Genomic DNA, 57,671 nt, shown 5'->3' with positions numbered 1-57,671 from the left:
ATCCGGCGATGGAAGAAGCACTGCACGAGATCCCGACCTTGCGGCGGTTTGCCCAGCTCGGTGGCTTGGACAACGTTCCGGACGAGACCACGATTCTCAACTTTCGGCGCCTGCTGGAGACCCATGGCCTTGCCGCGCGGATGCTGGAAGCGGTCAACGCGCATCTGGCGCGCAAGGGCCAGAGCCTGCGGTCGGGCACGATCGTCGATGCGACGCTGATCGCGGCGCCCAGTTCGACCAAGAATGCCGACAACGCGCGCGACCCTGAGATGCATCAGACCAAGAAGGGCAATCAGTGGTATTTCGGGATGAAGGCGCACATCGGCGTGGATGAATTTTCCGGGTTGGTGCACCACGTCCATTGCACAGCCGCCAACGTCGCCGATGTCACGGTGATGCACACGTTGCTGCATGGCAAAGAAGACAGCGTGTTCGGCGATAGCGGCTACACCGGTGCGGACAAACGCGAAGAACTGCAGGCCTGCAAGGCTGCATTCTTCATCGCCGCCAGGCCCTCGACGATGCAAGCCCTCGGCAACAAACGCGAGCGTGCTCGGGAAAGACGTTGGGAACACTTCAAGGCCAGCGTGCGCGCGAAGGTGGAGCATCCATTCCGGGTGATCAAGCGCCAGTTCGGCTACACCAAGGTCCGCTATCGCGGCCTGGCCAAGAACACCGCGCAGGTGCTGACCTTGTTTGCGCTATCGAACCTGTGGATGAAGCGAAAGCAGTTACTGCCGACGATGGGGAACGTGCGCCTGTAACCCGGGCAACACCCTGCAAACGCGCCGGAAACGGCAAAAAAATCGAGGATCTGAGCGCCGTCAGCCTGGTCGATGTGGTTAGGCTCATCCTCCGATGCCGTTGATCAGACCATCCCTAAAGATCTGCGGGGTGCTGCCGAATAAACCAAACCCCTTGCTACACAACGTTTCCGTATTTTGTCCCGATGCAGAAAACAGTAAAAAAATACTGGATTTCGCTAAAGGTTCCCGACGCAACGCCGTTATTCATCTCAGCAGCGGCAACGGCCAACTTGATGGCCCCCCTGCGGAGGCTCCGGGCAAGTCCCCCTTGCCGGAAAAATCGCTTAGGAGAAATCAAAATGGCACAGGTAATCAACACCAACGTAATGTCGCTGAACGCTCAGCGTAACCTCAACACCAACAGCTCCAGCTTGGCGCTGAGCATCCAGCAGCTTTCGTCGGGCAAGCGGATCACCAGCTTTGCCGTCGACGCAGCCGGCGGCGCAATCGCCGAGCGCTTCACTACCCAGATCCGCGGCTTGGACGTTGCCTCGCGCAACGCCAACGACGGCATCTCGCTGTCCCAGACCGCCGAAGGCGCGATGCAGGAAATCGGCAACAACCTGCAGCGTATTCGCGAACTGTCGGTGCAGTCGGCAAATGCAACCAACTCGTCCACCGACCGCGAGGCGCTGAACTCCGAAGTCAAGCAGCTGACCGCAGAAATTGACCGCGTAGCCAATCAGACCAGCTTCAACGGTACCAAGCTGCTGGATGGTTCGTTCTCCGGCGCGCTGTTCCAGGTCGGTGCCGATGCCGGCCAGACCATCGGCATCAACAGTATCGCCGACGCCAACATCGATTCGCTGGGCAAGGCCAACTTCGCTGCCGCCGTCTCCGGCGCTGGCGTGACCGGCACTGCCACAGCCTCGGGTTCGGTCAGCGGCATCAGCCTGTCGTTCAAGGACGCTAGCGGTTCAGCCAAGAGCGTCACCATCGCCGACGTCAAGGTCGCCGCCGGCGACACCGCTGCCGACGTCAACAAGAAGGTTGCCTCGGCGATCAACGACAAGCTCGACCAGACCGGCATGTACGCCTCGATCAAGAGCGACGGCTCGGTGCAGATCGAATCGTTGAAGGCTGGCCAGGACTTCACCGCGCTGACCGCCGGTACCTCCAGCGCCACCGGCATCACCGTCGGCGCCGGCATCCAGACCGCTTCGGCCGCTTCCGGCTCCACCGCTTCGACCCTGGGCAGCCTTGATATCTCTACGTTCTCCGGCGCGCAGCAGGCCCTTGAAATCGTCGACAAGGCATTGACCACGGTCAACTCCTCACGCGCCGACATGGGTGCAGTGCAGAACCGCTTCACCTCCACCATCGCCAACCTGAGCGCGACTTCGGAGAACCTGTCGGCATCACGCAGCCGCATCGCCGATACTGACTACGCCAAGACCACCGCCGAGCTGACCCGCACGCAGATCCTGCAGCAGGCCGGTACCGCGATGCTGGCCCAGGCCAAGTCGGTTCCGCAGAACGTGCTGAGCCTGCTGCAGTAACTTTTGCAGCAAATCAGCAGCGCTTTGCAGCAAGTCCAAAGCCCCTCCTCGGAGGGGCTTTTTTGTGGCCGCAGATTTGACGAGGAAGCACGGCACGATGTGTTGGCGCGGTTTTTTTGACGCGGCTCGGGCACGGAAATTGCATCAACGTCTCCCGTGAGCGAAACGTGTCGCCGCCGCTAAAGTCCTCGTGGATGCGGCCGATATCCGTCTCGTAATCCCATGTATCCGTTATCCGGATGCCCAGACGAGGAATGCAACATGGCATCGTTGATCAGTACTTCTGCTTCAGGGTTGGATATCCCCACGGTGGTGTCCACCCTGGTATCCCGTCAGAGGGATCCGGAGCAGGCACGCATCAACAAGGCCGGCACCGCAGCGACCACGCAGCTGTCGGCCATCAGCCAGATCAAGAGCAGCATGACCACGCTCAAATCTGCGCTGGACAAGGTCGTCAGCAGCGCCGACACCAACGCTTACAAAGCGACCGTGCCGACCGATGCGGGCTTCACCGCCACCACCACCAGTTCGGCCGCCCCCGGCAACTACTCGGTGGAAGTGGTCTCGCTGGCCGCCTCTCAGAAATTGGCCTCCGGTGCGTTTACGGCCGATGCCACCGTCGGCAGCGGCACGCTGACGATTGGGTATGGCGACAAAAGCATCACGGTGGACATCAGCGGTACTGACAAGCTCACCGACATCGCCGCCGCCATCAACAAGGCCGCCGGTGGCAAGGGCGTCACCGCCAGCGTGGTCACCGCCAACGATGGCCAGCATCTGGTCTTCAACGCGGTCGACTCCGGCACCAAGGGCGCATTGACCGTCAGTGCCAGCGACCCGAGCCTGAGCAGCCTCACCTATGGCCCCGGCGTCACCGGCGGCTTGAACCAGTCAGTGGCCGCGGCCGACGCGCTGGTGCGTGTAGATGGCTTCGAGCGCACCTCCAGCTCCAACACCATCACCGACATCGTGCCGGGCGTGGTGCTCAACCTCACCAAGGCCACCGAAGGCACCAAGTTCAACCTGGGCATCGCCGCCGACACCAGCGGTCTGAAGGGCAATCTCACCGCCTTCGCCGCGGCCTATAACACGGCCAATACGTTGCTGGCGAAAAGCAGCGCCTACGATTCCACCACCAAGACCGCCTCGGCACTGACCGGCGACGCACTGGTGCGTAGCCTGCAGCAGCAGTTGCGCGGCCAGGTGAGCGGCAACGTCAACGAGCTCAAGGCGCTGGGCCTGACCATCGACAAGGATGGGGTGATGAGCTTCGACGGCGCCAAGTTCGACACCGCCATCGCCTCCGATGGCGGCGCTGCCGCCGAGGTGTTCGGCAAGGACAGCAAGTTCGCCTCCGGCATGACCAAGCTGCTGGACAGCAACGTCAATGCCAATACGGGCACTTTGACTCTGCGCTCGGACAGCTTGAACAAGTCCATCAAGGGCTACGAGTCCGACCTGGACGACCTGGACGCGCGCATGACCAAGCTGACAGATCGTTACAACGCGCAGTTCACCGCGATGGAAACCATGATCAGCAAGCTGCAGGGCAGCACCAGCTCACTCAGCGGACTGCTGACAAGCTGATTTCCGTGATCGCAGTCCTCAAGTCGTACGCCGGTGTTGCCGATACAAGTAGTACCTATCGTGATGTCGGCCTTGCCTCTTGGCAGGAGCGTTGTCGCAGGAGCACCCCGCTCCGGGACCCGCGAAGGCCAGCCAATTGAGGGAGTCATCCATGTACGGTTCCAATCGCCAATATGCCGAGCAATACCGCAAGGTCGGCGTGTCCACCAGCGTGACCGAAGCCGACCCGCACAAGCTGGTGTCGTTGCTGTTTGCCGGCGCCTGCCAGCGCATTCGTCTGGCCCAGGCCTGCCTGGCGCAGGGCGACCAGGCGCGCAAGGGCAAGGCCATCGGCGAAGCCTGCGCCATCGTCGGTCACTTGAACGGCTCGCTGGATCACGAAGCCGGCGGCGAGATCGCAGGTAACCTGTCGGCACTGTACGACTACGTCATGCAGCGCCTGACCGCAGCCAACCTGCATAACGACGAAACTGCGTTGACCGAAGCGCTGGAACTGCTCAGCGAAATCGACTCGGCGTGGAACTCCATCCCCCTCGAACAACGCGGCCTTTCTGCCGTTTCGTGAGTCCAGCCATGCATAGCGCGCAAAGCCTTCAAGCCGAAATCGCCGATATCCGCCTCGCCATGGCGCAGGAGGAGTTCGAGGTGATGCCGTTCCTGCTGGACAGCCACGATCTGCATTTGCGCGAGTATGCCGAGCATGTGGACCTGAGCCAGGACCGCGACGCGCTGCAGACCTTGCACACCATGCAGCAGGATTTGATGCGGATGATGCTCGAGCGTCGCCGCAAGCTGCTGGACCTGATCCGCGCACAGCGCACCTCATCGACAGCCAGCCGCGCCTATGCCCGGGTCGGACGGATCTGATGAGTACGCTCGGCACACTCGCGCCATCCGCCGATGCCGCGCTGTTCGCCGACACGCTCAGTTGCGAATTGCGTCTGCCGGCCGGTTTTCGCGCCGGTAGCGATGCCGGCTCGCACAGTGCCGCAGAAACCCTACTGCGCAGCCTGGGCCAGGTGGAAGACCTGCGCAGCGAAGAAACCAGCGAAGACCGCGGCGACCTGCCGCTGCTGGTGCAGCGCATGGATGCCAAACTCGACCTGATGCTGGCCTTGATCGGCCGCCTGGTGCGGCAAGCCGACACCGGCCTGATCCAGGGCACGGTGCGCTGGTCGGTCCGAGGGATCCGCCTGAGTTGCGCAAGCAGCCAGCCGCCAGGCACGGTTGGCAGCGTTTGCCTGCAGCCATCCGACTGGCTTCCTGAACTGGTACAGTTGCCCGCCGAGGTGTTAGCGAGCGCCCACGATGGCCACGATCACTGGCTGTGGCTGCGGTTTGCGCCGCTCTCGCCCGGCCTGCAGGACGCACTGGAACGCCATCTGTTCCGTCTGCATCGCCGTCAGATCGCCGACGCCCGCCGCCAGCGCTGACGCCGCCTGTTGGCGCGAGGCGCCGGGTCGGCTAAGGTGCCCTTTACTGAAAAAAGGTCTCTTCTGCGCCGTGCGAGTCATCATCGTCGACGATCACACCCTTGTACGTGCCGGCCTGTCCAGGCTGCTGCAAACCTTCGCCGGCATCGATGTCGTTGGCGAGGCCAGCAATGCGCAACAAGCCCTGGATATGACATCCCTGCACCGACCCGATCTGGTGTTGATGGACCTGTCCCTGCCCGGCCGTAGCGGCCTGGATGCCATGACCGATGTGTTGCGCGCTGCGCCGCGTACGCATGTGGTGATGATGTCGATGCACGACGACCCGGTGCATGTGCGCGACGCGCTGGATCGCGGCGCGGTCGGTTTCGTGGTCAAAGACGCCGCGCCGCTCGAACTGGAACTGGCGCTGCGTGCTGCAGCCGCCGGCCAGGTGTTTTTGAGCCCGCAGATTTCGTCCAAGATGATCGCGCCGATGCTGGGCCGCGAAAAACCGGTCGGCATCGCCGCGCTGTCCCCGCGCCAACGCGAGATCCTGCGCGAGATCGGCCGCGGCCAGAGCAACAAGGAAATCGCCGCCGACCTGGGCATCAGCGTCAAGACGGTGGAGACACACCGCGCGCGCATGATGGAATCGCTCGGCTGCCGGCGTGCCAACGACCTGGTGCTGCTGGCGGCCAAACATCACAACGAGCTGGTCTGAGGCGTTCGCTCGGTTGCGAGAGTCTGCAGGCCGTTGAAGGCCAAAACAGTGACGGGATTCCGGCGGGCATGCTTGAGCCCGCCTGTAGTGTCAGGGAGTTCCTGACATGCTGTCAGGAATATCATGAGTCACCTCACACCACTCCCTGATTAGAAACCCGTCGCGTTGTCCTGCAAGATGCGTTCCATCGCCGCTACATGCGGCGCCTTACGGAAGCGCTTCGATGAAGACGACCATTTCCGCCCAGCTTGGCCAGCAACTGCACCTGACCCCGCAGTTGCTGCAGTCTATCCGTCTGTTGCAATTGGACGGCATGCAGTTGGAGCTGGAAATCCGTCGCGCACTGGAAACCAATCCGCTGCTGGAGCTGGAAGAACTGGCCGACAGCAGCGACGACGTCGCGACCAGCGATGATGGCGCCTCCGATATCGCCGCCTTCGACGAGCTGCCCGAGAGCACGATGTGGGATGTGCAAAGCAGCAGCTGGAACGATGGCGACGACGACCGCATGCAGCGCGTGGCCGCTGGCGAATCCACCGACCCGCATGTGCGCATCCTGCGCGAACTGGCACTGGACCTGGACGAGGCCGCATTGGCGGCCGCCGCGTTCTGGTTGGAGCAGACCGACGACGCCGGCTATCTGAGCGAAGCGTTGGCGACCCTGCAGCAGCTCGGCGCCACTCGCTTGGGTATGACCGTGCAGGCAATGGAAGCGATCCGTCAGCGCCTGCTGCACGGCGACCCGGCCGGCCTGGCCGCCTGCGATCTGCGCGAGTGTCTGCAGGCCCAGCTGAGCGCCCTGCCCGGCCGCGTGCCGGCACGCCATCTGGCTGCGCGCATCCTGTCCGGCGATCTGGAATTGCTGGCCAGCCACGACTACGCATTGCTGGCACGCGCGCACGACGCCGAGCTCGACGACGCCCGCGAAGCGGTGCGCCTGATCCTCTCGCTGCAGCCACGCCCGGGCGACGACCTGCTGCAGGAAAGCAACGCCAGCGTGATTCCCGATGTGCTTGCATGGCATGCCGATGGCAGCTGGCGCGTTGCATTGAATCCGGCCACCACGCATCGCGTAAGCATCAATCCCGTGCACGAGCGCGCACTGGCCGAGGCCGGCGAAGCCGCACAACCGCTGCGCGACATGCTGCAAGAAGCGCGCTGGCTGACCCGCGGCCTGTCGATGCGCTACGAGACCTTGCTGCGTGCCACGCGCGCCATCGTCGAGCGTCAGGCCGCGTTTCTGGTGCGTGGCGAAGAAGCCATGGCACCGCTGACGCTAAAGGAAATTGCCGATGAGATCGGCATGCACGAATCGACGATTTCGCGCATTACCACCGGTAAATACATCCAGACACCGCGCGGCACCTTCGAGCTCAAGCATTTCTTTGCCGTGCGTCTGGAAGGCGCCAGCGTCTCCGGCCAGGCAGTCAAGGCGATGGTGCGCAGACTGATCGAAAGCGAACCGGCCGGCCGGCCGCTGGCCGACGAAGCCATCGCCGGGCTGTTGTCGCGTCAGGGCGTTAACATTGCCCGTCGCACTGTGGCCAAGTACCGCGAACAACTCGACATCGCCCCGGCACGCGAGCGCCGCCGCATCAACAAACCGCTGCTTGCCCGGGCAGGATAAGGACTACTATGAGCAAACTCACCGTGCTGCTGGTCGACGACCACGAGGGCTTCATCAACGCTGCGATGCGTCATTTTCGCAAAGTGGAGTGGCTCAATATCGTGGGCAGTGCCGCCAATGGACTGGAAGCGATCGAGCGCTCTGAGTCGCTGCGCCCCAATGTCGTGTTGATGGACCTGGCCATGCCGGAGATGGGCGGGTTGCAGGCGACCCGTTTGATCAAGACGCAGGACGATCCGCCGTATATTGTCATCGCGAGCCACTTTGACGATGCAGAGCATCGTGAACATGCCCTTCGCGCGGGTGCTGACAATTTTGTTAGCAAGCTGTCCTATATCCAGGAAGTCATGCCAATCCTGGAGGGCCTGACGGAAGGAGCCAGGAATGAGTGAGTCCCGCATTCTGCTGATCGACAGCGATGCCGTGCGCGCCGAGCGCACGGTCTCGCTGCTCGAGTTCATGGACTTCAATCCACGCTGGGTCACCGACGGCGCCGACATCAATCCTGGCCGTCATCGCCACGACGAGTGGATGGCGGTGATGGTGGGCTCGGCGCAGGATGCTGCACAGGCCGACAAGTTCTTTGACTGGCTGGCCGACGCCAAGCTGCCGCCACCGGTGCTGCTGATGGAAGGCAGCCCGAGCGCGTTCGCGCAGACGCACGGGCTGCACGAAGCCAACGTCTGGACGCTGGACACGCCGCTGCGTCACGCGCAGCTGGAAGCCTTGTTGCGCCGTGCCAGCCTCAAGCGGCTGGATGCCGAGCATCAGGCCGGCGTGCAGCAGGACACCGGCCCGACCGGCAACAGCGAGGCGGTGACCCGTCTGCGCCGCTTGATCGACCAGGTGGCGGCGTTCGACACCACCGTGCTGGTACTGGGCGAATCTGGCACCGGCAAAGAAGTCGTCGCGCGCGCCATCCACCAGCATTCGCCGCGGCGCGACGGGCCGTTTGTGGCGATCAACTGCGGCGCGATTCCGCCGGACCTGCTGGAAAGCGAACTGTTCGGCCACGAAAAAGGCGCCTTTACCGGCGCCCTGAGCACCCGCAAGGGCCGCTTCGAAATGGCCGAGGGCGGCACGCTGCTGCTCGATGAAATCGGCGACATGAGCCTGCCGATGCAGGTGAAGCTGCTGCGCGTGCTGCAGGAGCGCAGCTTCGAGCGCGTGGGCGGTGGCCAGACCATCCGCTGCAACGTGCGCGTGATCGCCGCCACCCACCGCAATCTGGAAACGCGCATCAGCGATGGCCAGTTCCGCGAGGATCTGTTCTATCGCCTCAACGTGTTTCCGATCGAAATGCCGGCGCTGCGCGAACGCGTGGACGACCTGGCGATTCTGGTGCAGACCATCGCCGGGCAGCTGGCGCGCACCGGGCGCGGCGAAGTGCGCTTTGCCGATGAAGCCTTGCAGGCGCTGCGCAGCTACGACTGGCCGGGCAACGTGCGCGAGCTGACCAACTTGGTGGAGCGCCTTGCGGTGCTGCACCCGGGCGGTCTGGTGCGCGTGCAGGATCTGCCGGCACGCTATCGCGGTGATTTTGCCGCGGCCACTGCGCTCGAACTTCCGCCCGAGCCGGCGTTGGTTGCCGCACCCGCAGAGGTCAGCACCTTGCCGAGCAATGTGGTGACGCTGCAGCCCAAATCGGCCACCACCGAACCGGCCACCGCGTCCAGCCTGCCCGACGATGGCATCGACCTGCGTGGTCACATGGCCAACATCGAGCTGGCGCTGATCAACGAAGCGCTGGAACGTACCCAGGGCGTGGTGGCGCACGCCGCGCAGCTGCTCGGCCTGCGCCGCACCACGCTGGTGGAAAAGCTGCGCAAGTACGGCATCGATCGCGAGCAAACCGAGCTGGCGAACTAGGACCAGCGCGCCGGCCACGTCTGCTGGCACAGCGCTTGCTTCAGCAGGATCACTCCGTTCGCAGTCATCGGCTGCGAACGGAATCGACATCGACGTGCCGACTCCACTTGCCGAGTGTTTGATGACCATACCCGTCACCAGTCCGCTGCTGCCGCCGCTGGAAGAATTTCTGCCCTATCTGGAGCAGATCTGGACCAGCCGCATCCTCAGCAACGGTGGCGAAATGCATCGGGCACTCGAGCGCGCACTGTGCGAGTACCTGGGCGTGCCGCATCTTGCCTTGCTGACCAACGGCACCACTGCGCTGATCACCGCGTTGCAGGCGCTGCGCATCACCGGTGAAGTGATCACCACGCCCTACTCGTTCGTGGCCACCGCGCACTCGCTGCTGTGGAAAAGCATCACCCCGGTGTTTGTGGACATCGACCCGGTGACGCTCAACATGGATCCGTCCAAGATCGAAGCGGCCATCACGCCGCAGACCACCGCCATCATGCCCGTGCATTGTTACGGCACGACCTGCGACACCGCCGCCATCACGCGCATCGCCGATATCTACAACCTCAAGGTGATCTACGACGCGGCGCATGCCTTCGGTGTGCGCGATGGCGGTGGCTCGATCCTGCGCCATGGCGACCTGAGCGTGTTGAGCTTTCATGCCACCAAGGTGTTCAACACCTTCGAAGGCGGCGCGATTATCTGCCCGGACGAAAAAACCTATCAACGTATCGGGCATCTGAAGAACTTCGGCTTCGTCGACGAAACCACGGTGGTCGCGCCGGGCATCAACGGCAAGATGAATGAGATCAGCGCGGCGTTCGGCTTGTTGCAACTCAAGCACATCGATCACGCCATCGCGCAGCGCAGCGACATCGACGCGCAGTATCGGCAGCGATTGAGCGATATTCGCGGCATCCGCTGCGTTGCGCGGCCCGATCACGCCACTGCCAACTACGCGTACTTTCCGATTCTGGTGCAGGACGACTACCCGCTGGCGCGCGATGCGCTCTACCAATTGATGCGCGAGCACGGCATCCTGGTACGGCGTTACTTCTATCCGTTGATCAGCGATTTCCCGATGTATCGCGCCCTGCCCTCGTCGGCACCGGCATGGCTGCCGGTGGCGCGCTCGGTGGCGGCGCAGGTGTTGTGCCTGCCGATCTTTCCTGGCTTGACCCGCGACCAGGTCGATACCATTGCCGATCTGATCGCCGGCCAACAGGCAACATGACCGCAACACGCTGCACCTGCATTTCAGACTCCCATTTCTTCAACAGGCAACCAGGCGAGATCGCATGACTCAGGCAACGTTTATCGAGAACTTCATCTCCGCCACCGACTTCCAGGAACCGGTGGAGGTCACGCTGGACACCGTGCTGCTGGAATTGCCGGAATGGGATTCGCTGGCCGCGCTGGGCGTGATCGTGATGTTCGATATGGAATACGGCAAGACCATCACCGGCGAAGACCTGACCACGGCCATCACTGTCGGCGATCTCTACAAACTGACCGAGGCGTAAGCACCATGCCGACCTCCACGCTGCACAACGTTCGCTTTGCCGGCATGGCGACTTGCGTGCCGAAGCGGGTCGTGTCCAACCTCACCGACTGCCGGCCGCAGATCCGTTCCGAGCGCGAGCGCCTGGTGCGCAACATCGGTATCGAGACGCGCCGCATGGCCCAGCCCTGGCAGTGCTTTTCGGACCTAGCCTTCGATGCGACGCAGGTGCTGCTGGAAACGCTGCAGTGGAAGCGTGAGGAGATCGATGCACTGATCGTGGTGACCCAATCGCCGGATTACCCGATCCCGGCCACTGCCATCATCCTGCAAGACCGGCTGGGCCTGTCGCATGCCACGGTGGCTTTCGACGTCAATCTGGGCTGCTCGGCCTACCCGTTCGGCATCAACCTGCTCGGCTCGATGATCGCCGCCGGCGGCGTCAAGAAAGGCCTGCTGCTAGTGGGTGACCGCAGTGCCAATCTGGAAGACCCGATCTTCTCCGACTCTGGCACCGCCACGGCGCTAGAGTTCGACCAGAACGCAGCACCGATGTATTTCGACCTCAACAGCGATGGGAGCGGCTATAAAGCCATCATCTTGCCGGTGGGTGGTCAACGCGAGCCTGTCGCCATTCAGCACCTGCTGCCTTATCGTGAAAACGAGAAGGATCGCTGGCACCAGGCTACCGATCTGCAGCTCGATGGCACCGCCGTGCTCAGCTTTTCGACTCAGCGGGTGCCGCCTGCAGTTGAAAAATTGATCGCGTATGCCGGCGTCAGCAAAGACGACATCGACTACTTCGTCTTTCATCAAGCCAACAAGATGATCAACGAGACCATTCGCAAGAAGCTCGGCCTTCCGGTCGAAAAGGTGCCATCCACCCTGCGCGACTTCGGCAACACGAGCGGCGCATCGTTGCCCCTCACCATGACCGCAAGGATCAACAAAGAACTGGAATCTGGCCCCAAGCGTGTGCTGCTTTCAGGCTTCGGGATCGGCTTGTCGTGGGGTACCTGCCTGATTGATATCGAAGGCGCGGTGTTTCCGGAGTTGATCGAGTCGTGAGTGCAGGCATCGATCCGAACGACCCGTTCTCGTTGCAGGGCAAACGTATCCTGGTCACCGGCGCGTCGTCAGGCATCGGACGACAGATCGCGTTGAGCTGCGCGCAGATCGGCGCACAACTGGTCATCAGCGGCCGCGACGAAGGCCGCCTGGCCGAGACCTTCGCCACACTTGAAGGCACCGGGCATGAGCAGGTAATCGCCAATCTGGACAAGCAGGAAGACATCGACCATCTGGTGGCTTTGGTCGGTGCCCTGGATGGCGTCGCACACGCGGCCGGCATCGCCCGGCTAGCACCATTCCGGATGATCAACCGCGCGCAACTGGACGAAACCTTCGCCAGTAATGTCTATGCACCGCTGCTACTGACGCGCGGTCTGCTGGCGAAAAAGCGCATCAACGCCAACGGCTCGATCCTATTCATCTCGGCGGTGGGCTCGCACATCGGTCCTGTGGCCACTGCCGCCTACTCCGCCAGCAAGTCAGCCCTGCTCGGCGCAATGCGCACTCTGGCACTGGAAGTGGCCAAGCACGGTATCCGCGCCAACTGCATCGTGCCCGGCTACGTGCGCACGCCAATGCTTGAAGGCCTCAACAAGAGCGGCGGCAACATCGATGAGCACGCCAAACTGACCCCGCTGGGACTGGGCGAACCGGAAGACGTGGCTTATGCGGCGGTGTTTTATCTGTCCGACGCAAGTCGCTGGGTCACCCGCAACTACTTCGTCGTAGATGGTGGCCTGACCGTGCCGATGGACATCTACGCATGAGCAATCCGACTCGCAAAGCCTTTTCCCTAACTGGCAAGACCATCCTGGTCACCGGCGCATCGTCCGGCCTTGGCCAGGAAATCGCGCTGACCTGCGCACGGCGTGGCGCACGCTTGGTCATCAGCGGTCGCGATCCCGAGCGTCTCCAGCAAACCCATGCGCAACTGGCCGGCGACGGGCATGTGCAGGTGCAGGCCGACCTGACTGTTTCGCAGGACCGGGAGCGCCTGGTGCAAGCCAGCCAGCGCATCGACGGCGTCGTGCACTGCTTCGGCGGGCAGATGCTGTCGCCGATCCGCCAACTGAAGGAAGAACTGATGACGCGCATGTACCAGGTTCATTTCCTGGCACCGGTCATGCTGACGCAGCGTCTGCTGCAAGCCAATGCCATTAACCCGCAAGGCTCTATCGTGTTCATGCTGTCCACCTCCGCGCATATTGGTACACGCGGCGTGGGGCCGTACTCGGCAATGAAGTCCGCCCTGCTGGGCATTATCCGGTGCTTAGCTTTGGAACAGGCGAAGCACCGCGTGAGAGTCAACGGGATTTCGCCATCGGCCGTGCCCACTCCGCGCCTTTGGGGCGAGGACAACGGGCTCAATGAACTGCTGAACCAACAACGCGCGCGCCATCCACTGGGTCTAGGCACACCGCAAGATGTCGCCAACGCTGCGGTCTACCTGCTGTCCGACGCCAGCCGCTGGGTCACCGGCACCAGCCTGGTCATGGACGGCGGGGCGGTGCTCTGATGGAACGCGCACTCATTATCGGCGCCGGCGGCTGGGGCCGCGAAGTCCTGGAGCAAATGCGTAACGATGCCGGGCATGGCAAGGACTGGCTGATCGGCGGGTTCCTGGACAGCCGCGCCGATATCCTAGATCGCTACGGGGTCGATACACCGATCATCGGCGATCCGATGAGCTATCTGCCCCAGCCTGACGATGTATTCGTCTGTGCGATGGGAAATCCCTACGACCGCCACCGCTATGCTCTGCCGATCCTCGAAAAGGGCGGGCGGTTCATTCCAATCTGCACCGACGTCCGCCTGGGCAGGCGGGTGCATTTCGGCCAGGGCTGCTTCTTTGGTTTGCTGGTCCATTCCGGGCCGGACGTGCGCATGGGCGACTTTGTCACCATCCATGCCCAAAGCATGCTCGGGCACGATGTACGCATCGGTGACTACGTGCACGTTGGCGCAATGACGTTCATGGGCGGTGGCGTGCAGATCGGCGACTTCGTCACCGTGCACCCACGCGCTACCCTGATGCCAGGCATCAAGGTCGGTGACGGCGCGGTCATCGGAGCCGGTGCGGTGGTCATGAAGGACGTACCGGCCGGCGCCACTGTGTTCGGCAATCCGGCCAAAATTGTTTTCCACAAAAACAACCCAGCAGACTGATCGATGCGTTCCCGGATGCACCCCAAATATTACCTGTCGCAGGAAATCTTTGAGCGCGAGCAGCGCAAGATCTTCCGTCGGGTTTGGTTGTTTGCAGGGCTCAAGACACTGCTGCGGGAAAACAACTGCTTCATCACCCGCAAGATCGCAGGCATTCCCCTGGTGATCCAGAACTTCCACGGCCAAATCCGTGCGTTCGAGAACGTCTGCCTTCACCGCAGTGCACTGATTCAAACCGGTGCTATCGGTTGCCGGCCTTTGGTGTGCCCCTACCACGCCTGGAGTTACGACGAACAAGGCCGGGTAAAGAACATCCCGGACTGCGATGCGATCTATCGCCTGGACACTAGTGAAAGGGACAACCTGAAGCTGCGCGAATTCTCACTGCGCGCCATCGGCAACCTGCTGTTCGTCAACCTCGACCCCAACCCGATGCCCATCGAGGAGCAGTTTTCGGCAGACTTCATCGCCTTGCTGGAAAGTAGTTCCAACGCCTACGACACCGAGGTCATGGTGACCACATGGCGTGGCCGGTACAACTGGAAACTCGCTTACGAAAATCTCCGGGATGCCAATCACCCGCGCTTCGTCCACCCTAAGACTCTGGCCAAGAGTGTCAGCTTCTTTGCTGCGGTAAACGAAGAACAAGCCAAGGAGTCCATGGAAGCTTTGCAAGACAGCTCGCCCGCTGCCTTGAGGCGCGAGATGCGCCGCTTCAGTTTCGGCGGCCCGGACGCACCCATACCCAACCTTAAGCACTTCGGCTGGCACGATAAAGTGGAACGCTGGGGCAAGCAGGATGCCTACTTCAACTGGTTGGCTTTCCCGAACATGCATATCGCCAGTTCCAATGGCGGCTATTCTTTTACCCTGGAACACCATGTCCCCGTTGCGCCGGACACGACCGATTTGGAAATCTATTGGTTTAGCGCACGCAGGAAACAGCCTTACGGTTCTTCCAGCCAAGTGCTACTGGCACAGATGCACGGCAGCAAGGTGGTGGTGGGCGAAGACGTGGACATCATGGAGCGGGTGCAGGCGGCATTACACACGGATGCTCCGCTACCCACCCAGGGTGCCTACGAATCCATGAATCGCCTGGTCGAACGCTGGTACACGCTGCTGATGGAGACCGAACATGAAATCTAGGTGGATCATCGGCGGCAGCGCATACCTCGACCTGGCCTTTCACGCCTGGAAGCAGGCGCGTCAGGACGAGGCGGTCATCAGGATCGATGTGCCACAAGACGCGGAACACGAATTCGATCTGGGCGTGCTGGATGGACTGAATCCGACCGATGGGGCCATGTTCGTGGCGATCGACGAACGCTTCGGCAACTTCAAGCGCCTAGAACTGATGCAGGCAGCGATGGAACGTGGCTTCAAGCTGGAGCCCTTCATCCACTCCAGCGCAGCCATCGCCTCTGACACGGTCATCGGGCTCAACGCATTCGTGGGTGCCAATGCTGTCGTCGGGCACGGGTGCAGGATCGACTACAACACCGTCATCCATGCCGGCGCGCACCTGGGACCGGCATGCCGCGTCAAATCGTCATGCTGGATAGAGAATGGTGTGCAAATCGGCGCGGGCGTCGAGATCGGCGGCAATAGCATCCTGCGCACCGGCGCCATCGTGAGTTGGGGCGTCAAGGTGGGACGAAGCTGCGAACTGGGTTGGCCGCGCGCCTACCGCGAGGACGTGCCTGCCAAGACCTATTTCGACGCCCGCTACGACACCCCCATTCATACCTACGAGAGATGACGTTCATGAACGCAAGAAATGAGCAGCTTCGCCAGCGGATTCTCCGTATTGCGGAGCAGGAGCGCCCTGCACTCGAGGATGTTATTGCGCGCTTGCCCGCGATTGCCAACCGTCCTGTATTCCTCGTCGCTCCCGAGTCCTATGCAGGCATGGTGCATGGGCCCGGGGTCGTTGCCAACCTGCGCCATGTTGTTGCCGCAATTGATGATCAAAGCATCCACCTGGACCGCATTCACGGCGCGCCGCGCTGGAATAGTCAGGAGTTCCTTGCCAAGGCAGGGCAGTACGCCGATGCGATCGCTATCGATTTCTCTTGCAGCCCGCGCGGTCGGGCGTTTGCAAACGACCTCTGTGCCAGCGCGGGCATCGAGCAACTGAGCATTGCGCCTTCCGTGGATCCGCTGATCCCACACTTTGAGCAGCGCCCCCTCTTTCTGCTCCATCCGCGCTCGGGCATTGGCAACATTTATGGCTCAAAGATCGTCCAGCACTCCAGCCATGTAATCGCCGCCATTGATGACCAGCCAAGCGACAGCGACACCGTTCATGGGGTGCCGCGCTGGAGTTCGCGCCAGTTCATCGAACAGGCGGCCCAGTATTCCCAGGCATTGGCCATCGATTTTTCCTACAGCCCCGGAGAATCCGGCCTGGCACGCAAGCTCTGCGAACAAGCAGGCATTGAAAGGGTAGATGCCTGCCTGGCCGTTGCTCACTGTGGGCTTCTCGCCGTATATGAGCCTGCCCAGGTATACCGTCAGCGGACGCTTACGCGCCTGGACGAATTTCTGAGTTTTGCGGATCGGCTGGACGACGATTTCAGCGTTTTTACGCTCTACAGCAACCTGTTGTTCCGCCTGACCTACGATTCCAGCCTCCTATTGGACTGCTGGGCTACGCCGATCAACGAGTACTTTTCAGAATTCGCCGATAGCAGTACTTTCCAGCTGGGTCAGCGTGAACATTTCTGCGATGGCGGTGCCTTCCAGGGCCCCATCGTCCACAAGTTTCTGGAAGCATCCCGCTATCGCTACGAAAGCATCACCGCCTTTGAACCCGATCGCATCAACTTCCAGAAACTGGAGGGCATCGCCAGCGCCTTCCCCCTTCCCCCGCACAATTTCAAGGCCATAAAAAAAGCCATCTCCAACGAACAGGCGACGCTACGCTTCGAGGAGACCGGCACCGTTTCCAGCCATGTATCGCCGGATGGCGGAATCTCCGTGACTACTACGCGCCTGGACGACGAGTTGGAAAAACTGACGCTACTGAAGTTGGATATCGAAGGGTTCGAAGCCAGGGCACTAGAAGGCGCATCTCGCCTCATCCGTACCCAGCGCCCCCGTATGGCTATTTGCGTGTACCACTACGCCCAGGATCTACTGGATATCGTGGGGCAACTGGACAAACTGGTGGATGGCTATCACTTCCGTCTACGCCAGCACTCTCCCGCCCACTACTACGACCTCGTTTTGTATGCATCGCCCGTCGCCGGTGCCGCACCGCCGCCCTGGGCGGAGTAAGCCTAGGGATGGTCTGATCAACGGCATCGGAGGATGAGCCTAACCACATCGACCAGGCTGACGGCGCTCAGATCCTCGATTTTTTTGCCGTTTCCGGCGCGTTTGCAGGGTGTTGCCCGGGTTACAGGCGCACGTTCCCCATCGTCGGCAGTAACTGCTTTCGCTTCATCCACAGGTTCGATAGCGCAAACAAGGTCAGCACCTGCGCGGTGTTCTTGGCCAGGCCGCGATAGCGGACCTTGGTGTAGCCGAACTGGCGCTTGATCACCCGGAATGGATGCTCCACCTTCGCGCGCACGCTGGCCTTGAAGTGTTCCCAACGTCTTTCCCGAGCACGCTCGCGTTTGTTGCCGAGGGCTTGCATCGTCGAGGGCCTGGCGGCGATGAAGAATGCAGCCTTGCAGGCCTGCAGTTCTTCGCGTTTGTCCGCACCGGTGTAGCCGCTATCGCCGAACACGCTGTCTTCTTTGCCATGCAGCAACGTGTGCATCACCGTGACATCGGCGACGTTGGCGGCTGTGCAATGGACGTGGTGCACCAACCCGGAAAATTCATCCACGCCGATGTGCGCCTTCATCCCGAAATACCACTGATTGCCCTTCTTGGTCTGATGCATCTCAGGGTCGCGCGCGTTGTCGGCATTCTTGGTCGAACTGGGCGCCGCGATCAGCGTCGCATCGACGATCGTGCCCGACCGCAGGCTCTGGCCCTTGCGCGCCAGATGCGCGTTGACCGCTTCCAGCATCCGCGCGGCAAGGCCATGGGTCTCCAGCAGGCGCCGAAAGTTGAGAATCGTGGTCTCGTCCGGAACGTTGTCCAAGCCACCGAGCTGGGCAAACCGCCGCAAGGTCGGGATCTCGTGCAGTGCTTCTTCCATCGCCGGATCGCTCAGCGCATACCACTGCTGCAGCAGATGAATCCGCAACATCGTCGCCAGTGCGTACGGCTGCCGACCTGGCCGGCCCGATACCGGATAGTGCGGCGCGATCAGACCGAGCAGTTGCTGCCACGGAACCACCTGCTCCATCTCGGCCAGAAAGATCTCGCGCCGGGTCTGCTTGCGCTTGCCCAGGCCCTCAGCGTCACCGAACGTCAGTTGCATGGATCACTCCTCAACATCAGGCGGGTAGTGTCGCGTATCTGTGGTGCGTTGTTCAGAGGTTCCCTAGGGAAATTCACGACTTGGAAAGATAGAGCGATGACTGACGCCCGCAAAAAAATGTTCTTTTCAACTAGGCCTTTCCTAAACCTCCGAAAACATCGGACTCCCTGAAAAGCATAGTACCGTCATGACGCCCCCTCCCCCCAGACTGAAATTGAGAAGTCTGGCAGATTGTCCAGACTTTCCCTAAAAACAATATAAGACCATTGCATCAGGACATAGACGATTGTGCTGGCGGAAGCCGAGCGTATAACCCTTATCCGTTTCGTTAACAAAATCCGTCAATGTCAACAAATCTTCAGGCTTGTGATAAAGAGAAATAGCCATTTTTGGCCGATTCTTCTCAATTGTTTCTCGCGCACCATGCAGCGCCTTGAGTTCGGAACCCTCTATTTCCAATTTGATAAATGTTGCCGTTCTTTCGGTAGCATCGTCAATGGTCGTAACGGGCACGGTTACCGACACATCATCTTCAAGTGATTTTTCATATATATGCCCAAGAATATTGGAATCCAATAAGTGAGCGGTTTGTGGATGAATAGGTACAGAAGCTTCGAAGCCAGGACTAATTTGCCCTGGATTAAACCTGAGGGTTGCATTGCTATCCCATAAACCTTTTTCATGCAGAACGACAGAAGAGGCTAAAGGCTTGAGGTATTGATCCTGCAAAAAATTAAGGCGCGTCCGAATTAATTGATTATTGCTAACGGATGGTTCAAAAGAATGGATTCGCTTAAAATTACCTTTACATGCGCGCAAGAAACCCTCTATGGTATCTCCGTTAAAAGCGCCGCCATCCACATATACCTCTTGATCACTGAAGCTCAAAAATTGACGATTAGTGGAGTAGGAATTTAGGCTAAAGTCATTCCCGCCATAACCTACCGCGCACGCTTCGAGATAAAATGGGTTTAAGGTCAATCGATAAAGCAATATGCATAGCCATGTCGAGCGCGAGTATTCATCAACCAGTTGATCGGAAACGCTTACAAGACGATCAAGGTCGTTGATGGCAGCGCTGAAGAATTCGTAGCCATACCAAAATAATCTGCCACCTTCACCATTACGGTCAACATTGCAGGATTCGAGTAGTTGCAGAAATTGCAGAGGAAGAAGTGTATGCAAGCCCCATTGATCAGCGATTTTGGTGAAGTGCTGAAAGCCCGTCGCGCCTGGTGTCAGGATGCAAGAAACGACATCCGACCGACCCGCAGCTAACCCCACCCAGGCATCAGAGCTGATGATAGGTATCCCAAATATTTGCTCCTGACGTTCATGCAAAAAGTCGTCGACAATCGCAACGACGTTGGCACACCTAGCCAAAACGCGAATTTCAGACCTACATCCCGATCCGCATACAATAAACTTTTGATTCTCGAGAAAATCTTTTGGATTTTTATCGAACCAACTAGGAAAAAGTCCATTTGGCCTCGCGAGCGAATCCCGCAATTCAAAAATTTCTCTAACGAGCTGCTGGTGAGAAAAAAATGGATACATGGGATTTGAGACTCAGCTGATTTTAACAATGAATTTAACACAAAGCTCACTTTAACGTCAAAATTTATCCATGCGTGACTTTACAGGCTGCGCAACGTGCGACAAGGCCCAAACAGGAGTTCTTCAGACTAAGAGGCTTCAGGGTGTATGAGATACCCCATATCATCGGCAGAGCTTACTCGCTAGGTAATGCTGACAGAGGCGGCCGCATAATGTTGCATCGATATAGACCGGATACCCTAAGACCGACAATGCGCCGTCGCGACATTCTTAGTCCACCGAACGCATCCGCACATGAAACGGTTGTTCCTGCGGGAATGACCTTCACCGGGAGCCGCGCGAGGCATGCATTTTGCATCTGAAGCCAAATCGGTCTCGTCTGTTGCTCAGGCACCCACCAACTTTGAACACGGTGAACTCTGCATGGCTTCCACTCCCCTCGTCAGCATCGTCATGCCGACCTACAAGCCGCGCTATTTCGCGCAGGCGCTGGACGGCGTGCTGGCGCAGACCTACACGGCGCTGGAGCTGGTGATCTGCGACGACAACGCCGATGGCGCCATTGAGGCCGTGTCGGCGTCGAGGCTGGCTGACGCCCCATTTCCGATCCGCTACCACCGCAATGCCACCCGCCTCGGTGAACTCGCCAGTACCGTCAAGGGCATCGGCCTGGCGCAGGGCGAATACGTCAAGTTCCTGCACGACGACGACGTGCTGCAGCCGGACTGCGTCGCGCAGCTGGTCGGCGCAATGGAGCGTAACCCCGGCACGGCGCTGGCGTCCTCGCGCCGGTTGCGCATCGACGATGACGGTGCGCCGCTGCCGGACATTCTGGCAACCCATTTTCCGTTTGCCGAGGATGTGCTGATCGACGGGCCAGAGCTGGTGTCGTTCCTGGCCGACCACGCCATTAACTTCATCGGCGAGCCGAGTTGCGTGCTTGCACGGCGCGCCGACCTGGTGGCGCTGGGTGGTGAGCTGATGATGTTGAACGGCAAGGCCATCCATTGGGTTGGCGATCTGGCGATCTACGTCAAGCTGCTGCGTCACGGCAACCTTGCCCTGCTGTCCAGCACGCTCACGCATTTTCGCGTGTCAAGCGCGCAGTTCAGTCAGGCCGGCCGCGATCAACCCGGCATCGGCGATCAGGGCCATGAAGACTTGCGCCAAGGCATCCGCGAGCTCGGCTGGCGACGCGAAAACGGCGACAACCGCCAGGTGCGCGTCGCGCCGCTCAGCCCGCACAAGGCGCGGGTGTTCAAGTCGGTGGATCTGGTCAATGCGCTGATGCAAAGCGCCGGCATGGCCGAGCGTGTGTCGCCCTCCACCTGGTTGGGCGTGCGCCATCCCAGCAACGTCCAGCGCTCACTGATCGAGGCGCGCTTGCAGGCGCATGCAGGCGGCCCGCGGATCGCAGTGATGTTGGTCGACAGCAATGGCGATGCGGCAGCGGTGGCCGCAACTCAGGCCAGTCTGGCGGCGGTGGCGTGTTATCGGAATCAGCAGACCTGGGTTTTCAGCAACTCGCCTCAGCAGGTCGCCGACCACGGCGAGCGCGGCGTGCTGGTTGGCCACCACGGCCTGGCAGCGACACTCAACCAAACCATCGCTACGCAGGACTCTATCGACTGGGTATTACTGGTCGAAGCCGGCAGCCTCTTCACTGCCAGCGGCCTGTTGATGCTGGCGCTGGAGATGCTCGCGCTGCCGGACGATTGCCAGGCTGTCTACGCCGACGAAGTGGTCGCGCTGGACGACGGTCAGCTGGGACTGGCGATGCGGCCGGCGCTGTATCTGGACATGCTGTTGAGCGCGCCATCGACGATGTCGCGGCATTGGCTGTTCCGGCACCGCACGTTGCTGGCCGATGGCGGCTTCCCAACCGAAACGAGCGACGCATTCGAGCTCGATTACCAATTTGGCCTGGTCGAGCGCCACGGCCTGGCCTGCATCCAGCACATCGCCGAACCCTTGCTGGTTGCATCGGCCAACACCTCCCGGCACAGCGACGAGGACGAACAACGCGCCATCACGCGCCATCTCGCCGCGCGCGGCTATGTGGACGCGGTAGTGAGCAGCAACGGCCCCGGCCGCCATGTTGTGGATTACCAGCATGCGCCGCAGCCCTTGGTCAGCATTCTGGTGTTGGTGGATGGACGCCTCGCGCAGGTGCAGCGTTGCCTGGAAAGCCTGCTCGCCAATACCACCTATCCGCATTATGAGTTGCTGTTGCTGGATCGCGGCGACAGCGCCGAGCCGGAGCTACGCGACTGGCTGGCGAGCATCGAAAACCTAGGCCTGCAGCAGATCCGCGTGCTGCGCTTTGAAGGTGAACCCTCGCGCGAGGCGGCCTGCAATGCTGCAGCCGAGCAGGCACGTGGGGACCTGCTGCTGTGGCTGGCAGCGGGCGCGGCAGCGATCAAGGCCGATTGGCTGGCGCAGTTGCTCAACCATGCGCTGCGTCCCGAGGTCGGCGCAGTAGCCGGCAAGTTGCTGCGCGGCGACGGTACCGTGCATCACGCCGGCTTGCTGCTGGGCCTGGGCGCACCGGCAACGCGCGCATTCGAAGGCGCCGCGTTCGACGAATCGGGCTACCTGCAGCGGCTGCAACTCGATCAGAACTACAGCGCACTCAGTGGCGAATGCCTGATGCTGCCGCGCCAGCTGTTTCTGGACGCTGGCGGCTTTGCGCAGGAGCCGGCGTTGGCGCAGTGGAGCGATGTCGATCTGTGCCTGCGCCTGCAGCAGGCCGGCTATCTGAATGTGTATGCCGCACGCGCGCAGTTGTTGATCGACCCGCCCGAAACAGCGCCCGCCACCGCTCTCGACGAAGAGGCGATGTACGCACGTTGGCTGCCGGTGATGGCTAACGACCCGGCTTACAACCCGGGTTTTTCGCTGGATCCCGGCGCCGGCTTCAAACTGGCCGATCCGCGCGCCAGCTGGCGGCCGTTACAGTCGTGGCGGCCGCTGCCGAGCGTGATCGCGCTGCCGGCCGATATCGAAGGCTGCGGCCACTATCGGGTGATCCAGCCGCTGCGCGCCTTGCGCGAAGCCGGCATGGTCGAGGGCGTGCTGTTCAACGGCTATCTGGAGATCAGCGAGCTGGCGCGCCAGGATCCCGACGTGGTGATCCTGCAACGCCAGGTCGGCGAGCCGCGACTGGAAGCTATGCGGCGGATGAAGGCGCTATCGCGCGCATTCAAGGTCTACGAGCTGGACGACTACCTGCCCAACCTGCCGCTGAAGAATGCCCATCGCGAGCACATGCCCAAGGACATCCTCAAGACCGTGCGGCGCGGGCTGGGCATGGTGGACCGCTTCGTGGTCTCCACACCGGCGCTGGCCGAGGCATTCGCCGGACTGCACAGCGACATCCGCGTGGCCGAAAACCGCCTGCCGGCACATTGGTGGAACGTATTGCCGGAGCGTTCGCTCGAACGCGGACGTCGCCCACGCATCGGCTGGGCCGGCGGCGCCAGCCACACAGGCGACCTGGAACTGATCGCAGATGTAGTGCGCGAGCTGGCCGACGAGGTCGACTGGGTGTTCATGGGCATGTACCCGTTCGCGCTGCGCCAGCACATTCATCACTTTCAGCCTGGCGTGCCGATCGATCACTATCCCGCCGCGCTGGCCGCGCTGGACCTGGATCTGGCACTGGCACCGGTGGAGCAGAACCTGTTCAACGAGTGCAAGAGCAACCTGCGCCTGCTCGAATACGGTGCCTGCGGCTACCCGGTGATCGCCAGCGACGTGCGCTGCTACCAAGGCAATCTGCCGGTGACGCTGGTGAAGAACCGCTATCGCGACTGGATCGGTGCGATCCGGGAGCACCTGGCCGACCCGGCCGCTGCGGCAGCAACGGGCGCGGCGTTGCGTGAAGTGGTGCGCCGCGACTGGATGTTGACCGGCAGCAATCTTGATCGGTGGCGTGAGGCGTGGTTGCCGGATTAGCTGGTCAAGTGCGCGGGTGCATGCACTACTGTTAGGACACGTTGTCATCGAAACCAAGCCCGCCGACTCAATCAGCTCACAGTCGCAGAGATATCGAGTCGTAGCGTCGTTTAGACAGTCAAATGAATAGATCAAAAGCCTGGTTGGTCGAGCGCGCGGCGCCCTCGCCGCCCGCGGGACACGCCGCAAGTACGTCCATGTAGGCTCGGTGGCGGCATCCATGCCGCCACACGGTCCCGCAAGCGGCGAGGACACCGCACCAGAGAGTTTGCAGGTTGCTTTGTTGAGAGCCTGCTCGTTGCTCGGCCTTCGTTGGGAATCGGTGCGCGGTTATCAGAACAACGCACCTCATGCCCGCTTGCAACCATGCACACCGACCGTCTCGACTGGTCCTTGCCCGCTCACCGTCGCGGGACCTTACGCGGCATGGATGCCGCGTAAGAGCTTACAAGGACGTACTTGCAGCGTGTCCCGCGATGGTGAGCGGGCAAGGACCCTGCAGCCAAGCCGCAGATCCCGCCTCTCCGCAACTGATCTATCCGCACTGCGGACGCCCTCAAGACGCAACGCATACCGCGCACACCGACTATCTCGGCTGGTCCTTGCCCGCTCACCGTCGCGGGACCTTACGCGGCATGGATGCCGCGTAAGAGCTTACAAGGACGTACTTGCAGCGTGTCCCGCGACGGTGGGCGGGCAAGGGCCCTGCCGCCAAGCCGCAGATCAGTCGCTCTTCGCCAGACAGGCCCGCGCCTTGCTAGACAAACCGGCTGAACAAACGCGCGCGCTGTCGACAAGGCCCGGCTAGAGAAGCACCCGACTCAACAGTAGGTGCCCGCCTCGCTAGCGCAGAGAAAGTTGCGCCCGCAGATCACACTCAGCCCAGCTACGGCAGTCCTCCCTGCCCCGGCGCCGGAATCCCGGCGCGGTTTCGGCACGCCGCTTGCATTGGTGTGGATGCCTCCCTGGCTGACCGCACCCATGAGCGATTCCGTTACCTCCATCCTCTCGCAGATCCGCAGCTACCAGACGCAGATGGGCCAAGGCCCCATGGGCGCGGTGGGCGATGCGGCGCGCGGCAATCAGATCCAGGGGCTGGCCGGCACGCAGGGCACCCCGGCCACCCAGGCACCGAGCTTCAGCGAGACCTTGCGTGGCGCCATTGGCGGCGTCAACGAGGCCCAGCAGAAGTCCGGTGCGCTGGCCAAAGCATTCGAAATGGGCGACCCCAGTGCCGATCTGGCACGGGTCATGGTCGCCTCCCAGCAGTCCCAGGTGGCCTTCCGCGCCACCGTGGAAGTCCGCAACCGTCTCGTCCAGGCTTATCAGGACGTCATGAACATGCCGCTGTAAGGGTTAACGACACATGGCACTCGCGATTTCCAAAGAAAACATCAACCAGAACGCCGAAAAGGCCGGGCAATGGTTCGACCGTGTCCGCAGCCTGCAGATCACCCGCAAACTGACCATGATGGCGATGATCGCCCTGGCGGTGGGCGCCGGTCTGGCGGTGTTCTACTGGTCGCAGAAACCCGGCTATCAGTCGCTGTACACCGGCCTGGACGACAAGGGCAATGCCGAAGCGGCCGACCTGCTGCGCACCGCGCAGATCCCGTACAAGATCGACCAGAACACCGGCGCCATCTCAGTGCCGCAGGACCGCTTGTACGATGCCCGCCTGAAGCTGGCCGGCTCCGGCCTGACCGGTAAAGAGACCGGCGGCGGCTTCGAGCTGATGGAAAAAGACCCCGGCTTCGGCGTCAGCCAGTTCGTGGAAAACGCCCGTTACCAGCACGCCCTGGAAACCGAATTGTCGCGCACCATCGGCACCCTGCGCCCGGTGCGCGAGGCCCGCGTGCATCTGGCCATTCCCAAGCCTAGCGCCTTCACCCGCCAGCGTGATGTGGCCAGTGCCTCGGTGGTGCTGGAGCTGCGCGGCGGCCAGGGTCTGGAACGCAATCAGGTCGACGCCATCGTCAACCTGGTCGCCTCCAGCATCCCGGACATGACACCCGAACGCGTGACCGTGGTCGACCAGAGCGGCCGCATGCTCTCCATCGCCGACCCCAACAGCGACGCCGCCCAGCACGCCGCCCAGTTCGAACAGGTGCGTCGCCAGGAGAGCTCCTACAACCAGCGCATCCGCGAGCTGCTCGAGCCGATGACCGGCGCCGGCCGGGTCAACCCGGAAGTCAGCGTGGACATGGATTTCTCGGTGGTCGAAGAAGCCCGCGAACTCTACAACGGCGAGCCGGCCAAGCTGCGCAGCGAGCAGATCAACGACACCAGCACCAGCGCCACCGGCCCGCAAGGTCCCCCGGGCGCCACCAGCAACAGCCCCGGCCAGCCGCCGGCCCCGGCAGCAAACGCCACTGCCGGCGCACCGGGCACACCGGCCGCTGCCAATGGCCAGGCCGCCGCGCCTGCCGCGCCGACCGAAAGTTCCAAGAGCGCCACCCGCAATTACGAATTGGACCGCACCTTGCAACACACCCGTCAGCCGGCCGGCCGCATCAAGCGGGTGTCGGTGGCGGTGCTGCTGGACAACGTGCCGCGCCCCGGTGCCAAGGGCAAGATCGTCGAGCAGCCGCTAACCGCCGCCGAGCTCACCCGCATCGAGGGCCTGGTCAAGCAGGCCGTGGGGTTCGACGCGGCCCGTGGCGACACGGTGTCGGTGATGAATGCCCCGTTCGTGCGTGAAGCGGTGGCCGGCGAAGAAGGCCCGAAGTGGTGGGAAGACCCGCGCGTGCAGAACGGTCTGCGCCTGCTGGTCGGTGCGGTGGTGGTGCTGGCACTGCTGTTCGGTGTGGTGCGCCCCACCCTGCGTCAGCTCACCGGCGTGACCGTGGTCAAGGACAAGCAAGGCAAGGGCGGCAAGGATGGCACTCCGCAGAGTGCGGATGTGCGGATGGTCGATGACGACGACCTGATGCCGCGCCTGGAAGAAGACACCGCCCAGCTCGGTCAGGACAAGAAAGTCCCGATCGCCCTGCCGGACGCCTACGAAGAACGCATGCGGGTCGCACGCGAAGCCGTCAAAGCCGATTCAAAACGTGTCGCACAAGTCGTAAAGGGATGGGTCGCCAGTGAAGCCTGAAACACCGCCGATGACCGGAGTACAGCGCGCCGCCGTGCTGTTGCTGTCGCTTGGGGAAAGCGACGCCGCCGAAGTGCTCAAGCATATGGACCCCAAGGAGGTGCAGAAGATCGGCATCGCCATGGCCACGATGACCGGCATCTCGCGCGACCAGGTCGAGCGGGTGATGGACGACTTCAACGGCGAACTGGCCGGCAAGACCTCGCTGGGCGTGGGCGCCGACGACTACATCCGCAACGTGCTGATCCAGGCGCTGGGCGCCGACAAGGCCGGTGGCCTGATCGACCGCATCCTGCTCGGCCGCAACACGACCGGTCTGGACACCCTGAAGTGGATGGACCCGCGCGCGGTCGCCGATCTGGTGCGCAACGAACACCCGCAGATCATCGCCATCGTCATGGCGCATCTGGACAGCGACCAGGCCGCTGAAGCGCTGAAGCTGCTGCCCGAGCGCACCCGCGCCGACGTGCTGCTGCGCATCGCAACGCTGGACGGCATTCCGCCGAATGCGCTGAGCGAGCTCAACGACATCATGGAGCGCCAATTTTCCGGCAACCAGAACCTCAAGTCGTCCAACGTGGGCGGCATCAAGGTCGCTGCCAATATCCTCAACTTCCTGGACACCGGCCCCGAGCAGGGCGTGCTGGGCGAGATCGGCAAGATCGACGCCGACCTGGCCAGCAAGATCCAGGACCTGATGTTCGTGTTCGACAACCTGGTGGACCTGGACGACCGCGGCCTGCAGACGCTGCTGCGCGAAGTCTCCGGCGAGCGCCTGGGCCTGGCCCTGCGCGGCGCCGACACCAAGGTGCGCGAGAAGATCACCCGCAACATGTCCCAGCGCGCCGCCGAAATCCTGCTCGAAGACATGGAAGCGCGTGGCCCGGTACGCCTGGCCGACGTGGAAGCGGCGCAGAAGGAAATCCTCACCATCGTCCGCCGCCTGGCTGACGAAGGTGCCATCAGCCTGGGCGGCGCCGGTGCGGAGGCGATGGTATGAACGACATCGTCACCCGCTGGCTGGCCCCCGACCTGCACATGGCCCCGGCGCTGCCGGAAACCGAATTCGACGACCCGGCGATCTATGAGCCGGTGCTGCGCCCGCCGACCCTGGAAGAGATCCAGGCCATCGAAGACGCCGCCCGTCAGGAAGGTCTGGAGCGTGGGCATGCCGAAGGCTTCGCCCAGGGCCAGTCCGAGGTGCGCCGGTTGACTGCGCAGATCGACGGCATTCTGGACAACTTCACCCGCCCGCTGGCGCGGCTGGAGAATGAAGTGGTCGGCGCGCTCGGCGAGCTGGCCGTGCGCATCGCCGGTTCCCTGGTCGGGCGTGCCTACCAGGTCGAACCGCAGCTGCTGGCCGATCTGGTGCACGAAGCCATCGACGCGGTCGGCAGTGCCGGTCGCGAAGTCGAGGTGCGCCTGCACCCGGACGACATCACCGCGCTGCTGCCGCATCTGGCGCCCAGCAGCACCACCCGCGTGGCCCCGGACCTGAGCCTGAGCCGTGGCGACCTGCGCGTGCATGCCGAAAGCGTGCGCGTGGATGGAACCTTGGATGCGCGCCTGCGCGCCGCGTTGGAGACCGTCATGCGCAAATCCGGAGCGGGCCTGTGAGCGACGTGTTGGCAGCCACCCCAGCCCCGGCCGATTGGCTGGATGCGCGCAACCTGCGCCTGGCCACGCGCCTGAGCGGGCTGGGGCTGGAGCCGACTGCCGGCCGCACCCTGATCCGCGAAGGCATCCTGCGTCGCGCGGTCGGCCTGACCCTGGAAGCCACCGGTTGCGAAGCGCCGATGGGCGCTACCTGCAAGGTCGAAGTCGACGGCGGCTGGGTCGATGCCGAAGTGGTCGGCTTTGCCGGCGAACGCACCTATCTGATGCCCAGCGCCGAACTGCATGGCCTGCTGCCGAATGCGCGCGTGGTGCCCTCGCGGCGCCGCGGCGGCGTGGAAGTGGGCGAAGGCCTGCTCGGCCGCGTCATCGACAGCGACGGCACCCCGCTCGACGGCAAGGGCCCGATCCGCGGCGAAGGCAGCGTCAGCATGGCCGGCGTGTCGATCAACCCGCTGGCGCGCGAGCCCATCACCACCTCGTTGGACGTCGGCGTGCGCGCCATCAACGCGCTGCTGCCGATCGGCCGCGGCCAGCGTGTGGGCCTGTTCGCCGGCTCCGGCGTCGGTAAATCGACACTGCTCGGCATGATGACCCGCTTCACCTCGGCCGACGTGATCGTGGTCGGGCTGATCGGCGAACGTGGCCGCGAAGTGCGCGACTTCGTCGAAACCACCCTCGGCGAAGAAGGCCTGCGCCGCGCCGTGGTGGTGGCCGCCCCGGCCGACCGCCCACCGTTGGCGCGTCTGCACGGCGCCTACCGCGCTACTGCCATCGCCGAGTGGTTCCGCGACCAGGGTTTGAACGTGCTGCTGCTGATGGATTCGCTGACCCGCTTCGCCCAGGCGCAGCGCGAGATCGGCCTGTCGGTGGGCGAGCCGCCGACCACCCGCGGCTACCCGCCATCGGTGTTCGCCAAATTGCCGGCGCTGGTGGAACGTGCCGGCAACGGCGCCAAGGGGCGCGGTTCGATCACCGCCTTCTACACCGTGCTGACCGAAGGCGACGACCCGCAGGACCCGATCGCCGACGCCGCCCGTGCCATTCTCGACGGCCACATCCTGCTCTCGCGTCGGGTTGCCGACAGCGGCCTGTACCCGGCCATCGATGTCGAATCCTCGGTCAGCCGTGTGGTGCAGGACATCGCCGACGACACCTGGCGCCTGCGCATCCGCAAGCTCAAGCGGCTGCTCTCGGCGTATTCGTCCAACCGCGACCTGATCGCCATCGGCGCCTACCAGCGCGGCAGCGACCCGGCCACCGACGAAGCCTTGGCGCGTTGGCCGGACATCGTCGAATTCCTCGGACAGGACGTCCACAAGGCCGCCCACCTGCCCGACAGCCTGTCCGCGTTGCAGCGGCTGGTCGAACCCGAGAACTAATCCATGATGCAGTCCAAACGGATCGACCCCCTGTTGCGCCGCGCGCAGGAACAGGAAGACCAGGTCGCGCGCGATCTGGCCGAGCGTCAGCGCGCCCTGGACACGCACCAGTCGCGTCTGGAAGAACTGCGCCGCTACGCCGAGGAATACGCCAACAGCCATATGGCCGGCACCAGCGCCGCGGCGTTGACCAACCGCCGCGCCTTCCTGGACCGGCTCGACAGCGCGGTGCTGCAGCAGGCGCAGACCGTGGAAAGCAACCGCAACAAGGTGGAGGCCGAACGCACCCGCCTGCTGCTGGCCAGCCGCGAAAAACAGGTGCTGGAGCAATTGGCGGCCAGCTACCGCGCACAGGAGAACAAGGTGATCGAACGCCGCGACCAGCGTGAGATGGACGACCTCGGCGCGCGCCGCTCGCGCCTGGCCCGCAGCGAAGACACCCACGGAGAATCCGCATGAACCCCCTGTCCGCTTTTGCCGCTGGTCTTGGCGCGCTTGCCGGCACCGGCAAGAAATCCAGCTATAGCGACCCGTCGTCCGAGCCGGACACCGGCCAGGACCAGTTCGCGCGCATGCTCAATCCGGCCAACACGCCGAACCAGGCCCCGCCGCAGGCGCCCGAGCGCGTGCCGGCCAAGCAGACCGCGCCCAAGCCCAGCCAGTCCGACAAGCAACGCGACGACAACGATAACGGCGACGATGCAGCCGGCGATGCCACTGCACGGCCGCGTGCGCAGGACGGCGACAGCAAGGCTGCAAAGCCCGCCAAGTCCGGCTCCCCCAAAGAATCAACTACAGCCGAGAGTAGCTCTGCCGCAGGCACCGCCAAGACCGGCAAGAACGCAAAACCCGCGACCGCCAGCGAAGACGCACCCGCTGAAGCCGCCACCGCGACCGATTCCACCTGGCCACCGCCAGGTCTGGGCGGTTTCGGCATGGGCCTGCTGGCGCAAGCCTTGCCCGGTGGTGAGGTGCTGGCTGCCGCGGCAGCGGCCCTGACCGCCAGCATGGCCGGGGCAGCGGGCGGCACGGCGAGTGCAACCGCCCTGCCCACCGATGCCGCCGCACCTACCGCAACGGCAACAACCGGCACCGCCCTGCCCTCGTTGGGCGCACTGGCACCGGCTGCCGCCGCAGGCGCCAAGCCCACTTCCGTCACCGCCTTGAGCGGCGATGCCCAGACAGCCGCGCTGATGAGCATGGCCACCAAGGCACTGGACCCAAGCGCCGACGACTCCGCAAGCCCGGCAGCGCCGGACGCCCCGGCGTTCGTATTGCCGACTACCACGGCCGCCACGCTCGGTCGCCTGCAGGATCCGGCGCCGGTGTTCAGCGCCTCGCCCACCCCGACCCCGGAAATGGGCAGCGACAACTTCGACGATGCCATCGGCGCGCGTATGAGCTGGCTGGCCGACCAGAAGATCGGCCATGCGCATATCAAGGTGACCCCGAACGAGATGGGCCCGGTCGAAGTGCGTCTGCATCTGGATGGCGACAAGGTCAGCGCCAGCTTCACCTCGGCCAACGCCGAGGTGCGCCAGGCGCTGGAACAAAGCCTGCCGCGGCTGCGCGAAATGCTCGGCCAGAACGGCTTCCAGCTGGGCCAGGCCGATGTGGGCCAGCAACAGCAGGGCCAGGCCGGCAACCGCAACGGCAGTGGGCGCGATGGCAACGGCCTCACCCTGGACGACAGCCCGCCCGTCGGAATTCCGTCGGTGGTGTTACGCCAGCGTGGATTGCTGGACGCCTACGCCTGAAGTACTGCGCCGGATCCCCCCGGCGCGACTGAAAACCGCGCGTCGGCATGATGCGCGCGCGGCCCGCCTCCCCTCGCAGCGCAAGGCTTGCGGGGCTTTTCGTATTAGCGCGCAGGCCGCGCCAGGAAACCGTCGCGGTTTTGGCATGCCAATTGCATCCACAGGGTGAGCATTCCCCTGGAGCAGACTGTGGCAGCCGCCGAAAAACCCAAGAAGACCGAAGACAAAGACGAGAAAGGCGAAAAGAAGAAGGGTGGCAAGAAGTCCATCCTGCTGATCGCCATCGGTGTAGTGGTACTTGCGGCCGCTGGCGGCGGCGCCTGGTTCTTCTTCGGCCACAAGGGCGATGAGAAAGGCGGCAAGCACGCCGCGCCCAAGGTCGCCGAAGTGCCCAAGCCGGCCCAGTACTTCCCGATGGACCCGGCGATCGTGGTCAATCTGGCAGACCCCGGCGATGGCCCGCAGTACCTGCAGGTCGAAGTGCAGCTGGTCACCCGCGACCCGGAAGAACTCAAGCTCATCACCGAGAACGCCCCGGCCATCCGCGCGCATCTGCTGATGCTGCTGTCGCAGACCAAGGCCACCGACGTGGCCGACCTGGTCGGCAAGCAGAAGCTGCAGAAAGCCGCCCTGGTCGAAGCACAGAAGGTCATGACCAGCGAGACCGGCAAGAAGTGCGTCGAAGAACTGCTGTTCACCAGTTTCGTTACCCAGTAAGGCCTGCCCATGAGCGTCAGCGATCTGCTTTCCCAGGACGAAATCGATGCCCTGCTGCATGGCGTGGATTCGGGCGTGGTCAACACCGAGCCGGAGCCGTTGCCCGGCGAGGCGCGCCAGTACGATCTGTCCAGCCAGGACCGCATCATCCGTGGGCGCATGCCGACCCTGGAGATGGTCAACGAGCGCTTCGCGCGGCTGTGGCGCATTGGCCTGTTCAACCTGATCCGGCGCTCGGCCGACCTGTCGGTGCGCGGCATCGACCTGGTCAAGTTCAACGAGTACATGCACTCGCTGTACGTGCCGACCAACCTCAACCTGATCCGCTTCAAACCGCTGCGCGGTACCGGCCTGATCGTGTTCGAACCCACGCTGGTGTTCACCGTGGTGGACAACTTCTTCGGTGGCGACGGCCGTTACCACACCCGTATCGAAGGTCGCGAATTCACCGCCACCGAGATGCGCGTGGTGCAGTTGATGCTCAAGCAGACCTTCGCCGATCTGAAGGAAGCCTGGGCGCCGGTGATGGAAGTGGACTTCGAGTACATCAACTCGGAGATCAACCCGCACTTCGCCAATATCGTCACCCCGCGCGAGTACGTGGTGGTGTGCCGCTTCCATGTGGAGCTGGAAGGCGGCGGCGGCGAGATCCACATCACCCTGCCGTATTCGATGCTGGAGCCGATCCGCGAATTGCTCGATGCCGGCATCCAGAGCGACCGCAACGACCGCGACGATTCCTGGAACGTGATGCTGCGCGAGCAGCTGGACACTGCCGAGGTCACCCTGTCCAGCGTGCTGGCCAGCAAGCGCATGAGTCTGCGCCAGCTCACCGGTTTGAAAATCGGCGACATCCTGCCGATCGACCTGCCTGCACAGGTGCCGCTGTGCGTGGAAGAAATCCCGTTGTTCACCGGCGAATTCGGCGTTTCCAATGGCAACAACGCCGTCAAGATCACCGCCGTACGCCCGCCCGGCGTGCAAGCCCCGCGTGCCGTTCCATCCCAGGACCCCAGCAAATGATCAACTCCGACATCCTCGACGCCGCGCCCGCCACCTTCGACAGCCTGCAGCCCGAGCGCGACCTCAACGCCACCGACCTCAACCTGGACGTCATCCTGGACGTGCCGGTGACGCTGTCGCTGGAAGTGGGCCGCGCGCGCATCCCGATCCGCAACCTGCTGCAGCTCAACCAGGGCTCGGTGGTGGAACTGGAACGCGGCGCCGGCGAGCCGCTGGACGTGTACGTCAACGGCACCTTGATCGCGCATGGCGAAGTGGTCGTCATCAACGACCGCTTCGGCATCCGTTTGACCGACGTGGTCAGCCCCAGCGAACGGATCCGGAGGCTGCGGTGATCGGCTTGCTGGCCACTGCCGCGCCAGTCGCGGCCAAGGCCAGCCAGGTCGGCGCGCAGGCACCGTCCTCGCCCAGCCTGTTTGGCGCGGTCTTTGCATTGCTGCTGGTGCTCGCGCTGATCGTCGGCCTGGGCTGGTTGCTCAAGCGCCTGCCCGGCAGCGGTTTCCGCAATACCGAAGGCCTGCGTGTGGTGACCAGCCTGGCGGTGGGTGCCAAGGAACGCGTGGTGGTGGTGGAGGTGAACGGCCAGCAGTTGTTGCTCGGCGTCACCGCCGGCGGCATCAGCACCTTGCACACCTTGCCCGAACCGCTACCGCCCATGCCGGCCCCCACCCTGCCCAACTTCAAGCAACTCCCCAATTTCGCCCAGCTGCTGGCACAGAAGCTGCGCAAGGACCCGTGACATGTTCAGTCGTTGGAATCGCTGGGGGCGCAGCCTGCGCCTGATCCTGATCCTGCTGGTGATGAGCTGCCCGCTGCTGGCCGCCGCCGCACCTGCCGCCTTGCCGGCGATGGCCCAGGCCGCCGCTCCCGCTGCGGCGCCCGCTCCGGCCGGCGCCAATCAATTGCCTTCGTTGCCGAACGTGAGCGTCGGCCGCATCGGCGACCAGCCGGTAAGCCTGCCGCTGCAGACTTTGCTGCTGATGACGGCGATCACGCTGCTGCCGTCGATGCTGCTGGTGCTGACCGCCTTCACCCGCATCACCATCGTGCTGGGCCTGCTGCGCCAGGCGCTGGGTACCGGCCAGACCCCGTCCAATCAGGTGCTGCTGGGCCTGTCGATGTTCCTCACCGCGCTGGTGATGATGCCGGTGTGGCAGAAGATGTGGGGCGCCGGCCTGTCGCCGTACCTCAACAACCAGATCGATTTCTCCACCGCCTGGACGCTCACCACCCAGCCGCTACGCGCCTTCATGCTGGCGCAGATCCGCGAGACCGATCTGATGACCTTCGCTGGCATGGCCGGCGACGGCAAGTATGCCGGCCCGGATGCCGTGCCGTTCCCGGTGCTGGTGGCCTCGTTCGTGACCAGCGAGTTGAAGACCGCGTTCGAGATCGGCTTTCTGATCTTCATTCCGTTCGTGATCATCGATCTGGTGGTCGCCAGCGTGCTGATGTCGATGGGCATGATGATGCTGTCGCCGATGCTGATCTCGGCGCCGTTCAAGATCCTGTTGTTCATCCTGGTGGATGGGTGGGTGCTGGTGGTGGGCACGCTGGCAGCGAGCTTCAACGCGTCGTAGCCGCCGCGAGATTTGCATGCGCGCCGCCCTGCCGGGATGTCTACCCGGCTTGCCACTTCAGCCTGACGCCGAAGCCCGCGCTGAGCAATGAGCCAGCGAAGCCACACAACACGCGTGGCTTCGCCTCGTACCCTCACCCCAACCCCCGCTTCGCGCCCCGGCCCGCGCTCACGGCGCGGGCGCTCCAAGGCACGCGCGCCAGTGGCGCGCAAGCCGTGCCTTCTCGCCCCGCTGGAGAGGGGCTAGTCCCGACTCCCCACTCCCGTCCTTTGGCACCCCACTTGCATCAGACCCCTCCATGAGCCCTGAAATCGCCCTGACTGAATTGCGTGGTGGCCTGGTCACCGTCCTGTGGATTGCCGGGCCGATGTTGCTGGCGGTGCTGGTGGTCGGCGTGGTGATTGGTGTGGTGCAGGCTGCTACCCAGTTGAACGAACCGACCATCGCCTTCGTCGCCAAGGCCGTGGCGCTGACGGCCACGCTGTTTGCCACCGGCAGCATGCTGCTGGGGCATCTGGTGGAGTTCACCATTGCGCTGTTTCAGCGCATTCCGCATCTGATCGGTTAGCGGGATAGATCGGATGGATGCTGCCACCCAGATGGTGATCGACGGCCAGCGCGCGTTTGCGATGGTCGGGGCGATCATGTGGACGATGCTGCGCACCGGCGCGTTGCTGACCGCGATGCCGTTGATCGGCACGCGTGCGGTGCCCGGGCGAGTGCGGGTGATGCTGGCCGGCACCTTGTCGATGGTACTGGCGCCGCTGCTGCCGCCGGTACCGGAGTGGGATGGTTTTACCGCGCAGGCGGTGCTCAGCGTGGCACGCGAGCTGGCGGTGGGCGCGAGCATGGGCTTCATGCTCAAGCTGATCTTCGAAGCCGGCGCGTTGGCCGGCGAGCTGGTGTCGCAATCCACCGGTCTGTCGTTTGCGCAGATGTCCGATCCGCTGCGCGGGGTGACGTCCGGCGTGATCGCACAGTGGTTCTACATCGGGTTCGGGCTGCTGTTCTTCGCGGCCAACGGGCACCTGGCGGTGATCTCGTTGCTGGTGGACAGCTACAAGGCCTTGCCGATCGGCACCGCAGTGCCGGATGCGGCCGCCTTTGCCGAAGTTGCACCGACGCTGTTCCTGCAGATCCTGCGCGGCGGGCTCACCTTGGCGTTGCCGATGATGGTGGCGATGCTGGCGGTCAACCTGGCCTTCGGCGCATTGGCCAAGGCGGCGCCAGCGTTGAATCCGGTGCAGTTGGGCTTGCCACTGACGGTATTGCTGGGCCTGTTTCTGCTCTCCAGCTTCGCCAGCGAATTCGCACCGCCCGTGCAGCGCATGTTCGACACTGCGTTCGACGCCGCCAGAGCATTGACGACGTAAGTGTGAGCTGCCTCAAGTTTTTGGCCGGCAAGCCGTCAACGCCACAGGATCACTGACGACGCCAATCGCCAGTCATCACATCCTCACTGCCACGCCTGCGGGAACCGATGCCCAACGTGTCTGCGCTGTTCGCCCGTTCTGCCGTGCGCAGCATTGCGCCGTGGGCATGGCTCTGCCTGCTTGTGACCGGCCTGGCCAGTATCGCGAGCGTGCAGGCGCAGAGTTACAGCTTCCGCGATTACGCCCAGGCCGATGGCCTGCAGGGCATGACCATCACCGGTCTGGTCGAGGATCGCCGTGGTGTGGTGTGGGTGGCCACCGAACTGGCGTTGCACCGGTTCGAGCGCGAGCGCTTCATTGCCGTCGGCCAGGATCAGGGCCTGGACGCGCGCTTCACCCGCGGCCTCACGCTGGATAGCGCCGGGCGCTTGTGGGTGGCCACCGCCAATGGCGTGTTCGTGCGCGACGGCGAGCAGTTCGTCCAGGTGCTGCGCGAGGGCAAGCGCATTCGCGCCGATGCCGGCAATGTGATCGCCGCCTACCGCGACGGGGTCGCGGTGATCAGCGCAGGGGCGCTGCTGGCGGTGACGCCGGGCGCGGGCAAGCAATGGCAGGTGCAACCGCTGCCGCTGCGAACGCCCGATGGAATCCTGCAACCATCGGGCAGCACCCTGCTGGCCGATGGGCAGTTTCTTTGGGCGTCGTGCGGCGCTGGCGTCTGCCGGTTGGATGCAGCCGGCAAGGTGGTCGAATCCCTCTCCGAAGCCGATGGCGTGCCAGCGCGCCGCTGGCGGGTGATCTTTCGCGAACGTGGCGGTCGGCTGTGGCTGCGTGGCGGCGGCGCCATCGTGTCGCGCGAGCCGGGCGCGCGCCGCTTCCAAACCCATCCGGCCAGCGCGCACAGCAGCTTCAGCACCATGTCCGGCGCCACCACCATGGTGGAGGACGCGCGCGGGCGCATGCTGACCCGCTCCGATCATGGGCTGGTGCGCTGGGACGGCACCCATTGGCACGACATCGGCCCCGACCAGGGCCTGCAGCTGGATGCCATGGTCGGCCCACTGCTATTGCAGAGCAACGGCACCTTGTGGATCGGCACCCGTGGGCTTGGGGTGCAACGCCTGCTCGGCTACGGCAGCATCGAGCATCTGACCGAGCCGCAAGGCATGCCATCGGCGCCGACCTGGGCGATGCAGCGCCTGCCCAACGGCATGCTGGCGGTTGGTGCCGATGGCGGCGCTGCCCTGCTGCCCCGGCATGCCCAACGCGCCCAGCCGTGGCTGCTGGACAACGGCAAGCCGTTGTCGCAAACGCTCAGCCTTGCGGTGGCACCGGATGGCGCGGCCTGGGTGTCGTACTTTTCCGGCGCCATTGCCCGGCGCGATCCGCACACCGGGCTGACCCGCGTGGTGATGGACATGCCCAGGCCGGGCTACAAGCTGTTGTTCGACAACGCCGGTTCGGTCTGGATCTCGACCCCGCGCGGGCTGGCACGCGGTCAGACCACCCCGCCCTATGCGCTGAACTTCGAGCCGGCGCTGCAAGGCAAGTTTGTCGGCGACATCGATGTCGACCGCCAGGGGCGGCTGTGGGCGGCGACCGGCGACGGGCTGTATCGCCGCGAGGGCGCGCAGTGGGTGCGCGTGCCGGTGCGCGGCTCGCTGCCCAGCCAGGACATGTTTCAGATCGACTTCGCACCGGACGGCGAAATCTGGCTGTCGCTGCGCGAGGCCGGGCTTTGGCACGGTCGCCTGCAGGCCGACGGCGGCTTATCGGTGCAGACGGTCGACGACCCGCTGATCTCCAAGGTGATGCCCTTCATCCTGCGCCACGACCGCAAGGGCCGGCTGTGGGTCGGCAGCAGCCAGGGGCTGGATCTGTATCAGCAAGGCCGCTGGTCGCGCATCACGCGCAGCGAGGGCCTGCTGTGGGACGACCTGTCGTCCAACGCGTTTCTGGAAGACGACGACGGCAGCCTGTGGATCGGCAGCAGCCGCGGGCTGAGCCACTTGCTCGACCCGCAGCGGTTGTTCGCCGCACAACCGCTGCAGGTGGAGATCGCGCACGTGCGGCGCGGCACCGAGACGGTGCGCGCCGGGGCGGCGCTGGAGTGGTCCGACATTCCGCTGGATATCGACCTGGCCACGCCCGGCGTGGAGGGCGGCGCAGACCGGATCAGCTTCCGCTACCGGGTGGAAGGCCATCAGGCGCGCTGGACCACCACCTCGCTCAGTCACCTGACCTATCCGCTGCTGCCGCCCGGCACCTACACGCTGGAAGTGCAGGTGCTGGATGCCTATCAACGCAGTAGCAGCCCGATCACGCGCTTTCGTTTTGTGCTGCATCCGCCATGGTGGCGCGGCATTCCCGCGTTGATCGGCTACGTGCTGCTGGGCATCGCAGCCGTGATCGTGCTGCTGCGCTGGCGCACGCGCAAACTGCTGCGGCGCAAACGCGAGCTGGAGCAACTGGTGGCCGAACGCACCGCCGAACTGGAGCAGGACAAGCGCGAGCTGGAAGTCGCGCGCGCCGAACTGGCGCTCAAGGCCACCCACGACGAGCTGACCGGCCTGCTCAATCGCGCCGGCATCTTGCACGCGCTGCGCGGCATGCTGGCGCGTGCCACGGTCCAGGCGCAGCCGTTGGCGGTGGTGCTGATCGATCTGGATCACTTCAAGCTGGTCAACGACCAACACGGCCATCTGGCCGGCGATGCGGTGCTGGCCGAGGTCGGCCGGCGCCTGGATACGTTGGTGCGCGGCGACGACCGGATCGGCCGCTACGGTGGCGAGGAATTGCTGGCGCTGCTGCCCGGTCTGAATGCCGACTCCACGCATCGCTTGCAGGCCTTGCATCGCGGCATCTGCGGCGATTACCCGATCGACGGCAGCGTGCTGGCGGTGACCTGCTCGATCGGCGTGGCCTGGTTTCAGCCGGGCGAAACCCTGGAACAGTTGCTGGCGCGCGCCGACGCGGCGCTGTATCGCGCCAAACGCAGTGGACGCAATCGCATCGACTACGACCACACCCCGTCTGAGCACGCTGCTGAGAGTTGAGCGTTAGCGCCGAAGCGCCTTGAAATACATCGAAAGCGGGGTTGCAGTGAACGCACAACTCGATTCGACTGCGCTGCCGGCAAACCGATACCGGCGCCTGTCGAGCTCGCATGTAATCGACTGGCGGGCGGCAATCACGCCATCGTGTTGCTGCGCGCATTAAAGAAACACGCGTGAACAGCCGTTAGTCGGTTTACTGCGGCCTACTATGGGGGCCGCCCATGGCAAGCGTGAGACACCCGCGCAAGGCGCGGACCACACCTGCCGACGCGTGGGAGAGTGCAACGCTCGTGGGGTGTGAGTACCGCCAGTGGAGGTCGTCGAGCCGGCGCGCGCCGTTTGCCGCGGTGTTGCTGTTGGCGTTGCTGTCGTTGGCCGATCTGGCCGGCGCGCAGACCGCAAGCATTCGCCGCTACGCCCATGACCAGGGCCTGCTCGGGTTGGCCGGCACCTGCCTGCTGCAGACCCGCGCCACGTTGCTGTGGGTGTGCACCGAAAGCGGCCTGTATCGCTTCAATGGGCGCAGCTTTCAGCAGGTGGTGCTGGATGGCCTGCGCAACGAATCGATCAGCTCGATGACCGAAACCGCCGACGGTACGTTGTGGGTGGCCGGCTTCCAGACGCTGTTCGTCGGCAACGAACACGGCTTCCGCAGACTGGCGCCGTACGAGGCCGAGCATCTGCAGGAAGGCATGCTGCTGGCCAGCCCGCCGTGGGGTACGGTGCTGGCCAACGGCGGCACGCTGGAGCGGCTGAGTGCACGCGGCAACGGCCGCTGGCATAGCGAGCCGCTGCTGGATACCGCCACCCGCGTGCGCGTGCCCGAGTTGTCCAAGGTGTTGAGCCTGTCGGTGGACGGCGACACCTTGTGGGCCGGCTGTGCCAAGCGGCTATGCGCCATCGATGCGCAGCGCAAGGTGCAGGTGTACGGGCCCGAACAAGGCGTGCCGGAAGATCGCTGGTACAGCGTGCTGCGCGACCACGACGGCGCATTGTGGGTACGTGGCACCGGCACCCTGCTCTACCGGGCACCGGGCGCGGCCACCTTCAGCGTGCGGCCGCTGCCGTTGCTGGATGGCAGCACCGTCGGGCAGCAGGCGCCGCTGGTGCTCGACCGCGAGGGACGGGTGCTGGTGCGCCGCAACGACGGACTGGTGCGCTGGGAAAACGGCCAGTGGCGCAGTTTCGGCACCGAGAACGGGCTGCCGCCGGGCAGCAGCGATGCCATGGTGGTGGACCGCGACGGCGATATCTGGATGACCGTGGACGGCGAAGGCCTGGTGCGCTGGGCCGGCTACGAGTGGATCGAGAACTGGGACGCCTCGCAAGGCATGCCGGTTGCGCCGACCTGGTCGATCGCCCGCGATGCGCAGGGCGCGCTGCTGGTCGGCAACGAACATGGCGTAGGTCGCCAGGCCGATCCGAAGGGGCGCTTCGTTCCTGCATTACCCAACTCCGGGATCCAGATCGTGGGCATGGCGCGCAGTGCCGACGGCAGCCTGTGGACGCTGAACTCGGCCGGCTTCGTGCGCCGCAACTGGCCGGATGGCCGCAGCGCCGAGATCGCCAAACTTCCGCGTACCGGGCGGCGTCTGATCATCGACCGCCAGGGCCGGCTGTGGGTGCTCACTGCCGGTGGCCTGTTTGCGCTCGAACGGCCGCTGGACGGCGGCACGCTGCACATGGTCAGCCAGATGCCGGCCATCGCCTATACCGATATCCAGCAGACTGCCGACGGCACGTTGTGGGTGTCCAGCGCCAATGGCCTGTTTCGGCTGCAGGGCGCGCACTGGTCGAAGGTGAAGGTCAAGGTCAATGGCGGCGCCTCCGACCCGTGGATCAGCAAATTCCATATCAGCGACAGCGGCGAAGTGTGGCTGGCGTTCTATCGCGCCGGGCTATGGCACGGCCTGTTGCTGGACGAAGAAGTGGATCTGCAGGCGGTCAGCGATGAAGCGCTCGCCGACGTCAGCGTGTACCAGTTACGCGGCGACAGCGTCGGCCGGGTCTGGGTGGGTCACGCACGCGGCGTGGAGGTCTACGACGGCGAGCATTGGGCGCATCTGTCGCAGTCGCAGGGGCTGTTGTGGGACGACGTGTCCGAAGCGGCGTTTGCCGAAGATCCCGATGGCTCGGTGTGGATCGGCACCGCGCGCGGGGTGAGCCACCTGCGCGACCCGGCGCGCCTGTTCGATCAGCGCCAGCCCAGCGTGCGTATCGACAGCGTCAGCCGCGGTGGCGTGCCGGTGCAGCGCGGCCAGTTGCTCGCCTGGAGCGACAGGCCGTTGCATATCGAGCTGTCCAGCATGGAGGTCTACGACGACCCCAGCCGGCTCACGGTGCGCTATCGCCTGCTCGGTCTGCACAACGAATGGATCCAGAGCGACACACTGTCCATCGACCAACCGCCGCTGCCGTCCGGGCATTTCCGCCTGCAGGTGCAGCTGCTGGACCGCTACCGACGCACCACCTCGCCGATCGCCGACCTGCCGTTCGCGGTAGCGCCGCTGTGGTGGCGCAGCCCGCCGGCAATCGCGCTGTATCTGCTGATCGGCAGCGCCCTGCTGGCCGGTTTGTGGCGCTGGCGGCACCGCCATCTGGTGGCGCGCGAACGCATGCTCGCCGAGCTGGTCGCCGAGCGCACCTATCAGCTGGAGCGCGAAAAACGCGAGCTGGAAAGCGCCCGCGCGGCGCTGGCACTGAAGGCCAGCCACGACGCGCTGACCGGCCTGCTCAATCGCTCCGGCGTGCTCGAGGCGATGGCCGAAGAACTACAGGCCTGCGCCCACGGTGCGCATCCGCTGGCGGTGGTACTGATCGACCTGGACCACTTCAAGCTGGTCAACGACGAACATGGGCATCTGGTCGGCGATGCGGTGCTGGCCAAGGTCGGCGCGCGGCTGACCGCCTGCCTGCGCGATTCGGACCGCGTGGGCCGTTACGGCGGCGAAGAATTGCTGCTGTTGCTGCCGGGCATGTCGCAACACAGCCAGCACCGGCTGCGCGCCATCCACGAAAAGCTCAGCGTGGCCCCGTACGAAGTGGGCGCTGCCCGCCCGCTACCGGTGACCTGTTCGGTCGGTGTGGCCTGGTTCCGGATCGGCGACACGGCGGCCACGCTGCTGGCGCGCGCCGACGAGGCGCTGTACCGGGCCAAGCGATACGGACGCAATCGCATCGAACCGGAGGAGCCAGAGTCGTCGGTGGCATGAGCAGTCACTCCCATCGCCCCAGTGCCGCGAACGGCTGCCGGGCCGATGTGCGCGACATGCCGCAACCGCCGTGCATGCGTGCGCACTGCATCCGGGCCGACGGCACGGCTGCCGCGCATCTCGCGCCAGCGAGTCTGTGCGTCGCCACAACCGGTGCACAGTTGCCGTTGTCCTGGCTGACCGCGGTGGTGGCGGTGACGCTGGCCTTGCTGGTGTTGGCGCTGGTGATCTCGGTGCTGTCGCGGCGCTTCCAGCAGCGCACCGATGTGCTGGCGCAATCGCTGGCGCAGGCCAATGCCGAGCTGGTGCTGGCCGCGCTGCACGACCCGCTCACTCGCCTGCCCAACCGCGTGCTGCTGCACGAACACGTGCTGCAGAGCATCGATCGCGCCCTGCACGACGGGCAGCGCTTTGCGGTGATGCTGATCAATCTGGATGGCTTCAAGGCGGTCAACGACGGCTACGGGCATCAGTTCGGCGACCAGCTGCTGGTGGCGGTGGCCGGGCGTATGAGCGCGCACCGCCGCGCCAACGGCAGCCTGGCGCGGCTGGGCGCCGACGAGTTCGCGCTGGTGTCCGACATCGCCGACCCCGAGGACGCCGCCGCGATCGCCGCGCATCTGCTGCAGGCGCTGGCGGTGCCGTTCCTGGTCGGCGACCAGGAGCTGCGCCTGAGCAGCAGCGTCGGCATTGCGCTATATCCCGAAGACGCCGGACCGGAAGACGCCGGCAGCGAGCATCAACTGATGACCCATGCCGATGCGGCGATGCGCCACGCCAAACAGGCCGGGCGCAACCGCTACAGCTTCTTCGAGCGTTCGATGACCGGCACCACCCGCGAGCGCCTGCAGCTGCTGCAGGACCTGCCGCGCGCGCTGGAGCTGGGCCAGTTCGTGCTGCATTACCAACCCAAGTACTGCGCCGAGGATGGCCGCCCGATCGGCGCCGAGGCGCTGATCCGCTGGCAACATCCCGAACGCGGCCTGGTGCCGCCGGACAGCTTCATCCCGCTGGCTGAACGCAGCGGCATGATCGGCCCGCTCGGCAGCTGGGTGTGCAGCAGGCCTGCCGGCAGATGCGCGCCTGGCGCGAGGCCGGGCATGGCGACTGGCGGGTGGCGGTGAACCTCTCGGCCACGCAGCTGGCCTCGCCCAGCCTGCTGGACGAAGTAGCCACCACCCTGGCCGAGCATCTGATTCCGCCCGGCCAGCTCACCCTGGAAATCACCGAAACCATGGCCATGCGCGATGCCGACGCCTGCCTGCGCACGCTCGGCCAGCTCAACGCGCTGGGCGTGCGCATCGCCATCGACGATTTCGGCACCGGCTATTCCAACCTGCTCTACCTGCGCAAGCTGCCCGCGCACGAACTCAAGATCGACCGCAGCTTCGTGCAGGCGATGGACACCTGCCCCGAAGACATCGCCATCGTCGCGGCCGTCGTCGCGCTGGCCCACACCATGCGCCTGCAGGTAGTGGCCGAGGGCGTGGAGACCACCGCCCAGCGCAACACCCTGGAACGGCTGGGCTGCGACCAGCTGCAGGGCTATCTGCTGGGCCGGCCGATGGACGCAGAGCGTTTTATCACCACGGTGGTTGCCCAGCGCGACGGCGTGCGCCGCCAGGCCAGCTGAGCAAAAAGCATCAAAAAACGACCGTAGACCTGCATCCACGCTCGACGACCCGCCAACCGAGCCGAGCACCAGCCTGCAGTTGGTCAGCCCTCGCGCCCGATTCCCGACCTTCGGCCCTCCCCGCTAACCACCCAACTACAACACCCCGCCAGCGGCTTCACGCGCGGCCGCTGCGTCCCGAATCCCCAATCCCGATTCCCGCCCCCCCAATCCCCGCCCCACCAACTGGAACGCCGCTTGCATGAGGCAGGGCTGACAAGTCACCGGCACCTCCATGTCCGAGTCCGAAGACGGCGGCGAACGTACAGAGCTTCCCACCGAAAAACGCCTGCGCGAAGCCCGCGAGCAGGGCAACATCCCGCAGTCGCGCGAGTTGTCCACTGCCGCGGTGTTCGGTGCCGGCGTGTTCGGACTGATGGCCCTGGCCCGCGGCATCGGCGATGGCGCCAGCGTCTGGATGAAGACCGCGCTGAGCCCGGACCCGAAAATGCGTGAAAACCCGATGGCGCTGTTCGGCCACTTCGGCGACCTGCTGCTGCAACTGCTGTGGGTGATGGTGCCGCTGATCGGCATCTGCCTGGCCGCCGGCCTGGCCGGCCCGCTGCTGATGAGCGGTCTGCACTTCTCCGGCAAGGCCATCATGCCCGACCTCAACAAGCTCAACCCGGCCAACGGGATCAAGCGCATGTGGGGCAGCAATAGCCTGGCCGAGTTGGTCAAGTCGGTGCTGCGGCTGCTGTTCGTCGGGCTGGCCGCCAGCCTGTGCATCTCCAAGGGCCTGCACGGCCTGCGCTCGCTGGTGAACCAGCCACTGGAACAGGCCGTGGGCAACGGTCTGGACTTCACCAAGAGCCTGCTGTTCTACACCGCCGGTGCGCTGGTGCTGCTGGCTGCCATCGACGCGCCGTACCAGAAGTGGAACTGGATGCGGAAGCTCAAGATGACCCGCGAAGAGATCAAGCGCGAAATGAAGGAAAGCGAGGGCAGCCCGGAGGTCAAGGGGCGCATCCGCCAGATGCAGATGCAGATGTCGCAGCGCCAGATGATGGAAGCGGTGCCCAAGGCCGACGTGGTGCTGATGAATCCGACCCACTACGCGGTGGCGCTCAAGTACGAGGGCGGCAAGATGCGCGCCCCGATCGTGGTGGCCAAGGGCGTGGACGAAATGGCCTTCCGCATCCGCGAAGTCTGCGAACAACACCGGGTGTCGATCGTCACCGCCCCGCCTTTGGCACGCGCCTTGTATAGAGAAGCTCAAATTGGCAAGGAAATTCCCGTGAGACTCTATTCGGTCGTGGCCCAGGTGCTGTCCTACGTCTACCAGTTGCGTGGCTGGAACGGCGGCCCGATGCCGGAATTGCCTTCCCTCGAAGTGGATGAGTTCGGCAAGGGAGCCAGCGCATGAGCGCCCAACCCGCACCGCTGAATGCCCGACGCATCATGGAGTTGCTGCGCAACGGCCTGGGCGCCCCGCTGGCGCTGATGGCCATGCTGGCCATGCTGATGGTGCCGCTGGCCGCACCGGTGCTGGATGCCTTGTTCACCTTCAACATCGCCATCTCGCTGATGGTGCTGCTGGCGGTGATCTACGTGCAGCGCCCGCTGGAATTCACCATTTTCCCGATCGTGCTGTTGATGACCACGATGCTGCGCCTGGCGCTGAACGTCGCCTCCAGCCGCGTGATCCTGATCAACGGCCAGGACGGCCATGCCGCAGCCGGCAAGGTCATCGAGGCGTTCGGCCAGTTCGTCATCGGCGGCAATTACGCGGTGGGCATCGTGGTGTTCGCGATCCTGACCATCATCAACTTCGTGGTCATCACCAAGGGTGCCGGGCGCGTGTCGGAAGTGACCGCGCGCTTCATCCTGGACGCCATGCCCGGCAAGCAGATGGCGATCGACGCCGACCTCAACGCCGGTTTGCTGACGCGTGAGGAAGCCAAGGCCCGCCGCGAAGAAGTGCGCGAAGAAGCCGACTTCTACGGCGCGATGGACGGCGCCAACAAGTTCATCCGCGGCGACGCCATCGCCGCCATCATGATTTTGTTCATCAACCTCATCGGCGGCATGGCGGTGGGCATGTTCCAGCACGGCATGAGCTTTGTGGATGCCGCCTCCACCTACACCCTGCTGTCGATCGGTGACGGTTTGGTGGCGCAGCTGCCGGCCTTGCTGGTGTCGTCCTCGGTGGCCTTGCTGGTCACCCGCGCCTCGCGTGCGCAGGACATGCGCGGGGCCATGATCAGCCAGGTGTTCGGCCAGCACCGCGCGTTGGCGGTGGCTGCGGCCATCCTGGGCCTGGTCGGCCTGGTGCCGGGCATGCCGAACGTCGCGTTTTTGACGCTCGGCCTGATCCTGGGCGTGATCGCCTGGAAAATGTACAAGCGCAGCCTGGTCATCCCGCCCACCGGCGACCCCGCCACCGACCCCAAGGCCGCTGCTGCGGCCACTGCCGCCCAGGCCAGCTCGGAACTGAGCTGGGACGAGCTGCGCCCGATCGACCCGCTGGGCCTGGAAGTGGGCTACCGGCTGATCCCGCTGGTGGACAAGAACCAGGGCGGCGAGTTGATGGCGCGCATCAAGGGCGTCCGCCGCAAGCTCACCCAGGACATCGGCTTCCTGGTGCCGCCGGTGCATATCCGCGACAACCTGGAGCTGTCGGCCAACGCCTACCGCCTGCTGGTGCACGGCGTGCCGGTGGCCACTGCGGAAATCTATCCCGACCGCGAACTGGCGCTGGACCCGGGCGGCGCACTCGGCCAGCTCGACGGCATTCCCGGCAAGGACCCGGCGTTCGGCCTGGACGCCACCTGGATCCAGCCGCATCAGCGCGCCTATGCCGAATCGATGGGCTACACCGTGGTCGACCCGGCCACCGTCATTGCCACCCACCTGTCGCACCTGATCCGCGAACACGCCCCGGAACTGCTCGGCCACGAGGAAGTGCAGCAACTGCTGGCGACCCTGGCCAAGACCGCGCCGAAGATGGTCGAAGACCTCACCCCCAAGGCGTTGCCGCTGTCGGTGGTGGTACGGGTGCTGCAGAACCTGCTGATCGAGCGCATCCCGGTGCGCCAGCTGCGCAAGATCGTCGAAGCGCTGGTCGAACACGCCCCGCACAGCCAGGACCCCACCACCCTCACCGCCGCGGTACGCACCTCGCTGGGCCGCTTCATCGTGCAGGAAATCGCCGGCATGTCGGCCGAGCTGCCGGTCTACACGCTGGCCCCGCAGCTGGAGCGCGTGCTGCAGGAATCCACCCACGGCAATGGCGTGGCACTGGAACCCGGCCTGGCCGAGCGCCTGCACCAGAGCCTGGCCGATTGCGTCGGCAAGCAGGAAGCCCGCAACGAACCGGCCGTGGTGCTGGTACCCGGCCAGGTCCGCGCAGCGCTGGCCCGCCTGGTCCGCCATAGCGTGCCGACCCTGTCGGTATTGGCGTATAGCGAAGTGCCGGAAGACAAGCGCCTGAAGCTGGTCGGCACGATCAGCTGAGCCTGACGCACCTCGTAGGAGCGCACCCGGGCGCGACGGGCTCTACCGGGACGGCCCATCGCGCCCAAGGGCGCTCCTACGACACGCGACATGCTGCGGACCAGGAAAGCTTGCTGACATCACTGTAGGAGCGACCTTGGTCGCGAGGGCGTTACCGGGAGGGCCCATCGCGCCCGGGTGCGCTCCTACAACACGCTGGGCAATCTGACGACATGCTGCGGACAGGCAAAGTCGCCACCTGTAGGAGCGCACCTGGGCGCGAGGGCTTTACCGGGATGGCCCGTCGCGCCCAAGGGCGCTCCTACGAACCCACCCGCGCTCGGTCCTCTCGCTGCAGACAGGCGTCCGACCACCGCGTCGGAAAGCCGCCACTGGTCCAAACCTCCAATCGATTGCACGACGCCAGCCGTTTCGAGACTTTGCGGGCGCTCCACGCTCGACCTCCCACCCGCCAGCGCATCCACCCGCACAGTGGATGCCAACGCAGCGCGCCCCTAGAGAAAAGTCAATCAAACCAGTGACTTGAAATCTTGCAGCCGGGCCAATCGCACAGCTCCAGCCTGTCCCAACCTTCCAGATTCCCGCGCCGGAACCCCGGCACCACGTTTTGGCACGCCGCGTGCATTAGCTCTGGCGAGACCGCAGTCAGCTTGATCGCTGCGGGGCGAGCAGCAGCACTTGGAACAACCGAACGGGACAGGCAACTCATGACGCTGGCAACACACCCACATTCATCGCGCACCCGTCCGGCGTCCGGCGGGTCCCGTTCCTGGAGGCACTTCGCATGAAAATCAAACGCTTCGTTGCCCCGGACATGCGCACCGCATTCCGCATGGTGCGTGAAGAACACGGCCCGGACGCAGTGATCCTGTCCAACCGCCGCACCGCCGAAGGCATCGAGATCGTCGCTGCCAGCAACTACGACGAAGAACTCGTGCAGCGCGCTCTGGAAACCGCGCGCTCCGAGACTCCGGCCGCTGCGGCGGCACAGATCGAACAAGCACCTGCCCAGCAGGCCCCGGCCAGGCCGGCCGCGCCGTTCCACGCCCCGCTGAAGCCAGCCGGCGACACCGGCAGCAGCCAGCGTCAGCGTGTTGCCAGCGCCGCAGACGACATGATCGCCGCGATGGCGCTGCGCCAGCCGGTCAACGTGCCGCGCTCGGCGCCGGTCGCCGCACCGGTGCGGACTGCCGCCGCCCCGTCTGCCGCCGCTCAAGCATTGGCCCACGCCGTTGCAGTTGCCGCCGCACCGCGCCAGGAACATGCGCTGTCGGCAGTACCGGAACAGCTGTTCGCCGACTTCCTGACCACCGCACCGGTGCAGGCTCCGGTGCACGCGGCCCCGGTGCAGGCACGCACGCCGATCATGGCCGCCGCGCTCGCCACCCACGCCTCTTACGGGCAGGACGACGACGAGCAGGACGACGACGGCTTCGACATGGACGACGCGCTGCCGCAGATCCTGCCGCCGGCCGCATTGCTGCCGCTGGTCGCCGCCCCGGTCGCCCTGGCCGCCGTGCCGGTCGCCGCCGCCCCGGTGCCGCAGAACGACGAAGAACTCAAGCAGCTGCGCGGTGAGCTGGCGCTGATGCGTCAGATGATCGAGCGCGAAATGAACCGCCTCACCGACGAGCGCCTGCGTGGCTCACCGGTGCGTGCGCAGGCTCTGGAGCTGATGGACGACTACGGCTTCGATGCCGGTCTGATCCGCGATGTGGCCCTGCAGATCCCGGCCGATACCGAATTGCACCGAGGCCGCGGGCTGATGCTGGGCCTGCTGTCCAAGCGTCTGCCGGTGGCTCCGATCGACCCGCTGGAACGCGGCGGCGTGATCGCCCTGGTCGGCCCGACCGGTGCCGGCAAGACCACCACCATCGCCAAGCTCGCCCAGCGCTTCGCCGCCCAGCACGCCCCGCGCGACGTGGCCCTGGTCACCACCGACACCCAGCGCGTCGGCGGCCGCGAGCAGCTGCACAGCTACGGCCGTCAGCTCGGTATCGCGGTGCACGAGGCCGACAGCGCCGAGAGCCTGCTGGAACTGCTCGAGCGCCTGCGCGACTACAAGCTGGTGCTGATCGACACCGCCGGCATGGGTCAGCGCGACCGCGCCCTGGCCGCGCAGCTGAACTGGCTGCGCGCCGCGCACCAGGTCACCTCGCTGCTGGTGCTGCCGGCCAACGCCCATTTTTCAGACCTCGACGAGGTCGTGCGCCGCTTCGCCCACGCCAAACCCCAAGGCGTGGTGCTGACCAAACTCGACGAGACCGGCCGCTTCGGCAGCGCCTTGTCGGTGGTGGTCGACCACCAAATGCCCATCACCTGGGTGACTGACGGACAGCGGGTCCCCGACGACCTGCACCGCGCCAATGCCGCCAGTCTCGTTCTTCGCCTTGAAGATTTGCGGCGCGCTGCCGATAAGCCCTGTACTCCGGAGCACAACCATGCAGTCGCGTGAATACGCCAAGCTGACCAACGCCTTCCCCCTGACGGCGACCCGTCCCGAGCCCTTGGGCCCGGTGCGCACCATTGCCGTGACCGGTGGCAAGGGCGGCGTGGGTAAAACCAACATCTCCGCCAACCTGGCCGTGGCCCTCGCCGAGATGGGCAAGCGCACCCTGCTGCTCGACGCCGACCTTGGCCTGGCCAACCTGGACGTGGTCTTGGGCCTGTCGCCCAAGTACACCCTGGCCGACCTGATCGCTGGCCGCTGCACGCTGGACGAAGTGATCATCGAAGGCCCCGGTGGCGTGTTGGTGGTCCCGGCCGCCTCCGGTCGCCGCCACATGGCCGAACTGGCTCCGGCCCAGCACATCGGCCTGGTCAATGTGTTCTCCGAACTGGAACGCGACCTGGACGTGATGGTCATCGACACCGCCGCCGGCATCACCGACAGCGTGCTGACCTTCTGCCAAGCCGCCCAGGACACCGTGGTGGTGGTCTGCGACGAACCGGCCTCGATCACCGACGCCTACGCGCTGATCAAGGTGCTCTCGCGCGAACGCGGCGTGGACCGTCTGCAGATCATCGCCAACATGGTGCGCGACCCCAACGAAGGCCGCCTGCTGTACGACAAGCTGTCGCGGGTCTGCGAAAAATTCCTCGGCGACGTGTCGCTGAACTACCTCGGCCACGTGCCGCAGGACGACTGGTTGCGTTTGTCGGTACAGCGCCAGCAACCGGTCATCAAGGCTTACCCCGCCAGCCCCTCGGCGCTGGCCATCGCAGAAATCGCGCGGCGTACCTCGCGCTGGCAGGCCCCCACCGTGCCACGCGGCAACGTCGAGTTCTTTGTCGAACGCATCATCCAACGGGGGGTCGCCGCATGAGCACCGCTACCGCAACCGCAACGACGGCCACCGCGCAGTACCGTGCAGTGCAACGCAACAACGCCAACGACATCGTCACCCAGCACGCCGATCTGGTGCGCCGCATCGCCCACCATCTGGCCGCGCGCCTGCCGGCGAGCGTGGAAGTGGACGACCTGATCCAGGCCGGCATGATCGGCCTGATCGAAGCCTCGCGCAGTTACGACTCCGAGCAGGGCGCCTCGTTCGAAACCTATGCCTCGATCCGTATCCGCGGCTCGATGATCGACGAGATCCGCCGTGGCGACTGGGTGCCGCGTTCGGTACACCGCCGTGCCCGCGACGCTGCTGCTGCAGTACGCAAGATCGAACAGAACACCGGCCGCGCCGCCGCCGCCACCGAAGTGGCTGCCGCGATGGAAATGCCGTTGCCCGATTACCTGCGTCTGATGGAAGACGCCGCGCGCGGCCAGGTGCTGAGCCTGGAGTCGCGCATCGAAGATCACGGCGAGCTGGACACCACCGCCAAGGGTGGCCCCAACCCGCAGCAGATGATGGAGCGTGGCGAGTTCGGCCGCGAGCTGGGCAAGGCCATCGGCCAGTTGCCCGAGCGCGAGCAGCTGGTGCTGTCGCTTTACTACGAACAGGAATTGAACCTGAAGGAAATCGGCGCCGTGCTCGGTGTCAGCGAATCGCGCGTCTGCCAGATCCACGGCCAGGCCGTGGTGCGTCTGCGCGGCCGCCTCAAGGTCTTCGAACTGGCCGATGCCGGTGTCGAAATTGACGAATGATTTTTTCGCGTATTTTTTAGTGTTAGGAGCTTGATGTGAACAAGAACATGCGGATTTTGATCGTGGACGACTTCTCGACGATGCGACGTATCGTCAAGAATCTGTTGGGCGATCTTGGCTTCACCAATACCGCAGAGGCCGAAGACGGCAACAGCGCATTGGCTGCGTTGCGGGCCGGCCCGTTCGATTTCGTGGTCACCGACTGGAACATGCCCGGCATGACCGGTATCGACCTGCTGCGCAACATCCGCGCCGACGCCAAGCTCAAGCACCTGCCGGTGATGATGGTGACCGCCGAAGCCAAGCGCGAGCAGATCATCGAAGCCGCCCAGTGCGGCGTGAACGGCTACATCATCAAGCCGTTCACCGCGCAGACGCTGGAAGAAAAGCTGGGCAAGGTGTTCGAACGTCTGGCGGCGACCGCCTGATGAACGCCACCGTGGACACCAATGCCGAACGCGCTGCCTTGATCGACCGCCTGCAAGGCGCGCTCGATGCACTGGAAAGCGGTGACGAAGCCGCCTGGAAGCGCGAGGTCGATCACCTCGCCGCCTTGCGGACCCGTCCGATGATGCAGGGCCTGAGCCGGCTCGCACGCGAACTCGGTCAGGCGCTGGGCGAACTGCCCACCGTGCCCGAGGAAGCCGGCGAACTGGACGATGCGTGTTCGCGCCTGGACCACGTGGTGGAAATGACCGAAAAGGCCAGCCATCGCACGCTGGATCTGGTCGAAGAATGCCGTGAGCTGGCCAACCAGCTGCGCGACGGCGGCCTGAATCAGGACCAGGGCGCGCTGATGGACAAGATGCGCCACAACCTGACCGAGCTGTCGCTGGCGCAGAGCTACCAGGACCTGAGCGGGCAGATCATCCGTCGCGTGGCCGGTATCGTGCGGCGCGTGCACGAAGGCTTCGGTGCGCTGGGCCTGCCGCCCAAGAGCACCGAACCGAAGAAAGACGACGGCGGTCTTGCCGGTCCTGCAGTCAAGGGCCTGGACCGTCACGCGGTGTCGCAGGACGACGCCGATGACCTGCTGTCCGGATTGGGGTTGTAACCATGAGTGCTGTTCCAGACGATATTGCTGCCGATTTCATCGTCGAGGCCCAGGAAATCCTGGATCGCCTAGGCGAACAGCTGGTCGCGCTGGAACAGGCACCTGACGAAGCCGACCAGCTCAACGCGGTGTTCCGCGGTTTCCACACGCTCAAGGGCGGCGCCGGCTTTCTGGCGATCAAGCCCATGGTGGAGCTGTGCCACGCCGCTGAAGAAACCCTCGGCATGGCGCGCTCCGGCCAGGCCGTGCTGCAGGCGCATCACTTCGATGCCGCGCAGCAGTCGCTGGATTATCTGCAGGCGATGCTGGATGCAATGGGCTCGGGCGAAACCGTGCCGCATGCGCCGGCCTCGCTGATTGCGCAGTTCGATGCCAAGAGCGGCCCGCCGGCGGTCAAGGCCGCACCCAAAGCCGCATTGGCCGCGGTGGCTAACGCCGCGCACGACGATGGCCACGCACCGGCACCCGGTGCCAAGGCCGCACCCAAAGCAGCCGCAAAAGGTGCCGAAGCCGAACAGACCGTGCGCGTGGACACCAAGCGCCTGGACGCCATCGTCAACCTGATCGGCGAACTGGTGCTCTCGCGCAATCGTCTCAAGACCCTGCGTACCCGCCTGCGCGACGAAGAACTCGATCGCGCGGTCAGCGTGCTGGATATCGCCACCGCGCGTTTGCAGACCGCGGTCATGCGCACCCGCATGCAGCCGGTCAGCAAGGTGTTCTCGCGCTTCCCCAAGGTGGCCCGCGATGTCGCGCGCACCTTGTCCAAGGAAGTGGAGCTGGAGCTGATCGGCGCCGAAACAGAACTGGACCGTAATCTGGTCGAAGCCCTGGCCGATCCGCTGGTGCATCTGGTGCGCAACGCGATCGACCACGGCATCGAATCCCCTGCCCTGCGCGAAGCCACCGGCAAACCGCGCAGCGGTCACGTACGTCTGTCCGCGCAGCAGGAAGGCGACTACGTCAGCATCGAAATTCAGGACGACGGCGCCGGCATCGACCCCGAGCGCCTGCGCGAAATCGCCCGCAACAAGGGCCTGATCGACGCCGAAGCCGCCGCCCGACTGAGCACCGACGAGTGCCTGCATCTGATCTTCATGCCGGGCTTTTCGACCAAGGCCGAGGTCACCGACATCTCCGGCCGTGGCGTAGGCATGGACGTGGTGCAATCGCGCATCCGCGAACTCAGCGGGCAGATCCAGATCCAGTCCGAACTGGGCCGCGGCAGCCGTTTCATGATCCGCGTGCCGCTGACCCTGGCGATCCTGCCGACCCTGCTGGTGCAGGCCGGCGAAGCGGTCTATGCACTACCGCTGGCCCGCGTGGTGGAGGTGCTGCACGCCCCGCAGACCTCGCTGGGCTGGTTCGACGGCCGCGCCGTGCTGGACCGCCGCTCGCACACCTTGCCCCTGATCGACCTGCGCCGCTGGCTGGGCGTGCCGGCCGAACAACCGCCGCTATTGACCGTGGTGCTGTTGCAGGCCGGCGAAACCCGCTTCGGCCTGGTGGTGGACCAGGTCCGCGGCCGCGAGGAAGTGGTGATCAAGCCCCTGCCCCGCGCCCTGCGCGGCCTGCCCGGCTATGCCGGCGCCACCCTGATCGGCGACGGCCGCATGGCACTGATCCTGGATGTGGATGGATTGCGCTCCAGCGATCATTGAGGTTGGGGATTCGGGAATCGGGATTCGGCAAGACGATCCTGGTTGCCTGATCTAACGACAACGGCCGCGTACTGCGGCCGTTGTCGTTTCACTAGCAGTATCGCTGCCGATTTACGCCGCTACGCGCGCGGACATAGGCGCGATGGTTTGGCTGCCGTGGAACTGAACCTGGACCGTTATTTGTCTTGAATTCGGACTTAAGCAACTTTTGTAGTGCCTCAATTCTCCCAAAGTTTCTTTTGCGTCACGCGCCAATACCCCCCTTGCTTCCTCAGGAACACGTCGCCATTTTTACCAGTGGGTACGAGATGAAATTGAACGAACGCCGCATCCGAATCAGAATACAACTTTTCGATAAGAACAAAATCACGTGGGCGGACGTAATTCGGCTCGATTGATCTGATTATCCGTAAATTCCCCTGCGCCCGCTTACATTCAGCAACGCTTCTCGGCCCTGCATCCCACAAAAACACCACTTCTGAGTCGGTGAAATATCCCGAGCCATAAGTGACTATATCTGAATTTTTACTTATAGCCGTCAGTATATCCATTTTTTCGTCATCGCAAGATCCACTGGGCGAATAGCTTTCCGCGACCTGTGTGCCGCTCTTTGAGCAGCCGGCCAAGCTTACAAGCAAGCTGGCAACCATAGTAAACATTCTTAATTTTTCAGTAAATCGGCATCGGCCTTCCGTATACAGAATTCTCATACAAATCGCCCTCCTCCCCCTTGAAGTTATTACCATTGAAAAAAGCTTCGGAAAAATGTACAAGCTCATGCTCAACAGTTGCGTCAAAATCCCTCAAGAACTGAGTACTCCGATCACCAGATTCGTATTTTTCGAAATACGCCTCATTGATAAATATCTCACCCTCGCGAGGAGTATATTGACCATGCTCATGCCGCATCGCCTTAGGGGTTATAACAGGGCCCGCGCATTTTTTAAGCAAATCATCCAAATGCCCCTTATCAATCTTTCCAAATCGAGCGAATCCTTCGTACTTTCTTGGCGTCATCCGCTTCTGCAGGTCGTTTAGATACGCAACTGTACGAGGATATTTACTAGCAGCTTCAGGGCGATACCTGAGAAGCCCTCGCGGATCTACTGCGATCAAGGGACTTCCTTCGACATAAGAATAGGTGGAAGCCCCCCCTTCCAAACCAATCGGATCGCTCTGCAAGTACCGTCCTGTAGATGGATCATATTCACGACGGTAATTTTGAACGAGTCCACTTACGGCGTCGTAGCGCTAGCCAGGAAATCGCATATCGAGCACAAACGGAACGCCATTTTTATCTGGATCTTGATCGGGGGAAGTGTTTCCAAACACTTCTCCCTTTAGGCTCCAGGACCAAATTGGCTTATCGGTCTGAGAATCAATCGCCACACGAGGGGCGCCTAAATGGTCTGGCTCCAGGTATACGAGCTTCGCTGCAGCATCAATGATACCCACGGGCAGTCCATCAAGCCAAATCGCCTGCTCCACTGGCTTGCCTGCGGCATCATAGTCGCCAATCCACCGACCAGACTCATCGTACAGCGTGTAGTTATTAGAAGCACCGAGGAATTGGCGAACCTGCTCACCTTTCCCGTTGTAGCGATACTCGCGTACCACAATGCCATTACGTTTAACCTGGCTCATGCGACCTGTCGCGTCATAGACAAATTCCCTGTCAGCCCCATTAATCGATGTGGTATCGCCCACCGCGTTATTAACGCGCGATATCGATCCCACCTTGATCAAGCGGTGGCTACTCGTCTCGTAGCCGTACAACACCTCCCCAGCTGCCGATTTGCTGCTCTGGCGGTCACCGGTTTTATCGTATGAATACCCATCTAAAACAGTGCCAGTCACACCGTCTTTGAACTCCGTCAATCGCCCGAGTGAGTCATAGCTCAGCGAGACATCTGCGATGTTGCTTCCTGCTGGGGTTAGCTTGACCAGATTGCCCACAGGGTCGAAGACTAAGCCCACATCCAGTCCCCCAGCGCTGCTGTCCTGGACCGCCTTTGGACGATAGTCTTGGTCGTAGGTCCGCGCCATAATGCGACCATTACCATAAGTCCAACCCAAAACTGGCCCCTGCGGCAAATACGTGGCATTAGTCAGCAAAATCTGGCGCACACCTCCCGAGCTCGTATAGCCCACTTCTGTAGCTTGACCAAGCGAATTGCGGACGTAATCAATCTTTGCACCATCAGGATAAATCACGCTGGATAGGCGCCCCGCTAACGTATACCCGTAGCGAAGTGCCAAGCTCTTACCATTTGTGGTCTGCCGCTTACTTACTAAGTCCCCGAAGCCGTTATAGCAGTATTCGGTCACCCCGCTGCTATCTTTAATTGACGCAAGGCGGCCACGAGCAAAGCTCTCTTCCGCCTGACAGCTAGCAGATGCAGAATCGTAGGTATAGACGACATTAAATGCATTGGTGGGATAGCTCAGCTTAATCAATCGCCCTAAGGCATCATAGCTCGAACTGATCTTGACCCCACGGGCAGTAGCTTCAAGTACACGATTCCCAGCAGAGTCGTATCCGTATGACGTCGACCCCGTATCTGGGCTGGTGAGCTTAATGAGGTCACCGAGGGTGTTATAATCGTACCGCGTGGTCAAGCCCTTAGGATCAATCACTGAAGTCACGCGATCCAGCGCATCCAACTGCTTTGTTGTTTCTACCGCCAACCCTCCCACATCTTGAAGCGTGTGTGCGATTCGGCGCAATGGATCAGGATCTAACTGCGTCTTACGACCTAGTGCA

50 protein-coding genes and 1 pseudogene (2 of these 51 running past the window's edge) are annotated in these 57,671 nt (G+C 63.8%); 46 read left to right on the top strand and 5 right to left on the bottom strand.

The features are described 5' to 3' along the window. From NMB96_RS16640 to NMB96_RS16545, 20 genes are all read left to right on the top strand, one after another. Window positions 1–764 carry the 3' portion of an IS5 family transposase gene (locus NMB96_RS16640; RefSeq protein WP_183086593.1) on the top strand. It extends 217 nt beyond the left edge of the window, so the window shows 764 of its 981 coding nt (coding positions 218–981); its start codon lies off the left edge, out of view; the stop codon is at window positions 762–764. Between the two features lie 94 nt (window positions 765–858). Beyond that, window positions 859–1,155 (top strand): hypothetical protein, encoded by a 297-nt coding sequence (locus NMB96_RS16635; protein ID WP_255085294.1) that lies wholly within the window; start codon window positions 859–861, stop codon window positions 1,153–1,155. Then, on the top strand, window positions 1,106–2,305 hold the full coding sequence (locus NMB96_RS16630) for a flagellin (protein ID WP_023903951.1): 1,200 nt from the start codon (window positions 1,106–1,108) through the stop codon (window positions 2,303–2,305). The genes NMB96_RS16635 and NMB96_RS16630 overlap by 50 nt, the downstream gene beginning before the upstream one ends. Window positions 2,306–2,566: 261 nt before the next feature. Beyond that, a complete protein-coding gene (gene fliD, locus NMB96_RS16625; RefSeq protein ID WP_023903950.1) occupies window positions 2,567–3,892 on the top strand; it encodes a flagellar filament capping protein FliD in 1,326 nt (441 codons plus the stop codon). A gap of 151 nt (window positions 3,893–4,043) precedes the next feature. Further along, window positions 4,044–4,457: a flagellar export chaperone FliS gene (fliS, locus tag NMB96_RS16620; RefSeq protein WP_023903949.1), complete on the top strand. Its 414-nt coding sequence runs from the start codon at window positions 4,044–4,046 to the stop codon at window positions 4,455–4,457. An 8-nt stretch (window positions 4,458–4,465) separates the two neighbouring features. Continuing rightward, the gene (locus NMB96_RS16615; protein ID WP_176340894.1) at window positions 4,466–4,759 is read left to right on the top strand and encodes a hypothetical protein; all 294 of its coding nucleotides are present in this window, start codon (window positions 4,466–4,468) and stop codon (window positions 4,757–4,759) included. Beyond that, on the top strand, window positions 4,759–5,325 hold the full coding sequence (locus NMB96_RS16610; protein ID WP_023903947.1) for a PilZ domain-containing protein: 567 nt from the start codon (window positions 4,759–4,761) through the stop codon (window positions 5,323–5,325). Before NMB96_RS16615 ends, NMB96_RS16610 begins: the two co-directional genes overlap by 1 nt. A gap of 70 nt (window positions 5,326–5,395) precedes the next feature. Further along, complete coding sequence (locus tag NMB96_RS16605; protein ID WP_003482986.1) at window positions 5,396–6,028, top strand: response regulator transcription factor; 633 nt, start codon at window positions 5,396–5,398, stop codon at window positions 6,026–6,028. A 223-nt stretch (window positions 6,029–6,251) separates the two neighbouring features. Continuing rightward, window positions 6,252–7,655 (top strand): RNA polymerase factor sigma-54, encoded by a 1,404-nt coding sequence (rpoN, locus tag NMB96_RS16600; protein ID WP_023903946.1) that lies wholly within the window; start codon window positions 6,252–6,254, stop codon window positions 7,653–7,655. An 8-nt stretch (window positions 7,656–7,663) separates the two neighbouring features. Continuing rightward, window positions 7,664–8,047 (top strand): response regulator, encoded by a 384-nt coding sequence (locus tag NMB96_RS16595; RefSeq protein WP_005997154.1) that lies wholly within the window; start codon window positions 7,664–7,666, stop codon window positions 8,045–8,047. Next, window positions 8,040–9,524: a sigma-54 dependent transcriptional regulator gene (locus NMB96_RS16590; RefSeq protein ID WP_255085293.1), complete on the top strand. Its 1,485-nt coding sequence runs from the start codon at window positions 8,040–8,042 to the stop codon at window positions 9,522–9,524. The genes NMB96_RS16595 and NMB96_RS16590 overlap by 8 nt, the downstream gene beginning before the upstream one ends. Window positions 9,525–9,645: 121 nt before the next feature. Next, the gene (locus tag NMB96_RS16585; RefSeq protein WP_255085292.1) at window positions 9,646–10,755 is read left to right on the top strand and encodes a DegT/DnrJ/EryC1/StrS family aminotransferase; all 1,110 of its coding nucleotides are present in this window, start codon (window positions 9,646–9,648) and stop codon (window positions 10,753–10,755) included. A 64-nt stretch (window positions 10,756–10,819) separates the two neighbouring features. Next, window positions 10,820–11,044: an acyl carrier protein gene (locus NMB96_RS16580; RefSeq protein WP_115038927.1), complete on the top strand. Its 225-nt coding sequence runs from the start codon at window positions 10,820–10,822 to the stop codon at window positions 11,042–11,044. A 5-nt stretch (window positions 11,045–11,049) separates the two neighbouring features. Further along, window positions 11,050–12,090: a ketoacyl-ACP synthase III gene (locus NMB96_RS16575; protein ID WP_023903943.1), complete on the top strand. Its 1,041-nt coding sequence runs from the start codon at window positions 11,050–11,052 to the stop codon at window positions 12,088–12,090. Further along, window positions 12,087–12,860, top strand: a complete 774-nt coding sequence (locus NMB96_RS16570; protein WP_023903942.1) for an SDR family NAD(P)-dependent oxidoreductase — start codon at window positions 12,087–12,089, stop codon at window positions 12,858–12,860. The genes NMB96_RS16575 and NMB96_RS16570 overlap by 4 nt, the downstream gene beginning before the upstream one ends. Beyond that, window positions 12,857–13,609, top strand: coding sequence for an SDR family NAD(P)-dependent oxidoreductase (locus NMB96_RS16565; protein ID WP_023903941.1), 753 nt, complete (start codon window positions 12,857–12,859; stop codon window positions 13,607–13,609). The genes NMB96_RS16570 and NMB96_RS16565 overlap by 4 nt, the downstream gene beginning before the upstream one ends. Next, window positions 13,609–14,259 (top strand): acetyltransferase, encoded by a 651-nt coding sequence (locus NMB96_RS16560; RefSeq protein WP_023903940.1) that lies wholly within the window; start codon window positions 13,609–13,611, stop codon window positions 14,257–14,259. The genes NMB96_RS16565 and NMB96_RS16560 overlap by 1 nt, the downstream gene beginning before the upstream one ends. Window positions 14,260–14,262: 3 nt before the next feature. Further along, window positions 14,263–15,408 carry an aromatic ring-hydroxylating oxygenase subunit alpha gene (locus tag NMB96_RS16555; RefSeq protein ID WP_023903939.1) on the top strand — a complete coding sequence of 382 codons (1,146 nt, stop codon included), beginning with the start codon at window positions 14,263–14,265 and terminating at the stop codon, window positions 15,406–15,408. After that, window positions 15,398–16,021, top strand: a complete 624-nt coding sequence (locus NMB96_RS16550; RefSeq protein ID WP_023903938.1) for an LbetaH domain-containing protein — start codon at window positions 15,398–15,400, stop codon at window positions 16,019–16,021. The genes NMB96_RS16555 and NMB96_RS16550 overlap by 11 nt, the downstream gene beginning before the upstream one ends. Further along, entirely contained in the window at window positions 16,018–17,541 is a 1,524-nt protein-coding gene (locus NMB96_RS16545) for an FkbM family methyltransferase (RefSeq protein ID WP_043889208.1), read from the top strand. Before NMB96_RS16550 ends, NMB96_RS16545 begins: the two co-directional genes overlap by 4 nt. A gap of 121 nt (window positions 17,542–17,662) precedes the next feature. Here the strand turns inward: NMB96_RS16545 and NMB96_RS16540 are convergent, their stop codons facing one another. Both NMB96_RS16540 and NMB96_RS16535 read right to left on the bottom strand, forming a co-directional pair. Continuing rightward, window positions 17,663–18,643, bottom strand: coding sequence for an IS5 family transposase (locus NMB96_RS16540; protein ID WP_183086593.1), 981 nt, complete (start codon window positions 18,641–18,643; stop codon window positions 17,663–17,665). A 246-nt stretch (window positions 18,644–18,889) separates the two neighbouring features. After that, window positions 18,890–20,200, bottom strand: coding sequence for an FkbM family methyltransferase (locus NMB96_RS16535; RefSeq protein ID WP_023903936.1), 1,311 nt, complete (start codon window positions 20,198–20,200; stop codon window positions 18,890–18,892). Between the two features lie 453 nt (window positions 20,201–20,653). Between NMB96_RS16535 and NMB96_RS16530 the strand changes: the two genes are divergently transcribed. From NMB96_RS16530 to NMB96_RS16405, 26 genes and pseudogenes are all read left to right on the top strand, one after another. Then, on the top strand, window positions 20,654–24,157 hold the full coding sequence (locus tag NMB96_RS16530; protein WP_255086983.1) for a glycosyltransferase: 3,504 nt from the start codon (window positions 20,654–20,656) through the stop codon (window positions 24,155–24,157). A gap of 981 nt (window positions 24,158–25,138) precedes the next feature. Further along, window positions 25,139–25,510, top strand: coding sequence for a flagellar hook-basal body complex protein FliE (gene fliE, locus NMB96_RS16525; RefSeq protein ID WP_006449786.1), 372 nt, complete (start codon window positions 25,139–25,141; stop codon window positions 25,508–25,510). A gap of 13 nt (window positions 25,511–25,523) precedes the next feature. Next, window positions 25,524–27,254: a flagellar basal-body MS-ring/collar protein FliF gene (gene fliF / locus NMB96_RS16520; protein WP_023903933.1), complete on the top strand. Its 1,731-nt coding sequence runs from the start codon at window positions 25,524–25,526 to the stop codon at window positions 27,252–27,254. A 10-nt stretch (window positions 27,255–27,264) separates the two neighbouring features. Then, window positions 27,265–28,254 carry a flagellar motor switch protein FliG gene (gene fliG, locus NMB96_RS16515; protein WP_006449784.1) on the top strand — a complete coding sequence of 330 codons (990 nt, stop codon included), beginning with the start codon at window positions 27,265–27,267 and terminating at the stop codon, window positions 28,252–28,254. Further along, entirely contained in the window at window positions 28,251–28,871 is a 621-nt protein-coding gene (locus NMB96_RS16510; protein ID WP_255085289.1) for a FliH/SctL family protein, read from the top strand. The genes fliG and NMB96_RS16510 overlap by 4 nt, the downstream gene beginning before the upstream one ends. Continuing rightward, entirely contained in the window at window positions 28,868–30,250 is a 1,383-nt protein-coding gene (gene fliI, locus NMB96_RS16505) for a flagellar protein export ATPase FliI (protein ID WP_006449782.1), read from the top strand. The genes NMB96_RS16510 and fliI overlap by 4 nt, the downstream gene beginning before the upstream one ends. Window positions 30,251–30,253: 3 nt before the next feature. After that, complete coding sequence (fliJ, locus tag NMB96_RS16500) at window positions 30,254–30,709, top strand: flagellar export protein FliJ (protein ID WP_006449781.1); 456 nt, start codon at window positions 30,254–30,256, stop codon at window positions 30,707–30,709. After that, window positions 30,706–32,007 (top strand): flagellar hook-length control protein FliK, encoded by a 1,302-nt coding sequence (locus NMB96_RS16495; RefSeq protein ID WP_255085287.1) that lies wholly within the window; start codon window positions 30,706–30,708, stop codon window positions 32,005–32,007. The genes fliJ and NMB96_RS16495 overlap by 4 nt, the downstream gene beginning before the upstream one ends. A 165-nt stretch (window positions 32,008–32,172) precedes the next feature. Beyond that, on the top strand, window positions 32,173–32,724 hold the full coding sequence (locus NMB96_RS16490; protein ID WP_006449779.1) for a flagellar basal body-associated FliL family protein: 552 nt from the start codon (window positions 32,173–32,175) through the stop codon (window positions 32,722–32,724). A 9-nt stretch (window positions 32,725–32,733) separates the two neighbouring features. Further along, window positions 32,734–33,747 (top strand): flagellar motor switch protein FliM, encoded by a 1,014-nt coding sequence (fliM, locus tag NMB96_RS16485; protein WP_023903929.1) that lies wholly within the window; start codon window positions 32,734–32,736, stop codon window positions 33,745–33,747. Continuing rightward, window positions 33,744–34,082 (top strand): flagellar motor switch protein FliN, encoded by a 339-nt coding sequence (gene fliN, locus NMB96_RS16480; protein ID WP_006449777.1) that lies wholly within the window; start codon window positions 33,744–33,746, stop codon window positions 34,080–34,082. Before fliM ends, fliN begins: the two co-directional genes overlap by 4 nt. Then, window positions 34,079–34,486, top strand: coding sequence for a flagellar biosynthetic protein FliO (fliO, locus tag NMB96_RS16475; RefSeq protein ID WP_023903927.1), 408 nt, complete (start codon window positions 34,079–34,081; stop codon window positions 34,484–34,486). Before fliN ends, fliO begins: the two co-directional genes overlap by 4 nt. Window position 34,487: 1 nt before the next feature. Further along, window positions 34,488–35,327 (top strand): flagellar type III secretion system pore protein FliP, encoded by an 840-nt coding sequence (gene fliP / locus NMB96_RS16470; RefSeq protein ID WP_006449775.1) that lies wholly within the window; start codon window positions 34,488–34,490, stop codon window positions 35,325–35,327. Window positions 35,328–35,625: 298 nt separating this feature from the next. Then, on the top strand, window positions 35,626–35,895 hold the full coding sequence (locus NMB96_RS16465; protein ID WP_005917968.1) for a flagellar biosynthetic protein FliQ: 270 nt from the start codon (window positions 35,626–35,628) through the stop codon (window positions 35,893–35,895). Between the two features lie 13 nt (window positions 35,896–35,908). After that, entirely contained in the window at window positions 35,909–36,700 is a 792-nt protein-coding gene (fliR, locus tag NMB96_RS16460; RefSeq protein ID WP_006449774.1) for a flagellar biosynthetic protein FliR, read from the top strand. A gap of 107 nt (window positions 36,701–36,807) precedes the next feature. Next, entirely contained in the window at window positions 36,808–39,756 is a 2,949-nt protein-coding gene (locus NMB96_RS16455; protein WP_255085286.1) for a ligand-binding sensor domain-containing diguanylate cyclase, read from the top strand. Between the two features lie 290 nt (window positions 39,757–40,046). Continuing rightward, window positions 40,047–42,968, top strand: coding sequence for a ligand-binding sensor domain-containing diguanylate cyclase (locus NMB96_RS16450; RefSeq protein WP_255086982.1), 2,922 nt, complete (start codon window positions 40,047–40,049; stop codon window positions 42,966–42,968). A gap of 101 nt (window positions 42,969–43,069) precedes the next feature. Continuing rightward, a pseudogene (locus NMB96_RS16445) lies at window positions 43,070–44,601 on the top strand (putative bifunctional diguanylate cyclase/phosphodiesterase); the annotation flags it as partial. 274 nt (window positions 44,602–44,875) lie between these two features. Continuing rightward, window positions 44,876–46,006, top strand: a complete 1,131-nt coding sequence (flhB, locus tag NMB96_RS16440; RefSeq protein ID WP_006449770.1) for a flagellar biosynthesis protein FlhB — start codon at window positions 44,876–44,878, stop codon at window positions 46,004–46,006. Further along, complete coding sequence (gene flhA / locus NMB96_RS16435; protein WP_023903920.1) at window positions 46,003–48,096, top strand: flagellar biosynthesis protein FlhA; 2,094 nt, start codon at window positions 46,003–46,005, stop codon at window positions 48,094–48,096. Before flhB ends, flhA begins: the two co-directional genes overlap by 4 nt. Before the next feature lie 784 nt (window positions 48,097–48,880). After that, complete coding sequence (gene flhF, locus NMB96_RS16430; protein WP_023903919.1) at window positions 48,881–50,551, top strand: flagellar biosynthesis GTPase FlhF; 1,671 nt, start codon at window positions 48,881–48,883, stop codon at window positions 50,549–50,551. Next, on the top strand, window positions 50,538–51,422 hold the full coding sequence (locus NMB96_RS16425; RefSeq protein ID WP_006451802.1) for a MinD/ParA family protein: 885 nt from the start codon (window positions 50,538–50,540) through the stop codon (window positions 51,420–51,422). Before flhF ends, NMB96_RS16425 begins: the two co-directional genes overlap by 14 nt. Then, the gene (locus NMB96_RS16420; RefSeq protein WP_023903918.1) at window positions 51,419–52,192 is read left to right on the top strand and encodes an RNA polymerase sigma factor FliA; all 774 of its coding nucleotides are present in this window, start codon (window positions 51,419–51,421) and stop codon (window positions 52,190–52,192) included. Before NMB96_RS16425 ends, NMB96_RS16420 begins: the two co-directional genes overlap by 4 nt. Before the next feature lie 35 nt (window positions 52,193–52,227). Then, window positions 52,228–52,620: a chemotaxis response regulator CheY gene (gene cheY / locus NMB96_RS16415; RefSeq protein ID WP_002813536.1), complete on the top strand. Its 393-nt coding sequence runs from the start codon at window positions 52,228–52,230 to the stop codon at window positions 52,618–52,620. Then, window positions 52,620–53,246 (top strand): protein phosphatase CheZ, encoded by a 627-nt coding sequence (locus tag NMB96_RS16410; RefSeq protein ID WP_055826893.1) that lies wholly within the window; start codon window positions 52,620–52,622, stop codon window positions 53,244–53,246. The genes cheY and NMB96_RS16410 overlap by 1 nt, the downstream gene beginning before the upstream one ends. Window positions 53,247–53,248: 2 nt before the next feature. After that, a complete protein-coding gene (locus NMB96_RS16405) occupies window positions 53,249–54,907 on the top strand; it encodes a chemotaxis protein CheA (protein ID WP_183086768.1) in 1,659 nt (552 codons plus the stop codon). A gap of 218 nt (window positions 54,908–55,125) precedes the next feature. On the opposite strand, the gene NMB96_RS16400 is transcribed toward NMB96_RS16405, so the two are convergent. From NMB96_RS16400 to NMB96_RS16390, 3 genes are all read right to left on the bottom strand, one after another. Next, on the bottom strand, window positions 55,126–55,557 hold the full coding sequence (locus NMB96_RS16400) for a hypothetical protein (protein WP_220655539.1): 432 nt from the start codon (window positions 55,555–55,557) through the stop codon (window positions 55,126–55,128). 19 nt (window positions 55,558–55,576) lie between these two features. After that, window positions 55,577–56,023 carry a hypothetical protein gene (locus NMB96_RS16395; RefSeq protein ID WP_343237635.1) on the bottom strand — a complete coding sequence of 149 codons (447 nt, stop codon included), beginning with the start codon at window positions 56,021–56,023 and terminating at the stop codon, window positions 55,577–55,579. Window positions 56,024–56,158: 135 nt separating this feature from the next. Next, on the bottom strand, window positions 56,159–57,671 hold the end of the coding sequence (locus NMB96_RS16390) for a DUF6531 domain-containing protein (protein WP_255085284.1). 2,432 nt of this gene lie beyond the right edge of the window; only the last 1,513 of its 3,945 coding nucleotides appear in the window; the start codon falls outside the window, past its right edge; it ends in the stop codon at window positions 56,159–56,161.

Source organism: Xanthomonas hortorum (assembly GCF_024339125.1).
GTDB lineage: Bacteria > Pseudomonadota > Gammaproteobacteria > Xanthomonadales > Xanthomonadaceae > Xanthomonas > Xanthomonas hortorum.
This window is presented reverse-complemented; position numbering and strand designations above follow the sequence as displayed.

What these genes read in the sequence shown, in the direction of transcription:
- fliG (WP_006449784.1), top strand. Translation starts at nt 27,265, where the DNA reads ATGACCGGAGTACAGCGCGCCGCCGTGCTGTTGCTGTCGCTTGGGGAA.
- NMB96_RS16635 (WP_255085294.1), top strand. Translation starts at nt 859, where the DNA reads ATGCCGTTGATCAGACCATCCCTAAAGATCTGCGGGGTGCTGCCGAAT.
- fliJ (WP_006449781.1), top strand. Translation starts at nt 30,254, where the DNA reads ATGATGCAGTCCAAACGGATCGACCCCCTGTTGCGCCGCGCGCAGGAA.
- NMB96_RS16510 (WP_255085289.1), top strand. Translation starts at nt 28,251, where the DNA reads ATGAACGACATCGTCACCCGCTGGCTGGCCCCCGACCTGCACATGGCC.
- flhA (WP_023903920.1), top strand. Translation starts at nt 46,003, where the DNA reads ATGAGCGCCCAACCCGCACCGCTGAATGCCCGACGCATCATGGAGTTG.
- NMB96_RS16580 (WP_115038927.1), top strand. Translation starts at nt 10,820, where the DNA reads ATGACTCAGGCAACGTTTATCGAGAACTTCATCTCCGCCACCGACTTC.
- NMB96_RS16420 (WP_023903918.1), top strand. Translation starts at nt 51,419, where the DNA reads ATGAGCACCGCTACCGCAACCGCAACGACGGCCACCGCGCAGTACCGT.
- rpoN (WP_023903946.1), top strand. Translation starts at nt 6,252, where the DNA reads ATGAAGACGACCATTTCCGCCCAGCTTGGCCAGCAACTGCACCTGACC.
- NMB96_RS16565 (WP_023903941.1), top strand. Translation starts at nt 12,857, where the DNA reads ATGAGCAATCCGACTCGCAAAGCCTTTTCCCTAACTGGCAAGACCATC.
- flhF (WP_023903919.1), top strand. Translation starts at nt 48,881, where the DNA reads ATGAAAATCAAACGCTTCGTTGCCCCGGACATGCGCACCGCATTCCGC.
- NMB96_RS16560 (WP_023903940.1), top strand. Translation starts at nt 13,609, where the DNA reads ATGGAACGCGCACTCATTATCGGCGCCGGCGGCTGGGGCCGCGAAGTC.
- NMB96_RS16615 (WP_176340894.1), top strand. Translation starts at nt 4,466, where the DNA reads ATGCATAGCGCGCAAAGCCTTCAAGCCGAAATCGCCGATATCCGCCTC.
- NMB96_RS16540 (WP_183086593.1), bottom strand. Translation starts at nt 18,643, where the DNA reads ATGCAACTGACGTTCGGTGACGCTGAGGGCCTGGGCAAGCGCAAGCAG.
- fliE (WP_006449786.1), top strand. Translation starts at nt 25,139, where the DNA reads ATGAGCGATTCCGTTACCTCCATCCTCTCGCAGATCCGCAGCTACCAG.
- NMB96_RS16575 (WP_023903943.1), top strand. Translation starts at nt 11,050, where the DNA reads ATGCCGACCTCCACGCTGCACAACGTTCGCTTTGCCGGCATGGCGACT.
- NMB96_RS16400 (WP_220655539.1), bottom strand. Translation starts at nt 55,557, where the DNA reads ATGGTTGCCAGCTTGCTTGTAAGCTTGGCCGGCTGCTCAAAGAGCGGC.
- NMB96_RS16545 (WP_043889208.1), top strand. Translation starts at nt 16,018, where the DNA reads ATGACGTTCATGAACGCAAGAAATGAGCAGCTTCGCCAGCGGATTCTC.
- flhB (WP_006449770.1), top strand. Translation starts at nt 44,876, where the DNA reads ATGTCCGAGTCCGAAGACGGCGGCGAACGTACAGAGCTTCCCACCGAA.
- NMB96_RS16405 (WP_183086768.1), top strand. Translation starts at nt 53,249, where the DNA reads ATGAGTGCTGTTCCAGACGATATTGCTGCCGATTTCATCGTCGAGGCC.
- NMB96_RS16630 (WP_023903951.1), top strand. Translation starts at nt 1,106, where the DNA reads ATGGCACAGGTAATCAACACCAACGTAATGTCGCTGAACGCTCAGCGT.
- NMB96_RS16535 (WP_023903936.1), bottom strand. Translation starts at nt 20,200, where the DNA reads ATGTATCCATTTTTTTCTCACCAGCAGCTCGTTAGAGAAATTTTTGAA.
- fliD (WP_023903950.1), top strand. Translation starts at nt 2,567, where the DNA reads ATGGCATCGTTGATCAGTACTTCTGCTTCAGGGTTGGATATCCCCACG.
- NMB96_RS16530 (WP_255086983.1), top strand. Translation starts at nt 20,654, where the DNA reads ATGCCGACCTACAAGCCGCGCTATTTCGCGCAGGCGCTGGACGGCGTG.
- NMB96_RS16610 (WP_023903947.1), top strand. Translation starts at nt 4,759, where the DNA reads ATGAGTACGCTCGGCACACTCGCGCCATCCGCCGATGCCGCGCTGTTC.
- fliN (WP_006449777.1), top strand. Translation starts at nt 33,744, where the DNA reads ATGATCAACTCCGACATCCTCGACGCCGCGCCCGCCACCTTCGACAGC.
- fliS (WP_023903949.1), top strand. Translation starts at nt 4,044, where the DNA reads ATGTACGGTTCCAATCGCCAATATGCCGAGCAATACCGCAAGGTCGGC.
- NMB96_RS16590 (WP_255085293.1), top strand. Translation starts at nt 8,040, where the DNA reads ATGAGTGAGTCCCGCATTCTGCTGATCGACAGCGATGCCGTGCGCGCC.
- fliF (WP_023903933.1), top strand. Translation starts at nt 25,524, where the DNA reads ATGGCACTCGCGATTTCCAAAGAAAACATCAACCAGAACGCCGAAAAG.
- NMB96_RS16550 (WP_023903938.1), top strand. Translation starts at nt 15,398, where the DNA reads ATGAAATCTAGGTGGATCATCGGCGGCAGCGCATACCTCGACCTGGCC.
- NMB96_RS16495 (WP_255085287.1), top strand. Translation starts at nt 30,706, where the DNA reads ATGAACCCCCTGTCCGCTTTTGCCGCTGGTCTTGGCGCGCTTGCCGGC.
- NMB96_RS16555 (WP_023903939.1), top strand. Translation starts at nt 14,263, where the DNA reads ATGCGTTCCCGGATGCACCCCAAATATTACCTGTCGCAGGAAATCTTT.
- NMB96_RS16425 (WP_006451802.1), top strand. Translation starts at nt 50,538, where the DNA reads ATGCAGTCGCGTGAATACGCCAAGCTGACCAACGCCTTCCCCCTGACG.
- fliP (WP_006449775.1), top strand. Translation starts at nt 34,488, where the DNA reads ATGTTCAGTCGTTGGAATCGCTGGGGGCGCAGCCTGCGCCTGATCCTG.
- NMB96_RS16465 (WP_005917968.1), top strand. Translation starts at nt 35,626, where the DNA reads ATGAGCCCTGAAATCGCCCTGACTGAATTGCGTGGTGGCCTGGTCACC.
- fliR (WP_006449774.1), top strand. Translation starts at nt 35,909, where the DNA reads ATGGATGCTGCCACCCAGATGGTGATCGACGGCCAGCGCGCGTTTGCG.
- NMB96_RS16455 (WP_255085286.1), top strand. Translation starts at nt 36,808, where the DNA reads ATGCCCAACGTGTCTGCGCTGTTCGCCCGTTCTGCCGTGCGCAGCATT.
- NMB96_RS16410 (WP_055826893.1), top strand. Translation starts at nt 52,620, where the DNA reads ATGAACGCCACCGTGGACACCAATGCCGAACGCGCTGCCTTGATCGAC.
- fliM (WP_023903929.1), top strand. Translation starts at nt 32,734, where the DNA reads ATGAGCGTCAGCGATCTGCTTTCCCAGGACGAAATCGATGCCCTGCTG.
- NMB96_RS16585 (WP_255085292.1), top strand. Translation starts at nt 9,646, where the DNA reads ATGACCATACCCGTCACCAGTCCGCTGCTGCCGCCGCTGGAAGAATTT.
- NMB96_RS16595 (WP_005997154.1), top strand. Translation starts at nt 7,664, where the DNA reads ATGAGCAAACTCACCGTGCTGCTGGTCGACGACCACGAGGGCTTCATC.